The following is a 46,819-nucleotide window of genomic DNA, read 5'->3' as shown; positions in this document are numbered from 1 at the left end:
GTAAGCGCTTCGACTTCAAATGCCCAATCGAAGTTATGGGCGAGGTGATGCAGAAGGCCATGGCTATGCGGCATGATGCTCCAGCTTCAATTCAATGACCGTGTTGCACTCAGCTCCTGCAACCGCCAGCTTTATTGTTTCGACCGATCAAGCCCTCGGTACTTGCAGCGTTACTCAGGCCAAATAATGCGCAAGTTGCCCGAACCATCAGGACTCAATCTGGTGCAACACAATTATTTTTATTTCCCGCCCCCGTCAAGAGGCATGTCTCAAGCGTCTGATTTGCAATAAGAAATGTTGCTCATATTGGGAACCTGTCAAGTGCGTCAAAATGGTGAGAGGACGCTACATTTTGGTGATTTTTATTTATTATCCTTATAAATCAACAATCTAATAAACGTATAAGCTTATAAAAAATATTCTTGCTCATTCTAAAAACTCGGGCTAATTTCTATTCCTGTCACCGCTGACAGGAATTAACCTTCCCAGCGGCGCGATGCACTACAACACTTAGAACTGGCATAAGCCGGTCAAGCCCGTGAGGAACTCGGCATGTCTCTGTTGATCCGTGGCGCCACCGTTATTACCCATGATGAAAGTTACCGAGCCGATGTCTTGTGCCTTGAGGGTCTAATCCGCGCTATTGGCACTGATCTGGATATTCCCGCTGGCACCCAGATACTCGACGGCAGCGGCCAATACCTGATGCCCGGCGGCATCGATCCCCATACCCATATGCAACTGCCCTTCATGGGCACCGTGGCCAGTGAAGACTTTTTCAGTGGTACGGCGGCAGGCCTGGCGGGCGGAACAACATCGATCATCGACTTTGTGATTCCCAACCCCCAGCAATCCTTGATGGACGCCTTTCACCAGTGGCGTGGCTGGGCGGAAAAATCAGCGGCCGACTACGGTTTTCACGTTGCCATCACCTGGTGGAGCGAGCAGGTGCGCGAAGAAATGGCCGAGTTGGTCAGCCATCACGGCATCAACAGCTTCAAGCATTTCATGGCTTACAAGAACGCGATCATGGCCGCCGACGACACCCTGGTGGCCAGCTTCGAACGCTGCCTGGAACTGGGCGCGGTGCCGACGGTGCATGCCGAAAACGGCGAGCTGGTCTATCACTTGCAGCGCAAGTTGATGGCCCAAGGTATCACCGGTCCCGAGGCCCATCCATTGTCCCGGCCTTCGCAGGTAGAAGGCGAAGCCGCCAGCCGCGCCATTCGCATCGCTGAAACCATCGGTACGCCGTTGTACCTGGTACACGTCTCGACCAAAGAGGCACTGGACGAAATCACCTACGCCCGCAGCAAGGGCCAACCGGTCTACGGCGAAGTCCTGGCCGGGCATTTGCTGCTGGACGACAGCGTCTACCAGCACCCCGACTGGCAAACCGCCGCCGGCTACGTGATGAGCCCGCCCTTCCGCCCGCGCGGGCATCAGGAAGCGTTATGGCATGGCCTGCAATCGGGCAACCTGCACACCACCGCCACCGACCATTGCTGCTTTTGCGCCGAGCAAAAAGCCGCTGGCCGGGACGATTTCAGCAAGATCCCCAACGGCACCGCCGGTATCGAAGACCGCATGGCGCTGTTGTGGGACGAAGGGGTCAACACCGGGCGGTTGTCGATGCAGGAGTTCGTAGCGCTGACCTCCACCAACACCGCGAAAATCTTCAACCTCTACCCGCGCAAAGGTGCGATCCGTGTCGGTGCCGATGCCGACCTGGTGCTCTGGGACCCCGAAGGCACACGGACCATTTCCGCCAAGACCCACCACCAGCAGGTGGACTTCAACATCTTCGAAGGCAAGACCGTGCGCGGCGTGCCCAGCCATACCATCAGCCAGGGCAAGTTGGTCTGGGTTGATGGCGATTTAAGAGCTGAGCGCGGTGCCGGACGTTATGTCGAACGGCCGGCGTATCCGTCGGTGTTCGAGCAGTTGAGCAAGCGGGCTGAGCATTCCAGGCCAGTGGCTGTAAAACGCTGAAAGCGGCCTTCGGCCTATCGCGGGCAAGCCCGGCTCCCACATTTGAAATGCATTCCCCTGTGGGGCTTGGCTTGCCTGCAATAGCGTCCGCCCAGGCAACAAAAACAATGCCCGTTAGAGGCAAACCGTGAGGCCAATACCGTGATCCAGACCCTGAACCATCTTCCACACCCCCACGAAGATGCGGCCGCCCTCGCCGCCCATTTCACCGACCTGGCGCCGCCGCTCAACGCCCGGCAAGCGCAATTGGAAGCCTCGCGCTGCCTTTACTGCTATGACGCACCGTGCGTCAACGCGTGCCCCAGCGAGATCGATATCCCGTCGTTCATTCGCAATATCCACACGGAAAACGTCCAGGGCGCGGCGCAGAAAATTCTCTCGGCCAACATCCTCGGCGGCAGTTGTGCCCGAGTGTGCCCGACGGAAATTCTCTGCCAGCAAGCCTGCGTGCGCAACAACGCCGAAGAGTGCGCCCCGGTGCTGATCGGCCTGCTGCAGCGTTATGCCGTCGACAATGCACACTTCAGCGAGCATCCGTTTCAACGTGCCGCGCCCACCGGCAAGCGCATCGCCGTGGTCGGCGCAGGGCCAGCGGGTTTGTCCTGCGCCCATCGCAGCGCCCTGCACGGCCATGACGTGGTGATTTTCGAAGCACGGGAAAAGGCTGGCGGCCTCAATGAATACGGGATCGCCAAGTACAAGCTGGTGGACGACTTCGCCCAGAAGGAACTGGACTTCCTCCTGCAAATCGGCGGCATCGAAATTCGCCACGGCCAGCGCTTGGGCGACAACCTGACCTTGAGTGAATTGCACCAGCAATTCGACGCGGTGTTCCTCGGCCTGGGTCTTGCCGCCAGTAAACAATTGGGCCTACCTCACGAAGATGCGCCAGGCCTGGTCGCCGCCACCGACTATATCCGTGAACTGCGCCAGGCCGATGACCTCAGCCTACTGCCCTTGGCCGACCGCTGCATCGTCCTTGGCGCCGGCAACACCGCCATCGACATGGCCGTGCAAATGGCCCGCCTCGGCGCCCGCGACGTCAATCTGGTGTACCGCCGTGGCTTGAGCGAAATGGGCGCCACCGGCCATGAGCAAGACATCGCCAAGGCCAATCAGGTGCGCCTGCTGACGTGGGCCCAACCGGAGGAAATTTTGTTGGATGATCAGGGCCATGTGCGCGGCATGCGCTTTGCTCGCACACGCATGGAAAATGGTCGCCTGCAGCCTACAGGCGAAACCTTCGAACTGGCCGCCGACGCCATCTTCAAGGCTATCGGCCAAGGTTTCGACGACGAGGCTCTGCACGATCCACTGGCCCACCAACTGCAACGCCAGGGCGACCGCATCTTCGTCGACGAACAGCTGCGCACCAGCATCCCCGGCGTGTATGCCGGCGGTGACTGCGTCAGCCTCGGCCAGGACCTTACCGTCCAGGCCGTCCAGCACGGCAAGTTGGCCGCCGAGGCCATGCACGCCCAACTCATGCTCAACGTGGAGGCTGCGTAAATGGCCGATCTCTCGATTGTCTTCGCCGGTATCAAAGCCCCCAATCCATTCTGGCTGGCCTCCGCGCCGCCCACCGACAAGGCCTACAACGTGGTCCGCGCCTTCGAAGCCGGCTGGGGTGGCGTGGTCTGGAAAACCCTTGGTGAGGACCCGGCGGCGGTCAACGTCTCGTCCCGTTACTCGGCGCACTATGGCGCCAACCGAGAAGTGCTGGGCATCAACAACATTGAGCTGATCACCGACCGTTCCCTGGAGATCAATCTGCGGGAAATCACCCAGGTGAAAAAAGACTGGCCGGATCGCGCCCTGATCGTGTCGTTGATGGTGCCGTGCGTCGAAGAGTCCTGGAAACACATCCTGCCCCTGGTGGAAGCCACCGGCTGCGACGGCATCGAGCTGAACTTCGGCTGCCCCCACGGCATGCCGGAACGGGGTATGGGCGCGGCGGTGGGCCAGGTACCGGAGTACGTGGAAAAGGTGACGCGCTGGTGCAAGACCTATTGCTCGCTGCCGGTGATCGTCAAGCTCACACCCAACATCACGGACATCCGCATCGCTGCCCGTGCGGCTTATCGCGGTGGTGCCGATGCGGTGTCGCTGATCAACACCATCAACTCCATCACCAGCGTCGACCTGGAACGCATGGTCGCCTTGCCGATGGTCGGCACCCAAAGCACCCACGGCGGCTACTGCGGTTCAGCGGTCAAGCCGATAGCCCTGAACATGGTCGCAGAAATCGCCCGCGACCCGCAGACCCAGGGCTTGCCCATCTGCGGGATTGGCGGCATTGGCAATTGGCGCGATGCGGCGGAGTTCGTCGCCATGGGCTGCGGCGCAGTGCAAGTGTGCACAGCAGCGATGCTCCATGGTTTTCGGATCGTCGAAGAAATGAAGGATGGGCTGTCGCGGTGGATGGACAGCCAGGGTTACGCCAATTTGCAGGAATTTTCCGGGCGGGCGGTGGGCAATACCACCGACTGGAAGTACCTGGACATCAACTATCAGGTGATTGCCAAGATTGATCAGGCAGCGTGTATTGGTTGTGGGCGCTGCCATATCGCTTGCGAAGACACCTCACACCAGGCCATTGCCAGCCTCAAAATGGCGGATGGGACGCATAAATACGAAGTGATTGATGATGAGTGCGTGGGTTGCAATTTGTGCCAGATCACCTGCCCGGTGGCCGATTGCATTGAGATGGTACCGGTAGATACGGGCAAGCCATTTCTCAACTGGACGCAAGACCCAAGGAATCCCTATCGGGAGTCGGTGTAATAACCTGACCTTCATCGGTGCCTGATAGACACCGTTATCGCGGGCTTGCCCGCGATGAGGCCGGCGCTAATACCACAAGGCTCAAGGCTCCAACCCAATCCCCCGTAAAATCACACTGGTCACCGTCTGCACCGCCCTTTCAAACTGCATGTCCGACAGCGGCGCGTGGTCGTTCAAAATCATCACCTGATGATCAAAGTCAGCATAGTGTTGGGTCGACGCCCAGATCATGTACAGCAGGCTCGACGGCTCCACCGGCAAGATGCGTTTGTCTTCCACCCATTGGCGAATTTTCGCCTCCTTCATCTTGGCCCAGTCGTACAGGCTGGCGTCCAGCGCCTCACCGAGGGTCGGGGCACCGTGGATGATTTCGTTGGCCCAGACTTTCGAGCCATAGGGGCGACTGCGCGAATGCTGCATCTTGGCGCGGATGTAACTGCTGAGCACTACGCGGGGGTCATCGAACATCTCAAAGCACAGCGCGTCCTGCTTCCACACTTCCAGCAGGTCAAACAGCACCGCGCTGTACAGCTCACTTTTGGTGCTGAAGTAGTAATGCAGATTGGAGCGTGGCAGTTGCACTTCTTCGGCGATATCGGCCATGGCGGTGCTGCCATAGCCCTTTTCGGCGAAGACCTTTTCAGCCGCCAGCAGAATCTTTTCGACGTTAACACGACGAATACCGATCTTGTGATTGCCCATAAGGGCTCCCTGACAACAACATGTCCCAGAGACTACCATCCGCTCTAGATCGGGGCGACAGGCCAAGCCGAAACTTCGTACACTGCTGCTCCTTTCCAGTTGATGGGTATTGAACAATGTTGATCAAGAAAACCCTCACCACCGTGGCCCTGCTCGCGTCCTTGCTGGGTGCCTCGGCGGCATTTGCCCACGCGCACCTAAAAAGCGCTACACCCGCAGCCGACAGCACTGTCGCCGCGCCGAAGGACGTGCGACTGACCTTTAGCGAAGGCATCGAAGCCACCTTCACCAACGTCTCGCTGAGCAAGGACGGCACCGAAGTGGCGGTCAAGGGCCTGGAAACCCCGGACGCCGACAAGAAAGTCCTGGTGGTGACACCCGCTGCCCCCTTGGCCGCCGGCACCTACAAGGTCGAGTGGCACGCTGTGTCGGTCGACACCCACAAAAGCGAAGGCCGCTACAGCTTCAAGGTCGGCCAATAATCCATGGCTACGCTGCTGGTTCTGTGCCGTTTCCTGCATTTCATCGTCGTGCTGTTGATGTTCGGGGCCTGTGCATTCAGGCCCTGGCTGCTGGGCGCGAAACCGCAGCCGGTGCTGGACCGACAACTGACACGCATCACCCGTCTGCTGGCCTGGCTGGCCCTGGTTTCCGGGGTCGCCTGGCTATTGCTGATCACCGCCAGCATCGCGGGCTCCTGGCCAGCGGCGCTAGAGCTGTCGACCGTGCAGTTGGTATTGGGCAAAACCTTCTTCGGTCAGGTCTGGGCCTGGCACCTGCTGCTGAATGTTTTGCTGGCACTCAGTTTCATGATGCCCTGGACCGCCCTGCGCCTGCCGTTGAGCGCGCTGCTGCTGGCAACCCTGGCGCCGGTAGGCCATGGCGCCATGCTCGACGGTATCAGTGGGCAATTGTTGATCCTTAATCAAGTGGTGCATTTGGTCTGTGTCAGCGCCTGGCTCGGCGGTTTACTGATGCTGGTGTTGATCCTCAGGCAATCTGCACACCCTCCACTGGAGCCAATCCTCAGACGCTTCAGCGGTGTTGGTTATGGCATGGTGGCGGGCTTGCTGGTGACCGGTTTGATCAATGTTCGCGTCCTCACCGGGCAGTTCTGGCCGACGCCGCTGTTCACCGGCTTTGCCTTGATTCTGTTGGTCAAAGTGCTGCTGGTGGCCGCAATGCTGGGGCTGGCGCTACTGAACCGACTGCGCATAAACAACTGCGAGCAGCGGCTGGGCACGCTGAAAGCCAGCGTGCTACTGGAATGGCTACTGGGTGTGGCGGCCGTTGCGGCGGTTTCCCTGCTCGGCACCCTGCCCCCCATGGTCATGGCCGGATGAAACGGTGCTGCTTGTCGACGCCGCGGTGGGTTAACCAACATTTCTTCGCAGCTTAGGGAGGTGTGTTCTGGAGCCTTCCCGCCGTATCAATACTCACCACCACCGACAACCCCGGCCGCAAGCGCTCGCTCTGCTCCTGATCCGGGTCGACGGTAATCCTCACCGGCACCCGCTGGGCGATCTTGACGAAGTTGCCCGTGGCATTGTCCGCCTGCAACAAGCTGAACTCAGAACCGGTGGCCGGGGAAATACGCTGCACCGTGCCGTGAAATTTGCGGTGGTTCAGGGCATCAACGGTAAAGGTCACCGGCTGGCCCACTTGCACATTGTCCATTTGGGTTTCTTTCATATTGGCAATCACCCACAACTGGTTCGGCACCAGGGCCATCAACTGCGCGCCGGAGTTAACGTAAGCACCGAGGCGCACGCCAATCGGCCCCAGTTGCCCGTCGCGCGGGGCAACCACGCGGGTGTTGGACAGGTCGATGCGCGCCAGCTCCACCGCCGCATCGGCACTGGCCACGGCGGCCTCCAATGAACCGCGATTAACGATCACCGTCTGCAAGTCCTGGCGGGCGATTTCCAGGCTGGCCTGGGCCTGGGCCACGGCAGCGATGGTTTGCGCGCTGGCGGCGCGGGTCACGTCCAGCTCGCGTTTGGACACTGAGCCGTCGCTGATCAACTCTTCATTGCGGCGCAGGTCGGCGGTGCTTTTGCGGGCCTGGGCCTGGCTGTCGACCAAGGCGGCTTGCCGCAACTTGATGGTCGCCTCGGCGCTGTTGCGTTGCTGCACCACATTGGCCAGAGACGCCTGTTGCACCGCCAATTGCGCCAGGGCCTGGTCCAGGCGTTGCTTGTAGATGCGGTCGTCCAGGCGCACCAGCAAATCCCCGGCCTTGACGAACTGGAAGTCCTGCACCGGCACTTCATACACATAACCGCTGAGCTGCGGCCCGATGATCGTCACCTGGCCACGCACCAGGGCGTTTTCGGTGGTCTCCACGGCGCTGCTGAACGGCGGCAACTGCCAGGCATAGAGCACGATCAACACCCCGACGATGGCAATCGCGGCAAAGCCCAGGGACGAGATGATCCGCACCCACAATGAACGTGGTTCGGTGGCCGCAATACTGGGCGGGGCGCTGTCTTGCGGGGTGGAAGCAATGGCGTTGGTAGTCGTAGTCGTCGGTTCGGTCATGAAGAAAGTGCACCGCTAGGTTGAACGGGAGGCGCTGCACTTACGGCAGCTTTGGTGGTACTCATCAGCCACAGGCTGTGGATAAAAATCCAGATCATGGTCAGTACCGCGATCACCGCAATCAGCATGAACACGTCGTTATAAGCCATGACATTGGCTTCACGGGTGGCCGCCGTGGCCAGACTGCGAATGCCCATCAGGTTGCGCAGTTCCGGATCGGCGAACACCGAACCGTAAGCCGAGCCGCCGCTCTGCACCCGTGCGGCCACCCGAGGGTCCATCAAGGTCAGGTGCTCGACAATCATGCTGGAGTGAAACTTCTCCCGCACGATCTGAAAGGTGCCGAGCAACGCTGCGCCAATCAGCCCGCCAAGGTTCTGGCAAATCCCGAATAGCACCGAGAAACTCACCAGGTTGCTGGGGTTAGTCAACACGTTGCGCACGCCCAGGACCATGGTCGGGCCAAGAAAGAACGTGCCGCCGAAGCCTAACAGGAACTGGCTGATGTACATGTTCTGCGGTCGGGTCAGGTTGCTGGAGAAACTGTCGATCACTGATCCGGTGGCCATCAGCGCCAGGGAAATGACCAGCGGCATCAGCAAATGGGCCGGGTTGATGGTCAGCGCGCTGGTGGCTAAACCGGCAATCGCCCCCACCAGCATCACCAGATACAGGGTGCGCATCTGCTCGCTGCCCATGTTCAGCGCCTGCAAAAGGCCCACGGCGCCGGTGGACTGCTCCGAGAGCACCATGCGGATAAGGATCACCGCCAACGCCAGGCGAATCATTACCCCGCTGCCCAGCCAGCGGGTCATCAGCATCGGGTTGGCGCGGTTATGCTCGATAGCCAGGCCGGCCATGATCAACACCAGCGAACAGGCCGATGCGATGCCGATCCACGGTGCTTCCAGCCACCAGTCAATCCTGCCCAGGGACAGCACCGCACACAGCAACGCCACGCCGGTAGACAGCAGGGCGAAGGTGAGGAAGTCGAGTTTCTCAAAGGTCTTGAGGCGATCACCCTGCGGCAATTTGAGCAGGAACACGCAGCCCAGGCAGGTCAGCGCCATGCCCAGTTCAAACAGGTACAGCCCGCGCCATTCGGCGATTTGCAGCAAGTCTTCGGAGAACAGCCGAGCCAATGGCAAGGCCAATTGCGAGGTGCCCAAGCCCAGCACCAGGGCCTTGAGCCGCCACTTTGCCGGAAACGCCTGGATCATGTAGTACAAGCCCAGGGAACTGAGCGCCGCACCGACCATGCCGTGGGCCGCCCGCACGGCAATGGCGGAGCTTAAGTCGTTGACGAACAAGTGGCCGAAGGTCACCAGCGCATACAGCACCAGGAACACCTCGGTAAACGCCCGCAGGCCAAACTGCTGGCGAAACTTCACCAGCAGCAGGTTCATCGAGACGTTGGTCATCACATAGGCGGCGGGCAGCCAGGCCATTTCGGCGGTGGTCGCACCCAATGCGCCTTGTAGGTAAGTCAGGTTGGCGATTACCAGGGAGTTGCCCAGGCCGCCAGTGATTGCCACCAATAGGCCGACCAGGGCATAAGCCCAGCGTTTGCGGGTGGAGTGCAACGGCGTAGACGGCGAACCCGGTAGGGCCGGACGCTCGTGGGGCTGCCAGGTGCGCGGGGTGTACTTATCCATTCGGTGACCTTGATGACCGTGCCGCAACGCGCCGCACGGTAAAAACCTCTGCAAAGGGACTCGTAAACCTGAGCAGGGTTCATCTTGCCATGAAGGCAGGTCAACCTTGTAGCATTCTCATTCTGCGTGGCTGACCTCAACGGTCAGGCATTACTGCCTGTTCTGCGCGACAGCCATGGCAACGCTCCTTGTGCTTCAGATCCAGCCCAGCCAACGCCACCATGTGGCGGCGAACACCAGCATCAACAGGTAACCGATCAAGGTCACCAGCAACCCAACCTTGGCAAACTGCCGGGCGGTAAAGGTCCCGGTGCCCAGGCACACCATATTCTGCGGTGCGTTGATCGGCAGGATGAAGCCATAGCTGACGACGAATCCCAGTAGCATGGTCATGCCCAACCGGTTGATATCTCCCGGCAGGGTTTGCAACACCGCAATCAGGATCGGCAACAACGCCGAAGTCAGCGCCGTGGCACTGGCAAACCCCAGGTGGATCACGATCAAGAACGCCCCAAGAATGGCAAACACCCCCAGCGGTCCCAGTTGATCAAGCCCGGTATGCCCTACCACCTGCGCGCCCAACCATTGCCCGGCATGGGTAGTCAGCAGCGCCGTACCGAGGCTGATGCCCACGCCAAACACAATCACCGTGCCCCACGGGATGCGCGGCTGCACATCTTTCCAGGTCATCACCCCGATTCCCGGCAGCAGCAAAAACACCAGCCCGACGTAGGTGGTCGAGGTGGTATCAAAACTGTGTAGCCGCCCTTCCGTGGCCCAGGCCAGCAACAGCAGCACCGACACCGTCAGCAGACGTTTTTGCGGGCCGGTCATAGGCCCGATGTCCGCCAGGGACTGCGCCACCGCTTCCTTGCCGCCGGGAATGCTGTCGCTTTCCGGTGGCAGCAGTTTCAACACCAGAAACAGCAGCACCGCCGACATGATCACGGCCCACGGCGCACCGGCGATCAGCCAGTCGATCCACGACACCCGCTGGCCGAGCATCTTGTCCATGAAACCGACGGTCAGCAGGTTTTGCGCGGCTGCGGTTTGGATGCCAACGTTCCAGATGCTGGTGCCCTGGGCGACGACGATCATGATCCCGGCGGCGATGTTGGAACGCTTGTCGACACCAAAGGCGGCGATCACGCCCATCATGATCGGCACCACACAGGCGCTGCGGGCGGTGGCGCTGGGCACCACCAGGCTGAGCAGGATGGTCACGGCAATCGCCCCCACCAGAATCCCTCGGGTACTGGTGCCGACGCGGGTCAAGGTCACCAGGGCGATGCGCCGATCCAGACCGGTGTGGGTCATGGCAGCGGCGATAAACAGCGCGCCGGCCACCAGGGCCAGGGCCGGGTTGGAAAAGCCGGTCAGGGCCATGCCGATGGCCGAGCTGGAGCCGATCAGGTGAGTGGGGTCCTGCATCGACGGCGCGGTGCCCAGCAGAAAAGCCATGAGCGAGGTGATCATGATCGCACTGGCCTCGTAGGACACCGCTTCGCTGATCCACACCACCACCGCAAACACGAGGATCGCCAGCATCCGATGCCCGGCCACCGGCAAGTCGGCAGGCAGCGGCAACAGCAGCACGCCGACCATCACCAGCACGGCGATGACCAGGCCCATGGGCAGCTTGTATGAGACTGCAGGTGTTACAGGGGCGCCCATGGCGATCTCCATCAGCCAAAATATTCTGGCCAGGAGCATGAGGCAAAGCGTCGCAACATGCCTTGACGGGTATCAAAGGGAAACCGATTGCCCGAGGGGGCGCAGTTAAGAATGTGTGTGCTGGTTTGCCTGCGATCGTAGTGGATCAGCAATTCCTGGCGACTGATATACCGTGGGCCCTCAAGTTTCTCGCCAGCACGAGCTAGGCCAGGTCACCCTCGCTCCTGCAGTGAATGTGCGGTGTTAGATGAAGGCTCTGGACAGCATGCCGACGGCAACCAAAAAGCATAGGCTGGCGAAACCCACTTGCAGGGTTCTGGCCTGAATCAGCGAACAAAGGCGCCGCCCCACAATCATCCCGACGATGCTGGAGACGATAAACACCCAGCCCACGGAGTCGATGGTGACACCGGCATGAAACGCGCCGACCACGCCGATCAGGGAAATCAGGCTGATCACCATCAACGACGTGGCGACAATGCCGCGCATCTGCACATCGGTCAGTTGCTTGAATGCCGGCACAATCAGAAACCCGCCGCCAACACCGAGCAAACCCGACACGGCACCGGTCACCGCGCCCAAGGCTGCCAGGGTGGCGGTACACTTGGCGGTCCAGGAGAAGCGCCCGGTCTGTTGATTGAGCATGCAGTTCTTCTGGCCCCAGGAAGCGGCGCCATGGTCACTGGGCCCCGCCTCGACCTTCTCGCGCCGCAACATGCGCCAGGCCACCAGCACCATCAGCGCGCTGAACAGGCCCATCAGAATTTTGTCCGACAGTTGATGGGCCAGGAACACCCCCAGCGGCGAAAACAGCGCCCCCAGCAAGGCGATCAGCAGCGCCGCGCGGTAGCGCACCAGGCCATGGCGCAAACCATCTATGGCCCCGACAGCGGCAGCCGCGCCCACGGCGAACAACGACACGGGCGCTGCTTGGGTCATGGTCAAGCCAAGCCCCAGCACCAGGGCCGGGACGCCGATAATTCCACCGCCGGCGCCGGTCAAGCCCATCACCAACCCCATGATCACGCCAAAAAAACTTGCCAGTAGCATAGGGTTCTCTCAATCCACCTTGGCCAAACGGGTCAGCCATTCGCGGCCCTTGAGCAGGCTGGCCAGCAAGCCGATACCCGCGGAACCGCCGCCGATGACAACGATATCGCCACTGATGGTCGGTCCCCAGTGTTGGTCGTTCATGGTTTTTGGCCTTTTTTAGTCAATGCACGCAAGGGTCGTTGCCGTATGGCATCACGCCCTGCTGTTTGCCACCACGATGCCATCCTTTGCCTCGAGTCCTTTAATTCACTTAAGCTCGCAAGGTTATGTGGAAAACACCATGAATGTAAGCCGCGATTTCCCGGCCCCCAGCCACTCAGGACGACCGTTATGTCAGCGTTGATTCAATCCTTTCTGGACGAGGCATCGTCGACCTACACCTATGTCGTCTATGGACAAGACGGTGGCCAGTGCGCCATCGTCGACTCGGTGCTCAACTATGACCCAGCCTCGGGGCGCACCGGCACGGCCCAGGCCGACCAGGTGATTGCCTTCGTGGGCGAGCACCGCTTGCAGGTGCAATGGCTGCTGGAGACCCACGCCCACGCCGATCACCTGTCCGCCGCACCCTATCTGCGCCGACAACTGGGGGGCAAGATCGCCATCGGCAAGTCCATCACCAAGGTACAGGGCGTATTCAAGAACCTGTTCAACCTGGAACCGGAGTTCCGTGTCGACGGTTCGCAATTCGATCATCTGTTCGCCCCGGATGAGGTGTTCCACATTGGCAACCTCAAGGCCCTTGCCCTGCATGTGCCAGGGCATACGCCGGCGGACATGGCCTACCTGATCGACGATCAATTGATCCTGGTGGGCGACACGCTGTTCATGCCCGATGTCGGCACGGCGCGCTGTGACTTTCCCGGCGGCGACGCACGCCAGCTCTACGCCTCGATGCGCAAGTTGCTGGCCTTCGCGCCGCAAACGCGTCTATATGTCTGCCACGACTACCCGCCCGAAGGCAGGGCCGCTAAATGCCTGACGACGATTGCCGAGCAGCGGGCCGGGAATATTCATGTGCATGACGGGGTGGATGAGGCGGCGTTTGTGACAATGCGTACCCAGCGTGATGCGGGCCTGGGTATGCCGACGCTGTTGCTGCCGGCGATTCAGGTCAATGTGCGGGCGGGAAATATGCCGCCAGCGGAGGAGAATGGGGTGGTGTATTTGAAGATCCCGTTGAATCAGCTTTAAGGCGGCGCATAAGGCCTAGCCAAAATAGGATGTCTTAGGCTGGGCGAGCCCCGACCACAACTCGTCGACATGTTTGAATCCCCACTCCTCAGCGGACTCCCGGCCGATGATCTTGTCGCGCTGTTCGGCTAGATTCACCACCGCCTGAACAATCGGCAAGCGAGAGCGCGCCGAAAAAAACACGTTGACCACCGGCGTGAGCAAGGACTTGGGGTTTTGCTCTATTACCACGCCAATACGACCACTCTCCAGGCGGACCAGAGCACCAACGGGGTAGATCCCCACACACCGAACAAACGCCTGGAACACCCTCTCGTCAAAATGGCCTTTCCACTCAGCCATTTTCTGAATCGCGTCGGCCGGCCCCCAGCCGCGCTTGTAGGGACGCTCTGAAGTGATCGCATCGTAGACATCACACACAGCGCCCATCTGCGCAAACAGGCTGATCTGATCCTGGACGAGGCCGTGGGGATAGCCGCTGCCGTTGCATTTCTCGTGGTGATGCAGACAGACATCCAGCACCAATGCACTGATATGCGGGCAGTTGCGCAACATTTTCGCGCCCTCCACCGGGTGACTGCGCATGATGTCGAACTCCGCCTCAGTCAGCGCCCCAGCCTTGTTCAAAATGCACTCCGGGATGGCCATTTTCCCGACATCATGGAACAAGCCCGCCAGGCCCGCCTCCTGGACCAGCGCAGGCGAGAGGCTCAATTGCCGGGCCAGCGCGATCATCAATCCACTGACGGCAACCGAATGCATGTAGGTGTATTCATCAGACTTTTTCAAACGGGCCAGGCTAATCAATGCATGGGGATGGCGTAGCACCGACTGGGATATTTCCTCGACCAGGCTGGCCACTCGGGTTAACTCAACCGCCCTGCCCATGCGCAAATCACTGAACATCTCGATGACCGCGCCTTTGGCGACAGCGCACACCTTGACCGCGCGCGCCACCTCAGCCTTCATTTCCATATGGGGGGAAGCCACCGGGCGTTTCAAGGCAGGTGGTTTATGTACGGCCTGTAGGCCCTGCGGTTTCAGGTCGCAACCTTTCTCGGTGTCAATCCAGACACCCTGGACCTGTGATGCCAACAAGCGCTGTAAATCTTCATTGCGGTTGAGCAAAAAACTGCTCTTCCAAAAAGCATGATCGATCCATGAACCATCAAGCTTATGGATGTGCATACCCAGAGTCACCTGCGACGCAGGAATGCATTTCAACATACGTCATACCCCAATCAACTAACTCACGGAAAACTTTGAAACGATCTGCTTAAGATCCACCGCAAGCTTGGACAGTTCATTGCTGGCAATGGATGTCTGACCGGCGGCAGAAGAGCTCTGAATAGAAAGATCCCTGATGCTGATGAGGTTCTGATCAACGGAACGAGCCACATGGGCCTGCTCCTCCGATGCGGTCGCAATCAGCAGATTTCTTTCATTGATATCAGAGATGGCTTGGGTGATTTGGGTAATGGCGGCGCCTGCTTCATGGGCGATCTTTAACGAGTCCACGGCTTCACTGCGGTTCAACTCCATGGACAACACCGCCTCACTGGAGCAGCTCTGGATTTTCGCAATCATCTGTTCAATTTCGTGGGTAGAGGTTTGCGTTCTGTGGGCCAGCGCCCTGACTTCGTCGGCCACGACAGCAAAGCCGCGCCCCTGCTCTCCGGCCCTGGCCGCCTCGATCGCCGCATTCAAGGCAAGCAAGTTGGTTTGTTCGGCAATGGAACGGATAACCTCGACCACCTTGGCGATATCCTGGGCCTGCTTGGCGAGCCCTTCGACTTCCAGCCCGGTTTGCTGAACCGTTGCGCTCAACTTTTCAATCGAGGCAATGGTCTGGGCAACACGGTTCTGACCCACTTTTGCCGAGCGCTGGGAGTCTTGAGTCGATTGGGAAGCCGAGACAGCATTTCTGGCCACTTCCTCTACCGCCGCAGTCATCTCATTGACTGCCGTAGCGGCCTGATCAGTTTCCATACTTTGTCGCTCAATGCCTGCACTTGACTCTTTGGTGATCGAACTCATCTCCTCCGCCGCCGAGGCCAGTTGCCCCGAAGCTTCGGAGATATGCTGCAAGGTGCTTTTCAGGTTCATTTGCATGGCCGCCGTAGACTGCTGCAGATCCGTCAACTCGTCCTTGCCACTGATATTAATGGCGACACGCAGGTCGCCTTGGGCAATCTTGGCCGTCGCCGCCAATAACTCCTTGACCGGCGTGATAATGCTTTTGGTGAACAGGTGCGCCACCACGACCGTCAACAAGACCGAGACCACCATCAGCACAATGGTAAGCAGGCGGGCGGCATCAAACTCATCGGAGGCCGTACCCACGGCGATTTGCGCACCGTTTTGGTTTATAGCCACCAGTTCACCGATCCACGATTGAAGTTTTAACGCCACGGGACTGGCCTGGTCGCGGATAAACACGTTGATATCATTTATCGAACGAGATGCATCCATGGTCACCAGCTCATCAACCTTGAGGTTATAACTCTGGACGCCTTTCACTATGTCTTCGTACTTGTTTTTCTCCTGCGGACTTGAAACAAATTTTGAGTACTTCTCTGTCACGTCAACCAATACGTTCCTCGCATCCTTGATCGCGTCAGTGGAGTCCCCACTCAACCTATTGTTTTCCATCGCAAATCGACGCAGCTCCAGCCGAAGGTTTAGTAATGCGCTTTCTATTTTTCCTGCCTGGCTAATACTGGGAAGCCAATTAGTTTCAATCGCGACCGTCGAGGCATAAATCTTGTCAGCTTTTACCAGCGTCAGGCCCCCTTGTATCAATAGCAAAAGACAGACAACGCCAAAACACAAAGTGGTGCGCAAGTTCAGCCTTATCAATCGCATTGACATAACAACTCCCGATTTCCTTAGCTCTGCGGACCTTGCGCCCTGTGCAGAAGCTGTCAGATATCACTTTATTTAGAGGCGAGTGAAAAAAACGTAACGCTAAGCGGTTATTTTTGTTAAAGCCAAAAATACCGTGTGAGCGTACAACCAAAACACCACCTGACACACTATTGAAAGTGCTCAATATGGAGCTTTATTTAATAAGAGGGCGCAATGCAAGTTGACCAGCGAAATCATAAAGCGCACGGCAGACTAAATCTTGACGCGCCATGACTATAAATTCTTGCTTAAAGCTGGAGTTTAGCAGGTGCACCAGCGAGCGCAGGGAAAACCGATCTTATAATGTAAAGTATCGACAGTGATAGAGCGTATCGGGGGTCATCCGCACTTGTTGCCATCTAAACGAATAGACTGGAGGGAAACTTCACCTTATAACGCAGCGACGACGCCCCCCCGTCGCTGGTCAAGGCTGGCGCTTACGGCTTGCTCAACATCAGGCCATCTGGCGGCAACGGCAGCGCCGTCTTGTAGCGCACCTGCTTGAGCGCGAAGCTGGAGCGGATATTCGCCACGCCGGGCACCTTGGTCAGAAAGTCCATCATGAAGCGCTCCAACGACTGGATGGTCGGCACCAATACCCGAATCAAATAGTCGGGATCGCCGGCCATCAAATAGCACTCCATCACCTCCGGCCGATCAGAAATCGCCCCTTCGAACTGCTGCAACGCCTCCTCGTTCTGCTTTTCCAGGCTGACATGGATGAACACATTGACGTGCAGCCCCAGCAAATCGGCGTCCAGCAGCGTCACCTGGTCGCGAATAAGCCCCAGCTCTTCCATGGCCTTGACCCGGTTAAAGCACGGCGTGGGTGACAGGTTGACCGAGCGGGCAAGGTCGGCGTTGGTGATGCGGGCGTTCTCCTGGAGGCTGTTGAGAATCCCGATATCGATACGGTCCAGCTTACGCATGAGACAAAACCACCTGTTTATTATGTTTATGCAGTTTTTTTATCCTCAAATGAACTGAAGCGCAACGAAACAGAGAGAAATATTCTCCTACGCCCAGCCTATGATTGTTGTAGGACAAGATTTCTTCTACCCGAAGACTGACTGTCAGCTAAGCGCGCCCACTACAAGAAATTCACAAGATCGAGCGTAGAAAGCCATGAACCAGCAATACGAACCGCTGCGCCTGCACGTTCCCGAGCCTTCCGGCCGTCCAGGCTGCAAAACTGACTTTACCTACCTGCGTCTGACCGATGCCGGTACGGTGCGCAAACCCGCCATTGACGTTGAACCCGCCGACACCGCCGACTTGGCCAAGGGCCTGATCCGCGTGCTCGACGATCAGGGCCAGGCCCTTGGCCCATGGGCTGAAGGCGTACCCGTCGAAATCCTGCGCAAGGGCATGCGTGCCATGCTCAAGACGCGGATCTTCGACAACCGCATGGTGGTCGCCCAGCGTCAGAAAAAAATGTCGTTCTACATGCAAAGCCTTGGCGAAGAAGCCATCGGCAGCGCCCAGGCCCTGGCCTTGAATATTGACGACATGTGCTTCCCCACCTACCGCCAGCAAAGCATCCTGATGGCCCGCGAAGTGCCGCTGGTGGACCTGATCTGCCAACTGCTGTCCAACGAGCGCGACCCGCTCAAGGGCCGTCAGTTGCCGATCATGTACTCGGTGCGCGAAGCCGGCTTCTTCACCATTTCCGGCAACCTGGCGACCCAATTTGTACAGGGCGTGGGCTGGGGCATGGCCTCGGCGATCAAGGGCGATACCAAGATTGCCTCGGCCTGGATCGGTGATGGCGCCACAGCTGAATCAGACTTCCACACCGCCCTCACCTTCGCCCACGTCTATCGGGCGCCGGTGATTCTCAACGTGGTGAATAACCAGTGGGCGATCTCCACCTTCCAGGCCATCGCCGGCGGTGAAGCCACCACCTTTGCCGGACGCGGCGTGGGTTGCGGGATTGCCTCCCTGCGGGTAGACGGCAACGACTTTATCGCGGTGTACGCCGCCTCCGCCTGGGCCGCCGAGCGCGCCCGGCGCAACCTGGGGCCGACCCTGATCGAATGGGTCACCTACCGCGCCGGCCCCCACTCCACCTCCGATGATCCGTCCAAGTACCGTCCCGCCGACGACTGGAGCCACTTCCCCCTGGGCGATCCGATCCTGCGCCTCAAGCAGCACTTGATCCGTATCGGCCAGTGGTCCGAAGAGGAACACGCTGCCGTCAGCGCGGAACTGGAAGCCGAAGTGATCAAGGCCCAGAAAGAAGCCGAACAGTACGGCACCCTCGCCGGCGGCCAGATTCCAAGCGCCGCGACCATGTTCGAAGACGTCTATAAAGAGATGCCGGAGCACTTGAAGCGCCAGCGTCAAGAGTTGGGGGTCTGACATGAACGATCACAACAACACTATCGAGCTGGAAACCGCCATGACCACCACCACCATGACCATGATCCAGGCCCTGCGCTCGGCCATGGATGTGATGCTTGAGCGTGACGACAATGTCGTGGTGTTCGGCCAGGACGTCGGCTATTTCGGCGGCGTGTTCCGTTGCACTGAAGGCCTGCAAAACAAGTACGGCACCTCGCGGGTGTTCGACGCGCCGATCTCGGAAAGCGGCATCGTCGGTGTCGCTGTGGGCATGGGTGCCTATGGCCTGCGCCCGGTAGCGGAAATCCAGTTCGCCGACTACGTCTACCCGGCTTCCGACCAGATCATTTCCGAAGCGGCGCGCCTGCGTTATCGCTCGGCCGGCCAGTTCACCGCACCGATGACCCTGCGCATGCCTTGCGGCGGCGGCATCTACGGCGGCCAGACCCACAGCCAGAGTATTGAAGCGGTGTTCACCCAGGTCTGCGGCCTGCGCACGGTGATGCCATCCAACCCTTACGACGCCAAGGGCCTGCTGATCGCCTCCATCGAAAACGATGACCCGGTGATCTTTCTCGAACCCAAGCGCCTGTACAACGGCCCGTTCGACGGCCACCACGACCGCCCGGTAACCCCGTGGTCGAAACACCCCGCCGCGCAAGTCCCGGATGGTTACTACACCGTGCCGCTGGACGTCGCCGCCATCACTCGTCCGGGCTCGGAGGTAACCATCCTGACCTACGGCACCACGGTGTATGTGTCGCAAGTGGCTGCTGAAGAAAGCGGCATTGATGCCGAAGTCATCGACCTGCGAAGCCTGTGGCCGCTGGACCTGGAAACCATCGTCAACTCGGTGAAGAAAACCCGTCGTTGCGTGATTGTCCACGAAGCCACCCGCACCTGCGGTTTCGGCGCTGAATTGGTGGCGCTGGTTCAGGAACATTGCTTCCACTACCTGGAAGCGCCTATCGAGCGCGTCACCGGTTGGGATACCCCGTATCCCCACGCGCAAGAGTGGGCGTACTTCCCTGGTCCGTCCCGTGTGGGCGCGGCTTTGCATCGGGTTATGGAGGTCTGAATGGGCACGCACGTTATCAAGATGCCGGACATTGGCGAAGGCATCGCAGAAGTTGAACTATCGGTCTGGTACGTCAAGGTTGGCGATCTGGTGGTAGAGGATCAGGTGCTGGCGGACGTGATGACCGACAAGGCGATGGTGGATATTCCCTCGCCGGTCCATGGCAAGGTGATATCCCTGGGCGGTGAGCCGGGTGAAGTGATGGCGGTGGGCAGCATTCTGATCAGTATTGAAGTGGAAGGCGCAGGCAATACCAAGGAGTCGGCGTTGTCGTCTGTGGTAGAGGAAGCGGAAGCGGAAGCGGCACCTGTACCTGCGCCGAAGGTCGAAGCCAAGGCCCCGGCCATTGAAAGCAAACCAGCGACCAAGCCGGTCGTTGCTCAAGCCCCGGTAGCCCGTGATGCCGACGAGCGTCCGTTGGCCTCCCCAGCCGTGCGCAAGCATGCGCTGGATGCAGGTATTCAACTACGCCTGGTCCAGGGCTCCGGCCCAGCCGGGCGGATTTTGCATGAAGACCTTGAGGCGTATTTGCTGCAGGGTCCGGCAAAAAGTTCGGCAGCATCCAACCCTTACGCCGAACGCAATGACGAACAGCAAATCCCGGTGATCGGCATGCGCCGCAAGATCGCCCAGCGCATGCAGGACGCCACCCGGCGTGCCGCGCATTTCAGCTACGTGGAAGAGATCGACGTCACTGCCCTCGACGAGTTGCGGGTACACCTCAATGAAAAACACGGCGCCACCCGCGGCAAGCTGACCTTGCTGCCGTTTCTGGTGCGGGCCATGGTCGTGGCGTTGCGGGACTTCCCGCAGATCAACGCGCGTTACGACGATGAAGCCCAGATCATCACTCGCCTGGGCGCGGTGCATGTCGGCGTCGCCACCCAAAGCGATATCGGCCTGATGGTTCCGGTGGTGCGTCACGCCGAGTCCCGCAGCCTGTGGGGCAATGCCGAAGAGATCACCCGCCTGGCCGCCGCCGCGCGCAATGGCAAGGCCAGCCGTGACGAGCTGTCGGGCTCGACCATCACGTTGACCAGCCTCGGCGCCTTGGGCGGGATTGTCAGCACACCGGTGCTGAACCTGCCGGAAGTAGCCATCGTCGGCGTCAACCGCATCGTTGAGCGACCCATGGTGATCAAGGGGCAGATCGTGATCCGCAAGATGATGAACCTCTCCAGCTCCTTCGATCACCGGGTGGTCGATGGCATGGACGCGGCGCAATTCATCCAGGCCATCCGTGGCCTGCTCGAACAACCCGCCAGCCTGTTTCTGGAGTAAGGCATGTCTCAATCATTAAATACCACACTGCTGATTATCGGCGGCGGCCCTGGCGGTTACGTGGCGGCGATTCGTGCCGGCCAACTGGGCATCCCGACCATTCTGGTGGAGGGCCAGTCGCTGGGCGGTACCTGCCTGAATATCGGCTGCATTCCGTCCAAGGCACTGATTCACGTTGCCGAACAGTTCCAGCAAACCGTGCACCACAGCCAGGGTTCCCACCTAGGGATCGAGGTCGACGTACCCACCCTGGACATCGGCAAAAGCGTGGCGTGGAAAGACGGCATCGTTGACCGCCTGACCACCGGTGTTGCCGCGCTGCTGAAGAAACACAAGGTGCAGGTCATCCAAGGCTGGGCCAAGGTCATCGATGGCAAGACTGTGGACGTTGGCGACCAGCGCATCCAGTGCGAGCACCTGTTGCTGGCCACCGGTTCGAAAAGCGTCAACCTGCCAATGTTGCCAATTGGCGGGCCAATCATCTCTTCCACCGAGGCCTTGGCGCCGACGAAAGTACCCAGGCGCCTGATCGTGGTCGGCGGTGGTTACATCGGGCTGGAGCTGGGGATTGCCTATCGCAAGTTGGGTTGTGACGTCAGCGTGGTTGAGGCTCAGGACCGTATCCTGCCTGCCTACGACGCCGAGTTGACGCAACCGGTAGCCGAATCCCTCAAGCATCTGGGGGTCAAGCTGTACCTGAAACACAGCGTCACCGGCTTTGAACACAACACCCTGCAAGTACGTGATCCCAACGGCGACACCCTGTCCCTGGAAACCGACCAGGTGCTAGTGGCCGTCGGTCGAAAACCCAATACCCAGGGCTGGAACCTGGAAGCGTTGAACCTGGACATGAACGGCTCGGCGATCAAGATCGACAGCCGCTGCCAGACCAGCATGCGCAATGTCTGGGCCATTGGCGACCTGAGCGGCGAGCCGATGCTGGCGCACCGCGCGATGGCCCAGGGCGAGATGGTCGCAGAGCTGATCAGCGGTAAAACTCGCGAATTCAACCCGGCGGCAATCCCGGCAGTGTGCTTTACCGATCCAGAACTGGTGGTGGTCGGCAAGACCCCAGATGAGGCTAAAGCCGCTGGCCTGGACTGCATCGTCGCAAGCTTCCCGTTTGCCGCCAATGGCCGCGCCATGACCCTGGAGTCGAAAACCGGCTTCGTGCGGGTGGTGGCGCGGCGCGACAATCACCTGATTGTCGGTTGGCAGGCGGTGGGTGTCGGTGTGTCCGAGCTGTCCACGGCCTTTGGCCTGTGCCTGGAAATGGGCTCACGCCTGGAAGACGTGGCGGGCACCATCCACGCCCACCCGACCTTGGGTGAAGCGGTGCAGGAAGCGGCGTTGCGGGCCTTGGGGCACGCGTTGCACCTTTGAAGGGGGTGCGAATGCACCGGGTAATGAAGTATTGTTGCGCCCATCCAGAAATAAACCACACGCCTGCCTTCGACCAGGCGGTTGACAAGAGATAGAGGGTGTCATGGGTAACGAAAGCATCAATTGGGACAAGCTGGGTTTTGACTACATCAAGACCGACAAGCGTTTTCTCCAGCACTGGCGTAATGGCGAGTGGGAAAAAGGCACCCTGACCGAAGATAACGTGCTGCACATCAGCGAGGGCTCCACCGCCCTGCACTACGGCCAGCAATGCTTCGAAGGCATGAAGGCCTATCGCTGCAAGGACGGTTCGATCAACCTGTTCCGCCCGGACCAGAACGCCCTGCGCATGCAACGCAGCTGCGCACGCCTGCTGATGCCACAAGTGCCGACTGAAGACTTTATCGAAGCCTGCAAGGAAGTGGTCCGCGCCAACGAGCGTTTCATTCCGCCGTACGGCACCGGCGGTGCGTTGTACCTGCGTCCGTTCGTGATCGGTACCGGTGACAACATCGGTGTGCGCACTGCGCCCGAGTTCATCTTCTCGATCTTCTGCATCCCGGTGGGCGCCTACTTCAAGGGCGGCCTGACCCCGCACAACTTTCTGATTTCCGGCTACGACCGTGCAGCACCAAACGGCACTGGCGCGGCCAAGGTCGGCGGCAACTACGCCGCGAGCCTGATGCCGGGCTCCCAGGCGAAAAAGGCCAACTTTGCCGATTGCATCTACCTGGACCCGCAAACCCACTCGAAGATCGAGGAAGTCGGTTCGGCCAATTTCTTCGGGATTACCCACGACAACACGTTCGTCACCCCGAACTCGCCGTCGGTATTGCCAGGCATCACCCGCCTGTCGCTGATCGAACTGGCCAAGTCCCGCCTGGGTCTGAAAGTGGTCGAAGGCGATGTGTTCGTCGACAAGCTGTCGGACTTCAAGGAAGCCGGCGCCTGCGGTACAGCGGCGGTGATCACGCCCATCGGCGGCATCGAATACAAAGACAAGCTGCACGTGTTCTACAGCGAAAAAGACGTCGGCCCGGTGACCCAGAAGCTCTATAAAGAGCTGACCGGTGTGCAATCGGGTGATGTTGAAGCGCCTGAGGGTTGGATCGTCAAGGTTTGATCCTGCACCGGCTTTAAACAAGAAACCCGCCTATTTGGCGGGTTTCTTGTTTATTCGGGGATGTTTTCCGGGATCTTCTTGCCCATGCTTATCCGCGGCTGCGCCCCGTAGCCCAGCGCCTCGTAAAAACCCACTACCGCATCATTGCCGCCAGTGATCTGCAGGTTGATCTTCATGCAGCCCAAGGCCGTTAATGCCTGCTCGGCATGCCGTACCAACGAGGCGCCCAAGCCTTGCCGGCGATAGTCGGGATGCACTGCCACCGAATACAACCAGCCGCGATGCCCGTCATAACCGGCGAGGATGGTGCCAATCACGGCTTTCTTGTCCGTAGCCACAAAAAACAACCCGTCGTTGACCGCCAGTTTTTTATCAATGACCAGGGTCGGCAGGTTGTGCGCCGCGTCATAACCAAAGGCCGCCTGCCACAGCGCTACCACCTGCGCACGGTGTGGGCGGTCGCGGTAGGGGCCAATGGGATGGCGTGACGACAATGCCTTCTCCATCACCAGGGTGCGTTCGTTACCGTGGTAGACGTCGCGCACAGTAATGAAGCCTAACTTGATATAGAACAATTCGGCAGTCAGTGAGGAGGGTACATTCAATACCGTCACTCCGGCCTCGCGGGCACGCAGTTCGATTTCGATCATCAGTAGGCGGCCGATGCCCTGGCCTTGCAACGTCGGATTGACGAACACCGAACGCACCACATTAGCGTCGAGTGCGGCGGTGGCGACGATCACTTGATCCTGGATCGCCACCAAGACGGTTCGGCGCTTAAGCAATTGCAGCACCGCGTCGGGAGTAAAGTTGCTCGCCACCCGCGCAATCACGTCAGCCGGGTAATCCTGGGCGTTGCTGTCGTGCAGGGCCGCGAGAATGACTTGGCTTATGCCTTCAGCATCGACGGTTTGGGCAAGACGAACTTCGGTTGGCATGATTTCCCCTTCTTGACACCCATATTGTAGCGTGCAGCAGCATCGAAATTTTTACCGAAAAAGATGCCACGCCCACTCTAGCAGCCGATTTCGCTGCAAAACCCCGCTTTTCAGCTTTCCCGGCTGAGTCACGCCCCTACTTCAACCGGGATTCTGTCTCCATAGCGCACAAAATAGCTTTACTGCCCAACCCATGGACCCGTGCCCCCATGCAAACCACTAACACCGTTCTGATGATCCGCCCGGCACGCTTTGCCTTCAACCCGGACACCGCGATCAACAACCGCTTCCAGCAAGCTCCCCTGGACCCCCACAGCGCACAGCAGAAAGCGCTGGAAGAATTCGACGGCTATGTCAACACCCTGCGCCAGCACGGTGTGGAAGTGCTGGTGGTGCAAGATACCCTCGCGCCCCACACCCCGGATTCGATCTTCCCCAACAACTGGTGGAGCAGCCACGCCGACGGTAGCCTGGTGCTGTACCCGATGGAGGGCCAGAACCGTCGCCTGGAACGCAGCAAAGGCGTGCTGCAAGTACTGGAGCAACGCTTTGCCATCCACGACACCATCGATTTCAGCCACCTCGAAGAACAGAACATGTTCCTCGAAGGCACCGGCAGCATGGTCCTCGACCGCCAGCACCGCATCAGCTACGCCTGCCACTCAGGGCGTACTCACTCCGATGCCTTGCGCCAGTTTGCCGAACGCTTGAACTACCAGGTCTGCGTGTTTCACGCCGTCGACCGCCACCACGCACCGATCTACCACAGCAACGTGATGATGAGCGTGGGCCGCAACCTTGCCGTGGCCTGCCTGCAAGCGCTGCCTGAAGAGCACGAACGCCTGGCCCTGGAACACTCCCTGCGCGACACTGGCAAGGACATTCTGGCCCTGGACTTCGACCAGCTGGAAGCCTTCGCCGGCAACATGCTGGAAGTCCACGACCGCCACGGCCAGCCGCTGCTGGTGATGTCCGCCAGCGCCTGGCACTCCCTCAAGCCCACCCAGCGCCAGCACGTGGAACGCCACACCCGACCGGTGGTGGTGAACATCGACAACATCGAGCGCATCGGCGGCGGCAGTGCCCGCTGTATGTTGGCGGAAGTGCATCTGCCAACCCGTCCCTCATACCAACAAGGAGTCTTCCCATGACCCGTTATATCGACGTCAACGACCTCAGCTATCTGGTTTCGCAAAAAGGTCTGCTGACCTGCATCGCCGAGATGGCCGAGTACATTCGCGCCGACTACCTGCGCTGGCACGACTTTGAAAAATGCGCACGCCTGGCCAACCACTCGCCGGAAGGTGTGATCGAGTTGATGCCGGTTTCGGACGCCTCGCTGTACGCCTTCAAGTACGTCAACGGCCATCCGAAAAACACCCAGAGCGGCATGCTCACCGTCATGGCCTTCGGCGCCCTCGGCGATGTCGACACCGGCAAGCCGGTGCTGCTCAGCGAAATGACCCTGACCACCGCGATCCGCACCGCCGCCACCTCGGCGCTGGTGGCACGCTACCTGGCCCGGGAAGACAGCCGCAGCATGGCGTTGATCGGCAACGGTTCCCAGAGCGAGTTCCAGGCCCTGGCCTTTCACTCGATGCTGGGCATCAATGAAATCCGCCTGTTCGATATCGACGCCAAGGCCACCGCCAAGCTGGCGAACAACCTCAAGGCCTTCCCGGCGATCAACGTGATCCTGGCCAGCAGCGTGGCTGACGCCGTACGCGGTGCCGACATCGTCACCACTGTCACCGCAGACAAGGCCTACGCCACGATCCTCACTGACGAGATGATCGAGCCCGGCATGCACCTCAATGCCGTCGGTGGCGACTGCCCCGGCAAGACCGAACTGGACCGACGAATCGTCGAGCGTGCGCGGGTGATCGTCGAGTACGAACCGCAAAGCCGCATCGAAGGCGAAATCCAGCAAATGCCGCAAGATTCCCCGGTGACTGAACTGTGGCAAGTCATCAACGGCCAAGTGGCTGGCCGGGAAAATCCGCGCCAGGTCACGCTGTTCGACTCGGTGGGTTTTGCAATCGAAGACTACTCGGCCCTGCGGTACGTACTGGACGTGGCCAAGGCCCTGGACGTAGGCAGCGAACTGGTACTGGTTCCCGATCTGGCCGATCCCAAGGACCTGTTTGCACGGCTTGCACAGCAGCCGGCCGCACAGCAGAAAAAACACGCCTGAGACCGCTCTGGCCTGCCGCTTTGTGTAAGGGGTAGGCTGGAAAAAGTTGACCCACAAGCCGATTTAACGGGTATTTCAGCCGATTGCGCCGCCACTCGCGCTTTAACAGCCTATTACGCGCGTCATCGCTGGGATAAACGACACAAAAGACGCACCACCTTGAAGCATTCTTTGTGGCGAGCCCGCTCACCACACAAACCCACTTGCCATAAAAAAGCTGGGGTTTGGGGCGCAATGGAACCAAAAACCAACGTAAGCCCTACCACCTCCGCTCAGAGCCCTCTTCCCAGTCATCCGCCTCGATAATGCAATTGCGCATCTCAGCCTCTTGTCTGATCTCGGTCAGCAGATCATGTACCGTCTTATCCAGTGCCTCCTCGTTACGATAGAGAATGCTCAACGAGTAGTTACCCGACGCCAGCGGCTTCATGCCATAGGGTTCCAGACAGTAACGCTCGATGTTCTCCTTTGCCCGCTTTTTGCCACGCACGAACTTGCTGTTGTTCTCGACGGCCAGGCGCAATATGACCGTCGCGATCCGTTCGGCATCGTCCATTGCCGGCGGGACTGTGATGCCGAGATGCTGGGACGGTACTCCTTCGCAGTACCGGAAGAGGTTGCCCGAGGTGAGTTGCGGCCACAGCGTAATCCGGACGACGATATTTAGGTGCGCACGGAGGGGCAGTCATGCCCTTTATTGATCAGGGTGGGGCATCCTAGGCGGGACTGATTAGATGTGAGTTTACTTTCGTGAAAACCAGCGCCTCGGCTCATATTGGGTGGGAACACAGCATGTGTGGAGGAAAATACTTACAAATGCGATCCATCCAACTGCATCATTACCTTGAAGGATAGGTTTTAGTGCAGGGAAAATAATATCATACCCGTACCTTACGGTACTCATATGAAATGATCCAAAAAAAATAGTTAGAGATAAGCATATAAAAAACCATCCCCACTTGAATTTCGCACCAGAAAAAAATCTCGACAAAAAATATAAAGAAGACAACACTATCAAAGACAGCACTAGATATGCAATTGAAACTATAATATTATTTGCCATTGCCTTTGTACTCCAGGTACATTGATCTACCTGTCACGCTATCGCTAACCCCTTCAAATATAAGTGCACTACTCCCCATTGTCTTATATGACCTTATATAATCAGTATTTATATATCTAAATAGGCGCCAAGCATCTGGCTTTAATACCATTCTCCCGACGCCATATGCAGAAAGTCCTAAGTCAACAGTACCATAAGCCATATCCCCTTCAAGTGCGCCGCCGCCGAGTAGTTTAGCGCCCTCCTGATAAACCTTCCTGACGGGGCCTTGGGTGTCAGAACGATTTTCTAAGAGGTTACGTCCGTTCTCATAGAGATTATTAGCACCATGGGCCATCATGGGGGCACCTGCGAATAGGCACAGCGTACCGGCTGAGCCGTAGCAGATTCCGGCCCCTATTGCGATTTGAAATGCCCCGGCGATTGCTCCCACGCCTTTTTGAGCAATCTCAAATGACTGGCTCAGCAGGCTGCTCTGTTCGTTTTTGAGGTCCTGTAGGCCCTGCTCAGGGCTTTTTTTGCCCTGCGAGACATCATTAACAATGCTTTTGGCATAATAAGCGACTTCGCGGTTGAATTGTAAACGCAGCGTGCCGTCTTTGATGTGTCTAACACCTAATGTGCTAGCTTGGCTTCCAAGTTTTCCAGCCGCGGCACTAACCATCCAGTAGTCACAGCTACCAGGCATGCAACTTTCGTTTGATGGTTTCATTCGTTATTTCCCCACGTGCTGTATCCGCTGGTGCCAGCAGCGTGGTGGGTCCACGTGATTTCTCGGTAACGGATGGCTACATGTTCTTGCGGTTCGGCGTCGTTCTGCAAAATAGCGTGGGGCATTTCAAGTGTCAGGTTAGCAATAATTCCGCCACTGATCGAGATAGAATAGAATTTTTCCTGCAGGCCAAAAGAAGAAACTCGATAAAAACTGATTGTACAGTTTATTTCTTCTCTAGATGAGAGTGCTTGAGCGAGGAGCGGAGAAGCCTTATCAACGTTTTTGGTGATCAGGATTGGACTATGTGTTGGCTTATTAATATTTCCGATATTGACCATGTTGTGGGTGTAAGACAGAACCATAATTTCGTCGGTATACCCGGTCTGACACTTGTTGCCAATAGAGTCTTGGGTTGAACAACCTGCCGAAATCAGTCCTTAAGCCTTGCCGGTGATCGTCATGTAACCATGGTTAGCCATACGTACCACTCCTTTTAGTCAGCCGAATATCCTATTACAAGGGGCTCAGACGCGATGTAGGACATTTCCGAAATCCTGTACGAAATATGTCGCGCTTTGGTCCAGCGGCTCGGTAAAGGACCGGGCCAGGTAAGTCTGCGGGCTGGTCGCGAAACCAGGAGCCCGAAATCAGTCAGGAAGCCGAGATGCGCAATTGTTTTATCGAGGCGGATGCCTGGGAAGAGGGCTCTGAGCGGAGGTGGTAGGGCTTACGTTGGTTTTTGGTTCCATTGCGCCCCAAACCCCTACACCTACCTGTTTCGCGGCACGCCACTCTATATTCAGTTGCTGATTTGCTACACCGGCCTCTATGGCCTGGAAGTGGTGCAGGACAACGCCCTGCTCAACCAGTTTTTCCGCAATGCGCTGAACTGCACGCTGCTGGCCTTCGTACTCAACACCTGCGCCTACACCGTGGAAATTTTCGCTGGGGCCATTCGCAACATTCCCCACGGCGAAATCGAAGCGGCACGGGCCTACGGCTTGCACGGCTGGCGGTTGAACCTGTTTGTGGTGATCCCGGCGGCCTTGCGCCGCTCATTACCGGCCTACAGCAACGAAATGATCCTGATGCTCCACGCCACGTCACTGGCGTTTACCGCCACCATCGGCGACATCCTAAAGGTGGCCCGCGATGCCAATGCCGCGACCTTCCTGACGTTCCAGTCATTCGGTATCGCTGCCCTGCTGTACATGCTGCTGTCCTTTGCACTGGTGGGCCTGTTTCGACTGGCCGAACAGCGCTGGATGCGTTTTCTTGTTCCTACCCGAGGCTAACCCATGAATCAGTCCGCGCAGGCCCTGGCCGCTTATCCCGCTGATGTACGCCCCGCTGCAAAACCTACCGTCGTAGCGGAAAATGCCAACGTCAAACTCAAGGTCGAAGGCCTGCATAAAAGTTATGGCGAACATGAGGTGCTCAAGGGCGTCTCCCTCAATGCACGCAACGGCGATGTGATCAGCCTGATCGGCGCCAGTGGCTCCGGCAAAAGCACCATGCTGCGCTGCATAAACTTTCTTGAGCAGCCGGACGCCGGGGTAATCACCCTCGACGGCATCAGCATCGAAATGCGTCAGGGCCGTTCCGGCGTGCGTGCGCCACACCAGGCGCAATTGCAGAACCTGCGCACCCGGCTGGCCATGGTGTTCCAGCACTTCAACCTGTGGAGCCACATGACCGTGCTGGAAAACATCACCATGGCCCCGCGCCGGGTGTTGGGCATGAGCGCAGCAGAGGCTGATAAACGCGCGCGCATGTACCTCGACAAGGTGGGCTTGCCGGGGCGGGTGGCTGATCAATACCCGGCGTTTCTCTCCGGCGGCCAACAGCAGCGAGTGGCCATCGCTCGTGCCCTGGCCATGGAACCGGAGATCATCCTGTTCGACGAACCCACTTCAGCGCTAGACCCGGAGCTTGTAGGAGAAGTACTTAAAGTCATACAGACGTTGGCTGAGGAAGGTCGTACCATGCTTATGGTCACCCACGAAATGGGCTTTGCTCGGCAGGTGTCCAGCCAGGTGCTGTTTCTGCATCAGGGCCGGGTCGAGGAACAAGGCGGAGCCGAAATCCTCGATCACCCCAACAGCGAACGCTTGCAGCAATTTCTTTCCAACCGCTTGAAGTGAACACCAAACCCCATGGATACCAAGGCAAAAGGCCCTCATTCTTCCCCAGTGCTGGATCGCATCGACGAAGCCATCATCGATGTGCTGCGGCATCAGGGGCGCATTACCTACGAGAAGCTGTCTTCCTTGGTGCACCTTACGCCCAGGCCTTGCCTGGAGCGGGTGCGCAAGCTGGAGCGACGCGGGGTGATCCGTGGTTATGGCGCCATCATCGATGTGCAAATGGTCTCGCCGGGGCTCTCCTTGCTGGTGCTGGTCGCCCTCTCCAACCAGAGCGGTCGTTCGGCACAGAAAGCCTTCGAGGCCTGCGTCAAAGTTTGCCCGCAGGTGTTCGAGTGCCAATTGATCAGCGGCCCGTTCGACTACAGCCTGCGCATGCGCTGCCGGGACATGGAGCATTATCGGGTGCTGACGGAAATCTGGTTGAACAACGGCGAGCTGCACATCGATAAGTTGGTGGCGCATCCAGAGTTGGCGGTGGTGAAGAATACTGCGACCGAATTAACCTGAAACCCGGTTTCTTAAACACTGGAGAACCCATGTGGGAGCTGGCTTGTCGGATCGCTGCGATAGCATCAACTCGGCTCTGCTGCTGGACCGGGTCGTCTGCATCGCGGGCAAGCCCGGCTCCCACACTTAACCGTGCCCGCTTGAAATCCGCTTGCCCGGCAGCGCCGCAATCAACTTCGCCTGCCCATCCCGCTGCTTACCCGTGCGAGCCTCACTGATCAACCCCGGTATCAACTTGCCCTCCGGCAGGTTCTTCCAGAATCGACTAGGCAAGTGCCCCTCCATGACCTTGGGATTCAACCGTGCCGGGTTGAAGATATGGCTGTAGTAAGTCAGCCACATGGCGCTATGGGGGTCTTCGACGTTTTGCGCCATCTGCCGCCATTGCGGCGGGCAACTGCGCTGATGAATCAGTTTCTGGCCGTCGTAATACACCCCATCCAAAGGCGTGGCGATCAACCAGCGATGCCGGCCCATTCGCCCAACAAAGTGCTGGCTCGCGCTGTGCAAAATGTCGTGGGCCGGTTCATGCCACGCCACGTACTCGGGCAACTCAGGCCCCGCCGCCGTGGGCAGCGCGATGAACCGCACAAAGGCATGCAGGTGATGAGCCTCGCGCTGCACCTGCTTCAACCGCCGATGCAACTCGCTGCCCAGCTTGTCCCCCGCCAGCATCGCCGTGCGATCACCATGACTGACGCGCCACAGCACTTCATACAACAGGCTCCAGCGCTGTTCACCGTGATAACAGGCGGCGCTCTCCAGCAGTTCCAGCAGCGCCTTGGGAATCCGTGCCTGGAATGGTCCCGCGTGTGCCGGATACGCCTCGTCGGTAGCAAACAAGTCAGCCACTTCTGCCTCGCCCCAGCTCACATGGCTCGGATCAATCTGATGGCTGAGTAGCCAGCGCGCCTGCTCGCGCCACGTGCTGAAGAGGTTGTCGCATTCCAGGCTGATCATCCCCATAACCCCAGTTGTTGTGGTTGCGGGCGGTCCCGCAGTTGCTCACGCAGCAGCACGCTGGTGCTTTCCGCCTGCTGTGGGTGGTAGTCGCTGGTGATGAAAAATGGTTTGGCCTTGCTCAGCACGCAACGCATCCGCGCCAGGTCTTCATAGCGGATCTTGCGTTGCCGACGCAGGTCCACCAAACGCTGGGTGGTGCGCAGGCCAATCCCGGGAATTCGCGCGATCAGCGTCGGCTCGGCGCGGTTCAAATCCAGGGGAAAAACATCGCGGTGTTCCAGGGCCCAGGCCAGCTTGGGGTCGATATCCAGGGCCAGGTGCCCCGGGCCCTGAAACAGCTCGCTGGCGCTGAAACCATAACTGCGCAAGAGGAAATCCGCTTGGTACAAACGGTGCTCGCGCATCAACGGCGGCGCGGCCAGGGGCACGCTTTTCGGGCTATTGGGGATGGGACTGAAGGCCGAGTAGTAAACCCTGCGCAATTTGAAATTGCCGTACAACGACTCGGCGCTGTGGAGGATGGTACTGTCGTCGGTGTCATCGGCGCCGACAATCATCTGCGTACTTTGCCCGGCCGGGGCGAAACGCGGCGAGCGGGGTTCGTTGAGGACCGTTTGCTCGCCGGTAAAGATGGTCTGCATTGCCTGTTTGATCGAAACAATCTGCTTTTCCGGCGCAAGTACCTGCAGGCTCTTGTCCGTGGGTAACTCGATATTCACGCTCAGCCGATCGGCATAGCGGCCAGCCTCGGCAATCAACGCTGGGTCGGCTTCGGGAATAGTCTTGAGGTGGATATAACCGCGAAAGTCATGCTCTTCGCGCAGTAGCTTGGCCACCCGCACCAGTTGCTCCATGGTGTAGTCCGCCGAACGGATGATCCCGGAACTGAGAAACAGCCCGCTGACGCAGTTGCGCCGGTAGAAATCCAGGGTCAGGGTCACCACTTCTTCCGGGCTGAACCGCGCGCGGGGCACGTCACTGGAGCGGCGGTTGACGCAGTATTGGCAATCGTAGAGGCAGAAGTTGGTGAGCAATACCTTCAGCAACGACACGCAGCGCCCGTCCGGCGTATAGCTGTGGCAAATCCCCATGCCATCGGTCGAACCCAGTCCCGCCTTGCCCTCGGAGCTGCGCTTGGGCGCACCGCTGCTGGCGCAAGACGCGTCGTACTTGGCGGCGTCGGCAAGGATGCTGAGCTTTTCGATCAACTGCATGGGGGTTACCAGTACTGGTTTTTTATACAGTATCAGCAGCACCGCTGCAGGTTCAAGAAAATGGTGGTGAACGGTCGAACAATTTTTAAGGCGCGTGCGTTCGATCCCGCGACACCAACCCCACCTATTCCTCAATCATCCCTTGTCAGCACTTCCAGCAATTGGATCTCGAAACGCAAATGACTGTTGGGCTTGATATGCGCGCCCATGCTTCGCTCGCCATAGGCCAGGTGCGCCGGCACGAGCAACGTACGAACACCGCCGACCTGCATGCCCATCAACCCCAGGTCCCAGCCCTTGATTACCCGGCCAGTACCGATCACACACTGGAACGGCTTGCCGCGCTCCCAGGATGAATCGAACACCGTGCCATCTTCCAGGGTGCCGGTGTATTGCGTGGTGATCAGGGCGCCCTTGACCACGGTTTTGCCGTCGCCCAAGCGCACGTCGGTGATTTGTAGATCTTCGCTGTTCATGGGGGATCTCGTTAGGTTTGCACAGACCGGGGTTTTCCCAGAATCAGCTGGTTTTGGCAAGCGCAGGAAAAATCCAATTCGAGACATTTTTGATCGTTCCCATGCTCTGCATAGGAACGATCATCCGACTCGATCAGGCCAGCGGCACCCGTCGTGTAGCAATCGCCATGCGCCCAGGACTTTCTCTGCACTATCCTGAGGCCCAGATGTCGTACTTCTCATGCGACCTTCCCCGGAGAAACCATGAGCCAGGCCGTCCTCGCCAAAGAAACCAATCGCCGCCAATTGCAGCAGATCATCTCCGGGTTGTCCGACGGGGTGATTCTCGCCGAGGTCGACCAGACCATCCTCTGGGCCAACGACGCCGCGCTGACCATGCACGGCGTGGGTAGCATCGCCGAGCTGGGCGCCAATACCAGGGAATATGCCGCGCGTTTCGCCTTGCGCTACCGCAATAACCACCCGCTATTGCTGGAGAACTACCCGCTGAGCCGGGTGGCGGACGGTGAGGAGTTCAGCGACGTGGTGGTGGAAGTCACCCCAACCGGTAACGACGAAAAAACCTGGGTCCATCGCCTGCGCAGCCTGGTGCTCACTGACGTCGCTGGCGAGCCAGAGCTGCTGGTACTGATCCTCAGCGATGCTACCGAATGGGCCAGTGCTGAACAGCGTTTCGAAAAGACTTTCAACGCCAACCCGGCGCCGGCGGTGATCTGCCGCCTGAGCGACCTGCGCTACATCAAGGTCAACCAGGGTTTCCTGGAGATGACCGGCTACAACCGCGACCAGGTGATCGGCCGCTCGGTGTACGAACTCGATGTGCTGGAGCAGGCTGAACGCAAGGAGTTGGCGATCCAGCGCCTGGGCGAAGGTGCAACCATCCCGCAGATGCAAGCCGAGCTGAAGCTGCCCGAAGGCGGCAGCAAGCTGGTGATCGTCGCCGGCCAACCCCTGGACATGAACGAGGAAGACTGCATGCTGTTTTCCTTCACTGACCTGGAGCCCCGGCGCAAGGCCGAAAGCGCCCTGCGCCAGAGTGAAGAACGCTTCGCCAAATCCTTTCGCCTGACACCGGTGCCGACGCTGGTGTGCTGCGCCGCCAACCAGCAGGTGGTGGACATCAACGAAGCCTTCATGACCATCACCGGCTACACCAGTGAAGAGTTGATCGGCAAATCCATCGAAAACATCGACTTTATCGACAGCCCCCAGGCCTGCACACAGCTGTTCGCTGCACTGGAAAAAGTCGGCAACCTCGACGGCCTGGACCTCAAGGTGCGCAAGAAAAGCAACGAGGTGATCGATTGCGTGCTGTCAGCCGACACCGTCAGCATCCAGGACGTGCCCTGCTACCTGCTGGTGCTGATGAACATCACCGAACGCAAACGCTCGGAACTGGAACTGGTGGCCGCCATCGAGGAAGTGATGCAGGACGCCTCCTGGTTCAGCCAGACCCTGATCGAAAAACTGGCCAACGCCAAGAGCGTCAACAGCCCCGATTTGCCGAGCGTCTCCTTCACCGACCTCACCGCCCGGGAGCGCGACGTGCTGGGGTTGATCTGTGAAGGCCTGGCCGACAAGGAAATCGCCTTGCGCCTGGAGTTGGCGCCCAATACCGTGCGCAACCATGTGGCCACGGTGTATTCCAAGCTCGGCGTGCACAGCCGCAGCGCCGCCATTGTCTGGGCGCGTGAGCGCGGGCTATTTGCCGGCGAACGGCGGTTAAAAAGTAAGAGATAAGGTGCAAATGCACTAGTGCGATCAGTGCAAATTCGCCTTATTCAGCAGTGGTCTACTCCTTAACCTTGAAGGGTAAGCACAGGCTTCAGAGCCTGTGCCATAAGCCCTTGAAGGAGAACACCATGAAAAGCGAACACGTCAAAGGCTCCGTCGAAAAAGTCGCAGGCAAGGCACAAGATTTCTTCGGTGAGTTGACCGGTGACGAACAGCTTCAAGCCGAAGGTGTTGCCCGCCAGGCCGCCGGCCAATTGCAGCAAACCTACGGCGATGCATTGGATAGCGTCGGTGATTTCGCCAAAAACAAACCGCTTGCCACCGTGGCGATTGTTGCCGGTGTGGGCCTGGTCCTGGGCCTGTTGTTACGTCGTCGCTGAGGGCGCCCGCATGTTTACCCTCTCGCAACTGCGCAACTGCATCGAAGCAGGCTTGCTGCCTCTAAACTGCGAATTCACCCTGTGCCGCGATGCGTCATTGACCTTGAAAGTCTTTGATGCAGAAAGCGGCCGGGTAGACCTGGTGGTCACAGGGATCAGCATCAACAAGCTGAAAAACCCGCAAGACGTAGAAAACATGATCGAAGAACTGCGCTACGAGCTGCAAAGCAATACCGTAGGGCAGGTCAATCTGGCCGATCCGAGCGTATCGACGCACCAATAAAGTAGAACAAGCCCCCACCGACAATAAACGCCGCCAGCATGTAGAACATGTAGTGGGCCGGCAGGCTGGCCAGCACCAGCCCGCACAATACCGGCCCCAGCGCAGCGCCAAGGTTGGAAAGGTTTTGCGCACCGTAGTACATGCCCCTCAGATGGTCCGGGGCGATCCGGTCGATAAACATGTACTCGGCGGGGAACACGATGATTTCCCCCACGGTGAAAATCGCCATGGCCAGGACCCACCACCACACAGTGGTCGCCAGCGCAAAACCGATCACCCCTAGCATGAACATCCCCAGGCCCAGGATCAGCCAGCGGCTCAGGTGGCGATGGGAAATACGCCGGCCAATAAAATACTGCAGGCTGATCACCATCAGTGCGTTGGTGGTTACCACCGAACTGATGATGGTGTAGGTGTATTGCGCAGTGGCGGTGGTCACCAGGTACAGGGACAAGTAGGCCGTGAACTGACCGAACACCACGGCGCTGAGCAAGCCGCCGACGGTAAAGCAGACCAGCCGGTGGTCGCGCAATAACAAACCACCCACCGCCAGGAACGACACCGGTTTTTGCGTGGTGTCGGCGGTGGTGAGGTGCCTGTCGCCCCAACGCCAGTAGAGCAGGAAAAACCCCGCCCCAAGGACCGCCGACAGCACAAACGGCAGGCTGATATCGAGCTTGGCCACCACAGCCCCGAGCGCCGGGCCTACCGCATAGCCGATATTGGTCAGGGTGTACTTGATGGAAAATACTTCGCTGCGCGCCGCTTCAGGCAGCAGGCTGGCAAAGCCGGACTTCACTGCGATATCAATCACCGCATAAGCCAGATTGATCAGGATCAGACAGCTGTAAAACAACCACAGGTCTCGCGCCAGCACGGTGCCGACAAAGCCCAGCACAAATACCAGACTCAGGCCAAGCAACAGCCAATAGCTGTTGACCCGGTCCACCAGGAAGCCACCGTACACACTCAACAGGGAACCGACGATCAGCGAACTGCCAATCACCAGGCCGACCTGGCTGATGTCCAGGGCAAAACGGCTGGACAGGTAGATCACCAGATAGGGAAAGGTAATCGCCCTCGCCAGCGTGAGAATCAGCGTGGCTAACAGCAGTAGATTAACCGTGCGGGGGTAGTTTTTTATGGTGGCCAGCATCCTGCTCTCATGTCCTTAAGTCGATCGCCCAGGGAGCCATTGCAGCCAGTGGGCGCAGGTACCTTAACGCAAGTTGAGCGGCAAAAAATGCTGACTTATGCATTTATGCAAAATTTAAATGGGGTCGACAGCGAAGCAGATTCGGTATGGGAGCTGTCGAGCTTCAGCGAGGCTGCGATAGCGGTGGGCCAGGCAACATTTCTATTTGATGTGCTGACGTCATTGCGCACATGAAATTAATCCTGTAATTTTTCATGAAATTTATTAAAGATAATTTCACGGCGCCTCCCCCATGGACAAACAAGAAGAACTCGACGCCCTGGCGATCCTGATCCACGACCTGCGCAAGTACAAGAAGCTCACCCTGGCCCAACTGGCGCAAAAGATCGACCGCTCCGTCGGCTTCCTGTCCCAGGTCGAGCGCGGTTTGTCCCGTCCGACGGTGGCCGACTTGACCGCCATCAGCCACGCGCTGGACGTGCCCACTACCTACTTCTACAGCCTGTCCAAACCCAAGGCGGTGAACTGGGTGACCCGCCCTAATGAGCGGCGCACGGTGTATTACGCCAATGGGATCACCGACATCCTCGTCTCGCCGAGCATGCAGGGTGCTTTTTCGATCCTCGACAGCCTGCTGGAACCCGGCGCCAACAGTGGTGAACAAACCATGAGCGACCGCGCCGAACAGGCCGGTTACGTGCTGGAGGGCGAGTTGACGCTGTGGGTCGAGGGCGAGGCCGAGTCGGTCACGCTGGGCCCCGGCGACAGTTTTCACCTGGCCAGTTTTGCCTATTGCCGCTACGGCAACCTGACCGACCTGCCAGCCCGCGTGCTGTGGGTCTATAACTGAGCGCCGATCACGGCACACAAAGGAGCGTCACCCGTGCAAAGCAAGTCTTCCACGCTGCTGGCCGAAGTCCGGACTTTTCGCCAGAACCATCCTGACGTGCGTTACGTCGACCTGATTTCCCTGGATATTCCAGGGCATTTTTATGGCAAGCGCTACCCGGTAGAAATGCTGGAAAAAGTCGCCGCCGGCAGTTCCTTGAAGCTGCCGCAAAATGCCGTGCTGCTGGGGGCTCAGGGCGGCCTGTTCAAAATCGGCGACTATTGCTTCCACGACGGCGACCCGGACGCCAATCGGCGCCTGGTGCCCGGCACCCTCAAGCCGGTGAGCTGGGAAGCGCAACCCTTGGGGCAGATGCTGATCACCTCCGATGGCACCGAAGCGCCCATCGAGTTCGAACCCCGCGAGGTGTTGGCCAAGGTCCTGGAACGCTTGCAACACAAGGGCATTCACCCGGTAGTGGCCTTCGAGCTGGAGTTCTACTTGCTCGATAAAAAACTCGCTGACGGCCTGCCGCAATTTGCCCGCGACCCGTTGAGCGATGACCCTGACGACCAACCCAACCTGCACATCGAACGCCTGTCGCGCTTTGCCCCGGTGCTCGATGACATGGTGCAAACCGCCCAGGCCCAGGGCATCGACATTACGGTGATCACCGCCGAATTGGGCCCCGGCCAGTTCGAGATCAATTTCGGTCACCTCGACGACGGCCTGCGCGCTGCCGACTGGGCCGCCCTGTTCTGCCGCAGCACCCGTGGCGTGGCACTCAAGCATGGTTATCGCGCCAGCTTTATGGCCAAGCCATACCTGCACCATCCGGGCAGCGGCATGCATGTGCATGTCAGCCTCTACGATGCCGCGGGCAACAACCTGTTGGCGGCGCACCAGCAGCAACCGTTGCGCCATGCCGTGGCCGGCTGCCTGGAACTGCTGCCTCATTGCATGCCGATTTTCTCCCCCAACCACAACGCCTTCCGCCGCCTGGGCGGTACGGTCAACGCGGCCACGAAAGCCTGTTGGGGTTATGAAGATCGCGACGCCTGCGTACGCATTCCCGAGTCCGACCCACGCAACCTGCGCATCGAGCATCGCCTGGCCAGTGCCGACGCCAATCCGTATCTGGTGCTGGCAGCGATCCTGGTGGGGCTTGAGCACGGCCTGCAAGCGGCTCGCGAACCCATCGCACCTCTGAATGAGGACCGTAACAGCGGCGCGGATTTCCCTCTGGAGATGCTCGAAGCGGTGCGCGCCATGCAGCACCAACCGGCCCTGCGCGAAGGGCTGGGTGCGGAATTTGTCGACGTCTATTGCGAAAATAAACGCCAGGATCACCTGGCCTTCCAGCAGGAGATCAATGCGCGGGAATATCGCTGGTATCTCTAGGTGCTGATGGTTAGCCTTCCGGGCATCCCCAAGTACCTGCGGACTTGCCCATGACTGACCAAAGCGCTCCTGCCCTCAAGGAAATCTTCAACGTCGAACGCCTGCAACACATCGCCACGCAGATGACGGCGGTGTACCCGGCGTTCGACGCCAAGGGTTTTCTCAAGCATGCCAAACAGGGCTTGGCCGAGTTGTCGGTGATGCAGCGCATGGCCCGGGTCAGCGAAAGCCTGCATGCAGTGATCCCGCAGGATTACCCGCAATCGCTCAAGCTGCTGTACGCCCTGGCGCCACGGCTGAACAGCGGTTTTGTCAGCCTGTTCCTGGCGCACTACGTGGCGAGTTATGGCGCCCACGACTTCAAGCGCTCCATGGCGGCGCTCAAATACTTCACCACCTTTGGCTCCGCCGAGTTTGCCGTGCGGCACTTTTTGCTCAAGGATTTCGACCGCACCCTGGCGGTGATGCACGACTGGTCGCAGGATGACAACGAACACGTACGACGGCTCGCCAGTGAAGGATCACGACCCAGGCTGCCGTGGTCGTTCCGCCTGGCCCAGGTCCAAGCGAACCCAAGCCTTTGCGCCTTGATCCTCGACAACCTCAAGGCCGACAGCAGCCTGTACGTGCGCAAGTCCGTGGCCAATCACCTCAACGACATCACCAAGGACCACCCGGACTGGGTGCTGACCTTGATCGAAGGCTGGTCCCTAGACAGTCCCCACACCGCCTGGATCGCCCGGCATGCCTTGCGCAGCTTGATCAAGCAGGGAAACACGCGTGCATTGACGATCATGGGCGCCGGGGCCAAGGCTGAAGTGAAAATCCATCACCTGAAAGTCGAGCCCGCGGTGATCTGTCTGGGGGAGCGGATCAACCTGTCCTTCAGCCTTGAGTCCATCGCCGACAGCCCGCAAAAGCTGGTGGTCGACTACGCCATCGACTATGTGAAAAGCGCCGGCCACAGTGCGTCCAAGGTGTTCAAGCTGAAGTCATTTACCCTTGGCCCCGGTGAACACCACACCCTGCGCCGCGCCCAACATATTCGTGAACTGACCACGCGCAAGCACTACCCCGGCAAGCATGCGGTGCATGTACTGGTGAATGGTGAACGGCTGGGCAGCGCCGAGTTTGAGCTGCGGGGCTGAGACTACTCCCCCAACAACACTCCCTGCTCGCGCGCGCACAACTCCACCACGTAATCCCACAACACCCGCAACCTCACCGACTTGTGCAGTTCGCGCCTGGAGCTGATCCAGTAACTGCGCTGGATGCTCTCCTCCGGCAGCAGCGGCACCAGCTCTGGATCACCTGCCGCCATGAAACACGGCAACACCGCGATACCCAGCCCCGAGCGCGCCGCCTGGTGCTGAGCGATGACGCTGGTGCTATGGAATACCACTCTAGGGTTGCGGCAGAAGCTGCTGAGGAATTTCAGTTCCTGGCTAAACAGCAGGTCATCGACATAATCGATCCAGGCATGCACGGCCAGATCTTCACGTTTTTCAATAGGCGGGGTGCGCTCCAGGTAGCTGCGGCTGGCGTAGAGGGCCAGGCGGTAGTCGGTGAGTTTGCGGGTCACCAGTTGGTCGACGCTGGGCTGCTCCAGGTGGATGCTGATTTCCGCCTCGCGGTTGAGGATGCTGACAAAACGCGGCACCGCTACCAGCTCCACTTCCAGCCCCGGATAACGTTCGAACAGCCCGCCCATGCGACCGGCGAGGAACATCACCCCCAGGCCTTCCGCCACGCCGAGGCGTATTTTGCCTAAGGGCGCGGCGCAATGGGTCAGCTCATCTTCGGCCAACAGCGCGACGTTTTCCATGGCTTCGGCATGCTTGAGCAGCGCTTCGCCGGACGGCGTCAGTTCATAACCCTGGGCGTGCTGGACGAACAGCGCGGTGCCGAGGCTTTTTTCGATAGCCTCGATGTGTCGGGCCACGGTGGCGTGGGTGGTTTTCAGTCTTTGCGCCGCCGTGAGCAGGCGACCGCTGCGCTGTAATTCAAGAAAGAACCGCAGATCATTCCAGTCGAACATGTCGCCTCCCCTCTCACCCTTACTCGCCCTTAAAAGCAGCGCTGTCTAAAAACGCACAGCAGTTGAGTAAAAACTAACATTTTTAAGACGAAAACTAACAACTAGGATGGCGCCAATAAGAAAAACAAGCGAGACCCCAGATGCTCATTGCAGCTGCTGAATACGATTACGTAGTGGTAGGCGCCGGCCCCGCAGGCTGTCTGCTGGCCAATCGACTGTCCGCCAACCCCGCCCATCGCGTGTTGCTGCTTGAAGCCGGCGGTCGCGACAATTATCCCTGGATTCACATCCCCGTCGGCTACCTGTTCTGCATCGGCAACCCGCGCACCGACTGGTGCTTCAAGACCGAGGCCCAACAAGGCCTGCAAGGCCGCGCCTTGAGCTACCCACGGGGCAAGGTGCTGGGCGGCTGCTCTTCGATCAACGGCATGATCTACATGCGTGGCCAGGCCCAGGACTACGATGGCTGGGCCGCTGAAGGCAATCCCGGCTGGGCCTGGAACGATGTGTTGCCACTGTTCAAACAGAGCGAAAACCATTTTGCCGGCAGCTCCGAATTTCACGGTAATGGCGGTGAATGGCGCATCGAACAGCAGCGCCTGCACTGGCCAATCCTCGATGCCTTTCGTGAGGCGGCCAAGCAAAGTGGCATCGCCAGCATCGACGACTTTAACCAGGGCGACAACGAAGGCTGCGGCTACTTTCAGGTCAACCAGAAAGCCGGTGTGCGCTGGAATGCGGCCAAGGCCTTTCTCAAGCCGATTCGGCAACGGCCCAATCTGACGGTGTTGACTGAGGTTGAAGTCGACCGCGTCTTGCTGGAAAACGGCCGGGCCAGCGCGGTTGTCGGGCGCCAGTACGGGCAACAAGTCACCTGGCGGGCACGCAAGGAAATTGTCCTGTGCGCCGGCGCCGTCGGTTCACCCGGCATCCTGCAACGCTCCGGCATTGGCCCGGCCAGCGTACTCAAGCCCTTGGGTATCGAGGTGCTGCATGAGTTGCCCGGTGTCGGCGGCAACCTGCAGGACCATCTGCAACTGCGGCTGATCTACAAGCTGGAAAACGCCCGTACCCTGAACCAGATCGCCGCCACCCTGTGGGGCAAGATGGGCATGGGCCTGCGTTACCTCTATGACCGCAGCGGCCCGCTGTCCATGGCTCCCAGCCAGCTTGGCGCGTTTGCCCGGTCGGGGCCGGAACAGACCTCGGCAAACCTCGAATACCACGTGCAACCGCTGTCCCTGGAACGCTTTGGCGAACCGTTGCATGCCTTCCCGGCCTTTACCGCATCAGTCTGCGACTTGCGCCCACAAAGCCGCGGACGTATCGATATCCGCTCGGCCGACCCCAAGGATGCGCCGCTGATCCAGCCTAATTACCTGAGCCACCCGGAAGACTTGCGGGTCGCCGCCGACGCCATTCGCCTGACCCGGCGCATCGTCAGCGCCCAGGCCCTGAGCCAATTCAAGCCGGTGGAGTACCTTCCCGGCGACGCATTGCAAAGCGACGAACAACTGCAGGAAGCTGCCGCGCGGATCGGCACCACCATCTTCCACCCGGTGGGCACCTGCCGCATGGGCAGCGATAAAGATGCGGTGGTCGACGCGCAACTGCGGGTTCATGGTGTTCCCGGCCTGCGTATCGCTGATGCCTCGATCATGCCGCACATCACCTCAGGCAATACCTGCTCACCGACGCTGATGATCGCGGAAAAAGCCGCGCATCTGATCCTGTCCCCCGGCACAAGGAGCCTCGCCCCAGAGAAAGAACTGGTTACGGCAATCTGAGCACCCCCGTCTCCTACAGGGGAGGTGGTGCGGCGACGCCGACACGGCGTCGACAGTGGAACAACAATAAATAATCACTGTGAGGGATACCCAATGTCAGAGCATGCTCAACCCCTGGACTCCGCGATCGGCGCGAGAACCAGCAACGAAACCAAAAAAGTCATCTTCGCCTCGTCCCTGGGGACCGTGTTCGAGTGGTATGACTTTTTCCTCTATGGCGCCCTGGCGGCGGTGATCAGCAAGCAGTTCTTTGCCGGAGTCAACGACACTACGGCGTTTATCTTTGCTCTGATGGCCTTTGCCGCCGGCTTTGTCGTGCGGCCGTTCGGCGCGCTGGTATTTGGCCGCCTCGGCGACATGATCGGGCGCAAGTACACATTCCTTGTCACCATCATCCTGATGGGTGTGGCGACCTTTTGTGTCGGCCTGCTGCCAACCTATTCGAGCATCGGCATCGCCGCACCGATAATCCTGGTGGTGCTGCGCATGCTCCAGGGCCTGGCCCTGGGCGGTGAATATGGCGGCGCCGCGACCTACGTCGCCGAGCACGCTCCGGCCGACAAGCGCGGGTTTCACACCAGCTGGATTCAATCCACCGCTACCCTGGGCCTGTTGTTGTCGCTACTGGTGGTGCTGGCGTGCCGTTATTTCACCGGCGACCAATTCGAAGTCTGGGGCTGGCGCCTGCCGTTCCTGCTGTCGATCGTGCTGCTGGGCATTTCCACCTGGATTCGCATGAGCCTGCACGAATCGCCAGCGTTCCTGAAAATGAAAGAGGAAGGCAAGGTCAGCAAGGCGCCGATCCGCGAGTCCTTCGGCAAGTGGGAAAACCTCAAGGTGGTGCTGATCGCCCTGTTCAGCATCAACGCTGGCCAAGCTGTGACCTTCTACGCCGCGCAATTCTACGTGCTGTTCTTCCTCACCCAGTTCCTGAAGATGGACCCGGCCCTGGCCAATATGCTGCTGATCATCAGCGTGGTGATCGGTGCGCCGCTCTTTATCTTCTTCGGCTGGCTATCGGACAAGGTCGGGCGCAAACCGGTACTGATGGTCGGCCTGCTGCTGGCTACCGCGCTGTACTTCCCGATTTTCAAGAGCCTGGCCCACTACACCAACCCGGCCATGGACCAGGCCAGCCAACAGGCACCGATCACCGTGCTGGCGGACCCGGCCACCTGCACCTTCCAGTTCGACCCGGTGGGCAAGGCACGTTTTGACAGCCCATGCGACAAGATCAAGACCTTCCTGGTCAAACAGGGCCTGCCTTACAACAGCGCCACCGCTCCTGCGGGCAGCGCGGCCCAGGTGAGTGTGGGCGAGGTGCGTATCGACGGCTTCGACGAAGCAGCCCTGCGTGGCGCCGTGACCCTGGCCGGTTACCCATCCTCGGCGGATGTGGCACAGGTCAACAAAACCATGGTGGTGCTGCTGATCGTCGCCCTGATCCTGATCGCCGCCATGTGCTACGGTCCGCTGGCAGCGCTGATGGTGGAACTGTTCCCGACGCGCATCCGCTACACCTCGATGTCCCTGCCGTATCACATCGGCAACGGCTGGTTCGGGGGCTTCCTGCCGACGGTGTCGTTTGCGCTGGTGGTGTACACCGGCGATATCTTCTATGGCCTGTGGTATCCGGTAGTGATTACTGGGGTGAGTTTGATCGTCGGGCTGATTTTCCTGAAAGAAACGAAGAATGTGGACATAGATAATAATTGAGCCTCAAGCGGTCAGCTTCAAGCGGCAAGTAAGAGCGAGTCGGCTTTTACTTGAAGCTTGAAGCTTTTAGCTGTACATCCATCCAGATAAAGGTTGCTCAAATCCCTTCCATTGCCCATCCTGCTCCCCATTCAACTTCGTAACGAATGTGGTGACCATGCGGCTGTTCCTCTGCGAAAAACCGTCCCAGGCCAAGGATATCGCTGCCGTGCTCGGCGCCAGCCGCCGTGGTGACGGTTGCTGGCTGGGTGCCGGGGTCACAGTGACCTGGTGCATCGGCCACCTGCTGGAAACCGCTCCGCCCGATGCCTACGACGCCCGCTACAAGCGCTGGGTACTGGCCGACCTGCCCATCGTCCCGGAAAAATGGAAGATGCTGGTCAAACCCAGGACCGCCAGCCAGTTCAAGGTGGTCAAGCGCCTGCTGGGGGAAGCCCAGGAACTGGTGATCGCCACCGACGCCGACCGTGAAGGCGAGATGATTGCCCGGGAGCTGGTTGAGCACTGCCGTTATCGCGGGCCGATCCAGCGGCTGTGGCTATCGGCACTGGACGACGCCTCGATCCGCAAGGCCCTGGCGGCCCTCAAGCCCGGCGCCGAAACCTTCAGCCTGTACCACTCGGCCCTCGGGCGGTCGCGCGCTGACTGGCTGATCGGCATGAATATGAGCCGTCTGTTCACCCTGCTGGGCCGCCAGTCCGGCTACCAGGGCGTATTGCCAGTCGGCCGCGTGCAAACCCCCACCCTGCGCCTGGTGGTGGACCGCGACCGCAGCATTGCCAACTTCGTGCCGGTGGCCTATTGGGCCATCGATGTCGAGCTGCGACATGACTCGATCACTTTCACCGCCCAATGGCGCGCCACCGAAGACGCCTGTGATGATCAGGGCCGCTGCCTCAATCCGCAGCTGGCGCAACAGGCCGCGACGGCAATGAGCAACGCCGCCAGCGCGCGGTTGATCAAGTTGCGTACCGAACGCATGCGCGAAGTGGCACCCCTGCTCTTCGACCTTGGCACCTTGCAGGAAATCTGCTCGAAAAAGCTCGGCCTCGGCGCCCAGGAAACCCTGGATATCGCCCAATCTCTTTACGAAACCCACAAGGTCATCACCTACCCGCGCAGTGACTGCGGCTACCTGCCCGTCAGCCAGCACGGCGACGCGCCAAAGATTCTCGCGGCGCTGGGCCGGGCTGATCCGGCAGTCAACGCACTGATGCCACACATGGACGCCCAGCGGCGCTCCCGGGCCTGGAACGATGCCAAGGTCAGCGCCCACCACGGCATCATCCCCACAGGTGCAGGAAAGGACCTCGGCCAACTGACCGGCAAGCATCGCGCGGTCTACACCCTGATTCGCGCACGCTACCTGGCGCAGTTTCTACCCAACCACGAGTACGACCGCACCCAGGCAGATTTCGACTGCGCGGGCGAAGCCTTGCGGGCGGTGGGCAAAGTCATCGTCGAGCCGGGCTGGAAACGGGCATTGCCCGAAGCCCTGGCACCGAGCAAAGGCCGCGAGGCGCCCGCACCGCAGCCCTTGCCGGCACTGATACAAGGCCGGGACTACG

General features: G+C 59.3%; 43 protein-coding genes and 1 pseudogene (1 of these 44 only partly in view). 26 read left to right on the top strand and 18 right to left on the bottom strand.

Features of this window, described 5'->3' with window-relative positions; translation table 11 throughout:
* Positions 1-552: 552 nt before the first annotated feature.
* From hydA to preA, 3 genes are all read left to right on the top strand, one after another.
* Entirely contained in the window at positions 553-1,992 is a 1,440-nt protein-coding gene (gene hydA / locus FQ182_RS17340; protein ID WP_149415038.1) for a dihydropyrimidinase, read from the top strand.
* A 141-nt stretch (positions 1,993-2,133) separates the two neighbouring features.
* Complete coding sequence (locus tag FQ182_RS17335; RefSeq protein WP_149415039.1) at positions 2,134-3,501, top strand: NAD(P)-dependent oxidoreductase; 1,368 nt, start codon at positions 2,134-2,136, stop codon at positions 3,499-3,501.
* A complete protein-coding gene (gene preA / locus FQ182_RS17330; protein WP_149415040.1) occupies positions 3,502-4,776 on the top strand; it encodes an NAD-dependent dihydropyrimidine dehydrogenase subunit PreA in 1,275 nt (424 codons plus the stop codon).
* 81 nt (positions 4,777-4,857) lie between these two features.
* Here the strand turns inward: preA and FQ182_RS17325 are convergent, their stop codons facing one another.
* Positions 4,858-5,478: a TetR/AcrR family transcriptional regulator gene (locus tag FQ182_RS17325; protein WP_149415041.1), complete on the bottom strand. Its 621-nt coding sequence runs from the start codon at positions 5,476-5,478 to the stop codon at positions 4,858-4,860.
* Positions 5,479-5,594: 116 nt separating this feature from the next.
* On the opposite strand from FQ182_RS17325, the gene copC reads away from it, so the two are divergent.
* The gene (gene copC / locus FQ182_RS17320) at positions 5,595-5,960 is read left to right on the top strand and encodes a copper homeostasis periplasmic binding protein CopC (protein ID WP_149415042.1); all 366 of its coding nucleotides are present in this window, start codon (positions 5,595-5,597) and stop codon (positions 5,958-5,960) included.
* A 3-nt stretch (positions 5,961-5,963) separates the two neighbouring features.
* Positions 5,964-6,821: a copper homeostasis membrane protein CopD gene (copD, locus tag FQ182_RS17315; RefSeq protein ID WP_149415043.1), complete on the top strand. Its 858-nt coding sequence runs from the start codon at positions 5,964-5,966 to the stop codon at positions 6,819-6,821.
* A gap of 52 nt (positions 6,822-6,873) precedes the next feature.
* Here copD and FQ182_RS17310 read toward each other — a convergent pair whose 3' ends face one another.
* From FQ182_RS17310 to FQ182_RS30370, 5 genes are all read right to left on the bottom strand, one after another.
* A complete protein-coding gene (locus FQ182_RS17310) occupies positions 6,874-8,019 on the bottom strand; it encodes an HlyD family secretion protein (RefSeq protein WP_149415044.1) in 1,146 nt (381 codons plus the stop codon).
* Positions 8,016-9,674: an MFS transporter gene (locus tag FQ182_RS17305; protein WP_149415045.1), complete on the bottom strand. Its 1,659-nt coding sequence runs from the start codon at positions 9,672-9,674 to the stop codon at positions 8,016-8,018. Before FQ182_RS17305 ends, FQ182_RS17310 begins: the two co-directional genes overlap by 4 nt.
* Before the next feature lie 195 nt (positions 9,675-9,869).
* Positions 9,870-11,348, bottom strand: a complete 1,479-nt coding sequence (locus FQ182_RS17300; RefSeq protein ID WP_149415046.1) for a DASS family sodium-coupled anion symporter — start codon at positions 11,346-11,348, stop codon at positions 9,870-9,872.
* 243 nt (positions 11,349-11,591) lie between these two features.
* A complete protein-coding gene (locus FQ182_RS17295) occupies positions 11,592-12,398 on the bottom strand; it encodes a sulfite exporter TauE/SafE family protein (RefSeq protein WP_149415047.1) in 807 nt (268 codons plus the stop codon).
* A gap of 9 nt (positions 12,399-12,407) precedes the next feature.
* A complete protein-coding gene (locus FQ182_RS30370) occupies positions 12,408-12,542 on the bottom strand; it encodes a hypothetical protein (RefSeq protein ID WP_256666392.1) in 135 nt (44 codons plus the stop codon).
* A 189-nt stretch (positions 12,543-12,731) separates the two neighbouring features.
* Here FQ182_RS30370 and FQ182_RS17290 point away from each other — a divergent pair, with 189 nt between their 5' ends.
* On the top strand, positions 12,732-13,595 hold the full coding sequence (locus tag FQ182_RS17290) for an MBL fold metallo-hydrolase (RefSeq protein WP_149415048.1): 864 nt from the start codon (positions 12,732-12,734) through the stop codon (positions 13,593-13,595).
* Positions 13,596-13,610: 15 nt separating this feature from the next.
* On the opposite strand, the gene FQ182_RS17285 is transcribed toward FQ182_RS17290, so the two are convergent.
* The 3 genes from FQ182_RS17285 to FQ182_RS17275 all read right to left on the bottom strand — a co-directional run bounded on the left by FQ182_RS17285 (position 13,611) and on the right by FQ182_RS17275 (position 17,431).
* The gene (locus FQ182_RS17285) at positions 13,611-14,822 is read right to left on the bottom strand and encodes an HD-GYP domain-containing protein (protein ID WP_149415049.1); all 1,212 of its coding nucleotides are present in this window, start codon (positions 14,820-14,822) and stop codon (positions 13,611-13,613) included.
* A gap of 18 nt (positions 14,823-14,840) precedes the next feature.
* A complete protein-coding gene (locus FQ182_RS17280) occupies positions 14,841-16,460 on the bottom strand; it encodes a methyl-accepting chemotaxis protein (RefSeq protein WP_371923893.1) in 1,620 nt (539 codons plus the stop codon).
* A gap of 479 nt (positions 16,461-16,939) precedes the next feature.
* Complete coding sequence (locus tag FQ182_RS17275; RefSeq protein ID WP_133100380.1) at positions 16,940-17,431, bottom strand: Lrp/AsnC family transcriptional regulator; 492 nt, start codon at positions 17,429-17,431, stop codon at positions 16,940-16,942.
* Between the two features lie 196 nt (positions 17,432-17,627).
* Between FQ182_RS17275 and FQ182_RS17270 the strand changes: the two genes are divergently transcribed.
* The 5 genes from FQ182_RS17270 (at position 17,628) to FQ182_RS17250 (ending at position 23,710) form a co-directional block, all read left to right on the top strand.
* A complete protein-coding gene (locus tag FQ182_RS17270) occupies positions 17,628-18,863 on the top strand; it encodes a 3-methyl-2-oxobutanoate dehydrogenase (2-methylpropanoyl-transferring) subunit alpha (RefSeq protein WP_149415051.1) in 1,236 nt (411 codons plus the stop codon).
* Position 18,864: 1 nt separating this feature from the next.
* A complete protein-coding gene (locus tag FQ182_RS17265) occupies positions 18,865-19,923 on the top strand; it encodes an alpha-ketoacid dehydrogenase subunit beta (protein ID WP_133100382.1) in 1,059 nt (352 codons plus the stop codon).
* Positions 19,924-21,204, top strand: a complete 1,281-nt coding sequence (locus FQ182_RS17260; RefSeq protein WP_149415052.1) for a dihydrolipoamide acetyltransferase family protein — start codon at positions 19,924-19,926, stop codon at positions 21,202-21,204. It begins immediately after the preceding gene.
* Positions 21,205-21,207: 3 nt separating this feature from the next.
* Positions 21,208-22,587 carry a dihydrolipoyl dehydrogenase gene (lpdA, locus tag FQ182_RS17255; RefSeq protein ID WP_149494036.1) on the top strand — a complete coding sequence of 460 codons (1,380 nt, stop codon included), beginning with the start codon at positions 21,208-21,210 and terminating at the stop codon, positions 22,585-22,587.
* Between the two features lie 103 nt (positions 22,588-22,690).
* Positions 22,691-23,710, top strand: a complete 1,020-nt coding sequence (locus FQ182_RS17250; protein WP_149413076.1) for a branched-chain amino acid aminotransferase — start codon at positions 22,691-22,693, stop codon at positions 23,708-23,710.
* Positions 23,711-23,760: 50 nt separating this feature from the next.
* On the opposite strand, the gene FQ182_RS17245 is transcribed toward FQ182_RS17250, so the two are convergent.
* Positions 23,761-24,648 (bottom strand): GNAT family acetyltransferase, encoded by an 888-nt coding sequence (locus FQ182_RS17245; RefSeq protein ID WP_149413077.1) that lies wholly within the window; start codon positions 24,646-24,648, stop codon positions 23,761-23,763.
* Between the two features lie 209 nt (positions 24,649-24,857).
* Here FQ182_RS17245 and ctlX point away from each other — a divergent pair, with 209 nt between their 5' ends.
* Together ctlX and FQ182_RS17235 are read left to right on the top strand one after the other, a co-directional pair.
* A complete protein-coding gene (gene ctlX, locus FQ182_RS17240) occupies positions 24,858-25,799 on the top strand; it encodes a citrulline utilization hydrolase CtlX (protein WP_149413078.1) in 942 nt (313 codons plus the stop codon).
* The gene (locus tag FQ182_RS17235) at positions 25,796-26,842 is read left to right on the top strand and encodes an ornithine cyclodeaminase (protein WP_149413079.1); all 1,047 of its coding nucleotides are present in this window, start codon (positions 25,796-25,798) and stop codon (positions 26,840-26,842) included. Before ctlX ends, FQ182_RS17235 begins: the two co-directional genes overlap by 4 nt.
* A 259-nt stretch (positions 26,843-27,101) precedes the next feature.
* Here FQ182_RS17235 and FQ182_RS17230 read toward each other — a convergent pair whose 3' ends face one another.
* The 3 genes from FQ182_RS17230 to FQ182_RS17220 all read right to left on the bottom strand — a co-directional run bounded on the left by FQ182_RS17230 (position 27,102) and on the right by FQ182_RS17220 (position 29,054).
* Positions 27,102-27,398 carry a hypothetical protein gene (locus tag FQ182_RS17230; RefSeq protein WP_256666198.1) on the bottom strand — a complete coding sequence of 99 codons (297 nt, stop codon included), beginning with the start codon at positions 27,396-27,398 and terminating at the stop codon, positions 27,102-27,104.
* A gap of 496 nt (positions 27,399-27,894) precedes the next feature.
* Complete coding sequence (locus tag FQ182_RS17225) at positions 27,895-28,617, bottom strand: DUF4225 domain-containing protein (RefSeq protein ID WP_256666200.1); 723 nt, start codon at positions 28,615-28,617, stop codon at positions 27,895-27,897.
* The gene (locus tag FQ182_RS17220; RefSeq protein WP_256666208.1) at positions 28,614-29,054 is read right to left on the bottom strand and encodes an Hcp family type VI secretion system effector; all 441 of its coding nucleotides are present in this window, start codon (positions 29,052-29,054) and stop codon (positions 28,614-28,616) included. Before FQ182_RS17220 ends, FQ182_RS17225 begins: the two co-directional genes overlap by 4 nt.
* 330 nt (positions 29,055-29,384) lie before the next feature.
* Between FQ182_RS17220 and FQ182_RS17210 the strand changes: the two are divergent.
* The 3 genes and pseudogenes from FQ182_RS17210 to FQ182_RS17200 form a co-directional block, all read left to right on the top strand.
* Positions 29,385-29,915 (top strand): annotated as a pseudogene (locus FQ182_RS17210) (ABC transporter permease subunit); the annotation flags it as partial.
* Between the two features lie 3 nt (positions 29,916-29,918).
* Positions 29,919-30,764, top strand: coding sequence for an ABC transporter ATP-binding protein (locus FQ182_RS17205; RefSeq protein ID WP_256666202.1), 846 nt, complete (start codon positions 29,919-29,921; stop codon positions 30,762-30,764).
* 12 nt (positions 30,765-30,776) lie between these two features.
* On the top strand, positions 30,777-31,274 hold the full coding sequence (locus FQ182_RS17200; protein WP_149413080.1) for an Lrp/AsnC family transcriptional regulator: 498 nt from the start codon (positions 30,777-30,779) through the stop codon (positions 31,272-31,274).
* 126 nt (positions 31,275-31,400) lie between these two features.
* On the opposite strand, the gene FQ182_RS17195 is transcribed toward FQ182_RS17200, so the two are convergent.
* From FQ182_RS17195 to FQ182_RS17185, 3 genes are all read right to left on the bottom strand, one after another.
* Positions 31,401-32,234 carry a TIGR03915 family putative DNA repair protein gene (locus FQ182_RS17195; RefSeq protein ID WP_149413081.1) on the bottom strand — a complete coding sequence of 278 codons (834 nt, stop codon included), beginning with the start codon at positions 32,232-32,234 and terminating at the stop codon, positions 31,401-31,403.
* Complete coding sequence (locus FQ182_RS17190; RefSeq protein WP_149413082.1) at positions 32,231-33,451, bottom strand: putative DNA modification/repair radical SAM protein; 1,221 nt, start codon at positions 33,449-33,451, stop codon at positions 32,231-32,233. The genes FQ182_RS17195 and FQ182_RS17190 overlap by 4 nt, the downstream gene beginning before the upstream one ends.
* Before the next feature lie 131 nt (positions 33,452-33,582).
* Entirely contained in the window at positions 33,583-33,927 is a 345-nt protein-coding gene (locus FQ182_RS17185) for an FKBP-type peptidyl-prolyl cis-trans isomerase (protein WP_149413083.1), read from the bottom strand.
* 243 nt (positions 33,928-34,170) lie between these two features.
* On the opposite strand from FQ182_RS17185, the gene FQ182_RS17180 reads away from it, so the two are divergent.
* The 3 genes from FQ182_RS17180 to FQ182_RS17170 all read left to right on the top strand — a co-directional run bounded on the left by FQ182_RS17180 (position 34,171) and on the right by FQ182_RS17170 (position 36,324).
* The gene (locus FQ182_RS17180; protein ID WP_149413084.1) at positions 34,171-35,667 is read left to right on the top strand and encodes a PAS domain S-box protein; all 1,497 of its coding nucleotides are present in this window, start codon (positions 34,171-34,173) and stop codon (positions 35,665-35,667) included.
* A gap of 122 nt (positions 35,668-35,789) precedes the next feature.
* A complete protein-coding gene (locus tag FQ182_RS17175) occupies positions 35,790-36,041 on the top strand; it encodes a CsbD family protein (protein ID WP_149413085.1) in 252 nt (83 codons plus the stop codon).
* A gap of 10 nt (positions 36,042-36,051) precedes the next feature.
* Positions 36,052-36,324, top strand: coding sequence for a DUF1652 domain-containing protein (locus FQ182_RS17170; RefSeq protein ID WP_149413086.1), 273 nt, complete (start codon positions 36,052-36,054; stop codon positions 36,322-36,324).
* Here the strand turns inward: FQ182_RS17170 and FQ182_RS17165 are convergent.
* Positions 36,287-37,480: an MFS transporter gene (locus FQ182_RS17165; RefSeq protein WP_149413087.1), complete on the bottom strand. Its 1,194-nt coding sequence runs from the start codon at positions 37,478-37,480 to the stop codon at positions 36,287-36,289. The two genes, FQ182_RS17170 and FQ182_RS17165, sit on opposite strands and share 38 nt — an antisense overlap.
* A 48-nt stretch (positions 37,481-37,528) precedes the next feature.
* On the opposite strand from FQ182_RS17165, the gene FQ182_RS17160 reads away from it, so the two are divergent.
* Genes FQ182_RS17160 through FQ182_RS17145 form a run of 4 tightly spaced genes read left to right on the top strand, consistent with a single transcriptional unit; the run spans position 37,529 to position 40,858 of the window.
* Positions 37,529-37,714: a hypothetical protein gene (locus FQ182_RS17160; RefSeq protein WP_149413088.1), complete on the top strand. Its 186-nt coding sequence runs from the start codon at positions 37,529-37,531 to the stop codon at positions 37,712-37,714.
* Between the two features lie 58 nt (positions 37,715-37,772).
* Entirely contained in the window at positions 37,773-38,330 is a 558-nt protein-coding gene (locus FQ182_RS17155) for a helix-turn-helix domain-containing protein (protein ID WP_149413089.1), read from the top strand.
* A 33-nt stretch (positions 38,331-38,363) separates the two neighbouring features.
* Positions 38,364-39,710: a glutamine synthetase family protein gene (locus FQ182_RS17150; RefSeq protein ID WP_149413090.1), complete on the top strand. Its 1,347-nt coding sequence runs from the start codon at positions 38,364-38,366 to the stop codon at positions 39,708-39,710.
* A 50-nt stretch (positions 39,711-39,760) separates the two neighbouring features.
* Positions 39,761-40,858, top strand: coding sequence for a DNA alkylation repair protein (locus tag FQ182_RS17145; RefSeq protein ID WP_149413091.1), 1,098 nt, complete (start codon positions 39,761-39,763; stop codon positions 40,856-40,858).
* A 2-nt stretch (positions 40,859-40,860) separates the two neighbouring features.
* On the opposite strand, the gene FQ182_RS17140 is transcribed toward FQ182_RS17145, so the two are convergent.
* Complete coding sequence (locus FQ182_RS17140; protein ID WP_149413092.1) at positions 40,861-41,748, bottom strand: LysR family transcriptional regulator; 888 nt, start codon at positions 41,746-41,748, stop codon at positions 40,861-40,863.
* Positions 41,749-41,888: 140 nt separating this feature from the next.
* Between FQ182_RS17140 and FQ182_RS17135 the strand changes: the two genes are divergently transcribed.
* From FQ182_RS17135 to FQ182_RS17125, 3 genes are all read left to right on the top strand, one after another.
* Positions 41,889-43,535 (top strand): GMC family oxidoreductase, encoded by a 1,647-nt coding sequence (locus FQ182_RS17135; RefSeq protein ID WP_149413093.1) that lies wholly within the window; start codon positions 41,889-41,891, stop codon positions 43,533-43,535.
* 93 nt (positions 43,536-43,628) lie between these two features.
* Positions 43,629-45,251 carry an MFS transporter gene (locus tag FQ182_RS17130; RefSeq protein WP_149413094.1) on the top strand — a complete coding sequence of 541 codons (1,623 nt, stop codon included), beginning with the start codon at positions 43,629-43,631 and terminating at the stop codon, positions 45,249-45,251.
* 157 nt (positions 45,252-45,408) lie between these two features.
* Positions 45,409-46,819, top strand: partial view of a DNA topoisomerase III gene (locus tag FQ182_RS17125; RefSeq protein WP_149413095.1) — the 5' portion only. It continues 539 nt past the right edge of the window; 1,411 of the gene's 1,950 nt are visible here — the first part of the coding sequence; the start codon lies at positions 45,409-45,411; its stop codon lies beyond the right edge, outside the window.

It is taken from the genome of Pseudomonas sp. ANT_H4, assembly GCF_008369295.1.
Taxonomy (GTDB): domain Bacteria; phylum Pseudomonadota; class Gammaproteobacteria; order Pseudomonadales; family Pseudomonadaceae; genus Aquipseudomonas.
Note: the sequence above shows the minus strand (reverse complement) of the source record. Positions and strands in the feature narration are given on the sequence as shown.

Bases quoted from the DNA above. Each gene is read 5' to 3' on its own strand.
- hydA (WP_149415038.1), top strand. From the start codon at position 553: ATGTCTCTGTTGATCCGTGGCGCCACCGTTATTACCCATGATGAAAGT.
- preA (WP_149415040.1), top strand. From the start codon at position 3,502: ATGGCCGATCTCTCGATTGTCTTCGCCGGTATCAAAGCCCCCAATCCA.
- FQ182_RS17325 (WP_149415041.1), bottom strand. From the start codon at position 5,478: ATGGGCAATCACAAGATCGGTATTCGTCGTGTTAACGTCGAAAAGATT.
- copC (WP_149415042.1), top strand. From the start codon at position 5,595: ATGTTGATCAAGAAAACCCTCACCACCGTGGCCCTGCTCGCGTCCTTG.
- copD (WP_149415043.1), top strand. From the start codon at position 5,964: ATGGCTACGCTGCTGGTTCTGTGCCGTTTCCTGCATTTCATCGTCGTG.
- FQ182_RS17310 (WP_149415044.1), bottom strand. From the start codon at position 8,019: ATGACCGAACCGACGACTACGACTACCAACGCCATTGCTTCCACCCCG.
- FQ182_RS17305 (WP_149415045.1), bottom strand. From the start codon at position 9,674: ATGGATAAGTACACCCCGCGCACCTGGCAGCCCCACGAGCGTCCGGCC.
- FQ182_RS17300 (WP_149415046.1), bottom strand. From the start codon at position 11,348: ATGGGCGCCCCTGTAACACCTGCAGTCTCATACAAGCTGCCCATGGGC.
- FQ182_RS17295 (WP_149415047.1), bottom strand. From the start codon at position 12,398: ATGCTACTGGCAAGTTTTTTTGGCGTGATCATGGGGTTGGTGATGGGC.
- FQ182_RS30370 (WP_256666392.1), bottom strand. From the start codon at position 12,542: ATGAACGACCAACACTGGGGACCGACCATCAGTGGCGATATCGTTGTC.
- FQ182_RS17290 (WP_149415048.1), top strand. From the start codon at position 12,732: ATGTCAGCGTTGATTCAATCCTTTCTGGACGAGGCATCGTCGACCTAC.
- FQ182_RS17285 (WP_149415049.1), bottom strand. From the start codon at position 14,822: ATGTTGAAATGCATTCCTGCGTCGCAGGTGACTCTGGGTATGCACATC.
- FQ182_RS17280 (WP_371923893.1), bottom strand. From the start codon at position 16,460: ATGCGATTGATAAGGCTGAACTTGCGCACCACTTTGTGTTTTGGCGTT.
- FQ182_RS17275 (WP_133100380.1), bottom strand. From the start codon at position 17,431: ATGCGTAAGCTGGACCGTATCGATATCGGGATTCTCAACAGCCTCCAG.
- FQ182_RS17270 (WP_149415051.1), top strand. From the start codon at position 17,628: ATGAACCAGCAATACGAACCGCTGCGCCTGCACGTTCCCGAGCCTTCC.
- FQ182_RS17265 (WP_133100382.1), top strand. From the start codon at position 18,865: ATGAACGATCACAACAACACTATCGAGCTGGAAACCGCCATGACCACC.
- FQ182_RS17260 (WP_149415052.1), top strand. From the start codon at position 19,924: ATGGGCACGCACGTTATCAAGATGCCGGACATTGGCGAAGGCATCGCA.
- lpdA (WP_149494036.1), top strand. From the start codon at position 21,208: ATGTCTCAATCATTAAATACCACACTGCTGATTATCGGCGGCGGCCCT.
- FQ182_RS17250 (WP_149413076.1), top strand. From the start codon at position 22,691: ATGGGTAACGAAAGCATCAATTGGGACAAGCTGGGTTTTGACTACATC.
- FQ182_RS17245 (WP_149413077.1), bottom strand. From the start codon at position 24,648: ATGCCAACCGAAGTTCGTCTTGCCCAAACCGTCGATGCTGAAGGCATA.
- ctlX (WP_149413078.1), top strand. From the start codon at position 24,858: ATGCAAACCACTAACACCGTTCTGATGATCCGCCCGGCACGCTTTGCC.
- FQ182_RS17235 (WP_149413079.1), top strand. From the start codon at position 25,796: ATGACCCGTTATATCGACGTCAACGACCTCAGCTATCTGGTTTCGCAA.
- FQ182_RS17230 (WP_256666198.1), bottom strand. From the start codon at position 27,398: ATGGACGATGCCGAACGGATCGCGACGGTCATATTGCGCCTGGCCGTC.
- FQ182_RS17225 (WP_256666200.1), bottom strand. From the start codon at position 28,617: ATGAAACCATCAAACGAAAGTTGCATGCCTGGTAGCTGTGACTACTGG.
- FQ182_RS17205 (WP_256666202.1), top strand. From the start codon at position 29,919: ATGAATCAGTCCGCGCAGGCCCTGGCCGCTTATCCCGCTGATGTACGC.
- FQ182_RS17200 (WP_149413080.1), top strand. From the start codon at position 30,777: ATGGATACCAAGGCAAAAGGCCCTCATTCTTCCCCAGTGCTGGATCGC.
- FQ182_RS17195 (WP_149413081.1), bottom strand. From the start codon at position 32,234: ATGATCAGCCTGGAATGCGACAACCTCTTCAGCACGTGGCGCGAGCAG.
- FQ182_RS17190 (WP_149413082.1), bottom strand. From the start codon at position 33,451: ATGCAGTTGATCGAAAAGCTCAGCATCCTTGCCGACGCCGCCAAGTAC.
- FQ182_RS17185 (WP_149413083.1), bottom strand. From the start codon at position 33,927: ATGAACAGCGAAGATCTACAAATCACCGACGTGCGCTTGGGCGACGGC.
- FQ182_RS17180 (WP_149413084.1), top strand. From the start codon at position 34,171: ATGAGCCAGGCCGTCCTCGCCAAAGAAACCAATCGCCGCCAATTGCAG.
- FQ182_RS17175 (WP_149413085.1), top strand. From the start codon at position 35,790: ATGAAAAGCGAACACGTCAAAGGCTCCGTCGAAAAAGTCGCAGGCAAG.
- FQ182_RS17170 (WP_149413086.1), top strand. From the start codon at position 36,052: ATGTTTACCCTCTCGCAACTGCGCAACTGCATCGAAGCAGGCTTGCTG.
- FQ182_RS17165 (WP_149413087.1), bottom strand. From the start codon at position 37,480: ATGCTGGCCACCATAAAAAACTACCCCCGCACGGTTAATCTACTGCTG.
- FQ182_RS17155 (WP_149413089.1), top strand. From the start codon at position 37,773: ATGGACAAACAAGAAGAACTCGACGCCCTGGCGATCCTGATCCACGAC.
- FQ182_RS17145 (WP_149413091.1), top strand. From the start codon at position 39,761: ATGACTGACCAAAGCGCTCCTGCCCTCAAGGAAATCTTCAACGTCGAA.
- FQ182_RS17140 (WP_149413092.1), bottom strand. From the start codon at position 41,748: ATGTTCGACTGGAATGATCTGCGGTTCTTTCTTGAATTACAGCGCAGC.
- FQ182_RS17135 (WP_149413093.1), top strand. From the start codon at position 41,889: ATGCTCATTGCAGCTGCTGAATACGATTACGTAGTGGTAGGCGCCGGC.
- FQ182_RS17130 (WP_149413094.1), top strand. From the start codon at position 43,629: ATGTCAGAGCATGCTCAACCCCTGGACTCCGCGATCGGCGCGAGAACC.